The 57,671-nt window shown below is 44.0% G+C and carries 64 protein-coding genes (2 of these 64 only partly in view); 55 read left to right on the forward strand and 9 right to left on the reverse strand.

What is annotated here, in order from left to right:
* Both ACSLUR_RS12415 and ACSLUR_RS12420 read left to right on the forward strand, forming a co-directional pair.
* Positions 1-1,295: the 3' portion of a sigma-54-dependent transcriptional regulator gene (locus ACSLUR_RS12415; RefSeq protein ID WP_448554969.1), read on the forward strand. It extends 112 nt beyond the left edge of the window; the window shows 1,295 of its 1,407 coding nt (coding positions 113-1,407); its start codon lies beyond the left edge, outside the window; its stop codon occupies positions 1,293-1,295.
* Positions 1,285-2,682, forward strand: coding sequence for a sensor histidine kinase (locus ACSLUR_RS12420; protein WP_448554971.1), 1,398 nt, complete (start codon positions 1,285-1,287; stop codon positions 2,680-2,682). Before ACSLUR_RS12415 ends, ACSLUR_RS12420 begins: the two co-directional genes overlap by 11 nt.
* 23 nt (positions 2,683-2,705) lie before the next feature.
* Here the strand turns inward: ACSLUR_RS12420 and ACSLUR_RS12425 are convergent, their stop codons facing one another.
* A complete protein-coding gene (locus ACSLUR_RS12425; RefSeq protein ID WP_448554973.1) occupies positions 2,706-3,227 on the reverse strand; it encodes a hypothetical protein in 522 nt (173 codons plus the stop codon).
* Between the two features lie 170 nt (positions 3,228-3,397).
* Here ACSLUR_RS12425 and ACSLUR_RS12430 point away from each other — a divergent pair, with 170 nt between their 5' ends.
* The 13 genes from ACSLUR_RS12430 to ACSLUR_RS12490 all read left to right on the forward strand — a co-directional run bounded on the left by ACSLUR_RS12430 (position 3,398) and on the right by ACSLUR_RS12490 (position 18,852).
* Entirely contained in the window at positions 3,398-3,700 is a 303-nt protein-coding gene (locus ACSLUR_RS12430; protein WP_448554975.1) for a hypothetical protein, read from the forward strand.
* A gap of 98 nt (positions 3,701-3,798) precedes the next feature.
* Complete coding sequence (rsmE, locus tag ACSLUR_RS12435) at positions 3,799-4,554, forward strand: 16S rRNA (uracil(1498)-N(3))-methyltransferase (protein WP_448554977.1); 756 nt, start codon at positions 3,799-3,801, stop codon at positions 4,552-4,554.
* Positions 4,555-4,562: 8 nt separating this feature from the next.
* Entirely contained in the window at positions 4,563-5,516 is a 954-nt protein-coding gene (gene gshB / locus ACSLUR_RS12440; protein ID WP_448554979.1) for a glutathione synthase, read from the forward strand.
* Positions 5,517-5,564: 48 nt separating this feature from the next.
* The gene (locus ACSLUR_RS12445; RefSeq protein WP_116000986.1) at positions 5,565-6,119 is read left to right on the forward strand and encodes a YqgE/AlgH family protein; all 555 of its coding nucleotides are present in this window, start codon (positions 5,565-5,567) and stop codon (positions 6,117-6,119) included.
* Positions 6,120-6,308: 189 nt separating this feature from the next.
* Entirely contained in the window at positions 6,309-6,752 is a 444-nt protein-coding gene (gene ruvX / locus ACSLUR_RS12450) for a Holliday junction resolvase RuvX (protein WP_448554981.1), read from the forward strand.
* A 47-nt stretch (positions 6,753-6,799) separates the two neighbouring features.
* Complete coding sequence (locus tag ACSLUR_RS12455) at positions 6,800-7,759, forward strand: AEC family transporter (protein WP_448554983.1); 960 nt, start codon at positions 6,800-6,802, stop codon at positions 7,757-7,759.
* A gap of 58 nt (positions 7,760-7,817) precedes the next feature.
* Positions 7,818-8,528 (forward strand): pseudouridine synthase, encoded by a 711-nt coding sequence (locus ACSLUR_RS12460; protein ID WP_448554985.1) that lies wholly within the window; start codon positions 7,818-7,820, stop codon positions 8,526-8,528.
* Between the two features lie 514 nt (positions 8,529-9,042).
* The gene (locus ACSLUR_RS12465) at positions 9,043-10,443 is read left to right on the forward strand and encodes an imelysin family protein (protein ID WP_448554987.1); all 1,401 of its coding nucleotides are present in this window, start codon (positions 9,043-9,045) and stop codon (positions 10,441-10,443) included.
* A 550-nt stretch (positions 10,444-10,993) separates the two neighbouring features.
* Entirely contained in the window at positions 10,994-12,703 is a 1,710-nt protein-coding gene (locus ACSLUR_RS12470; RefSeq protein ID WP_448554989.1) for a di-heme oxidoreductase family protein, read from the forward strand.
* Between the two features lie 3 nt (positions 12,704-12,706).
* Complete coding sequence (locus tag ACSLUR_RS12475; RefSeq protein ID WP_448555122.1) at positions 12,707-14,170, forward strand: di-heme oxidoreductase family protein; 1,464 nt, start codon at positions 12,707-12,709, stop codon at positions 14,168-14,170.
* A gap of 8 nt (positions 14,171-14,178) precedes the next feature.
* Positions 14,179-15,357 (forward strand): imelysin family protein, encoded by a 1,179-nt coding sequence (locus ACSLUR_RS12480; RefSeq protein WP_448554991.1) that lies wholly within the window; start codon positions 14,179-14,181, stop codon positions 15,355-15,357.
* Between the two features lie 33 nt (positions 15,358-15,390).
* Positions 15,391-17,661: a TonB-dependent receptor family protein gene (locus ACSLUR_RS12485; RefSeq protein ID WP_448554993.1), complete on the forward strand. Its 2,271-nt coding sequence runs from the start codon at positions 15,391-15,393 to the stop codon at positions 17,659-17,661.
* 54 nt (positions 17,662-17,715) lie between these two features.
* The gene (locus tag ACSLUR_RS12490) at positions 17,716-18,852 is read left to right on the forward strand and encodes a DUF1513 domain-containing protein (RefSeq protein WP_448554995.1); all 1,137 of its coding nucleotides are present in this window, start codon (positions 17,716-17,718) and stop codon (positions 18,850-18,852) included.
* A gap of 113 nt (positions 18,853-18,965) precedes the next feature.
* Here ACSLUR_RS12490 and ACSLUR_RS12495 read toward each other — a convergent pair whose 3' ends face one another.
* A complete protein-coding gene (locus ACSLUR_RS12495; RefSeq protein ID WP_448555124.1) occupies positions 18,966-20,111 on the reverse strand; it encodes a PilT/PilU family type 4a pilus ATPase in 1,146 nt (381 codons plus the stop codon).
* A 55-nt stretch (positions 20,112-20,166) separates the two neighbouring features.
* On the reverse strand, positions 20,167-21,210 hold the full coding sequence (locus tag ACSLUR_RS12500; RefSeq protein WP_116000998.1) for a type IV pilus twitching motility protein PilT: 1,044 nt from the start codon (positions 21,208-21,210) through the stop codon (positions 20,167-20,169).
* A 38-nt stretch (positions 21,211-21,248) separates the two neighbouring features.
* On the opposite strand from ACSLUR_RS12500, the gene ACSLUR_RS12505 reads away from it, so the two are divergent.
* From ACSLUR_RS12505 to ACSLUR_RS12530, 6 genes are all read left to right on the forward strand, one after another.
* Positions 21,249-21,920 carry a YggS family pyridoxal phosphate-dependent enzyme gene (locus ACSLUR_RS12505; protein ID WP_448554997.1) on the forward strand — a complete coding sequence of 224 codons (672 nt, stop codon included), beginning with the start codon at positions 21,249-21,251 and terminating at the stop codon, positions 21,918-21,920.
* A 74-nt stretch (positions 21,921-21,994) separates the two neighbouring features.
* Positions 21,995-22,804 (forward strand): pyrroline-5-carboxylate reductase, encoded by an 810-nt coding sequence (gene proC / locus ACSLUR_RS12510; RefSeq protein WP_448554999.1) that lies wholly within the window; start codon positions 21,995-21,997, stop codon positions 22,802-22,804.
* Positions 22,805-22,888: 84 nt separating this feature from the next.
* Positions 22,889-23,437 (forward strand): YggT family protein, encoded by a 549-nt coding sequence (locus ACSLUR_RS12515; RefSeq protein WP_116001001.1) that lies wholly within the window; start codon positions 22,889-22,891, stop codon positions 23,435-23,437.
* 58 nt (positions 23,438-23,495) lie between these two features.
* Complete coding sequence (locus ACSLUR_RS12520) at positions 23,496-23,942, forward strand: DUF4426 domain-containing protein (protein ID WP_448555001.1); 447 nt, start codon at positions 23,496-23,498, stop codon at positions 23,940-23,942.
* 323 nt (positions 23,943-24,265) lie between these two features.
* Positions 24,266-24,652 carry a hypothetical protein gene (locus tag ACSLUR_RS12525; RefSeq protein ID WP_448555003.1) on the forward strand — a complete coding sequence of 129 codons (387 nt, stop codon included), beginning with the start codon at positions 24,266-24,268 and terminating at the stop codon, positions 24,650-24,652.
* Between the two features lie 68 nt (positions 24,653-24,720).
* Positions 24,721-25,089, forward strand: a complete 369-nt coding sequence (locus tag ACSLUR_RS12530) for a PH domain-containing protein (RefSeq protein WP_448555005.1) — start codon at positions 24,721-24,723, stop codon at positions 25,087-25,089.
* A 63-nt stretch (positions 25,090-25,152) separates the two neighbouring features.
* Here the strand turns inward: ACSLUR_RS12530 and ACSLUR_RS12535 are convergent, their stop codons facing one another.
* Positions 25,153-26,079 (reverse strand): EamA family transporter, encoded by a 927-nt coding sequence (locus tag ACSLUR_RS12535; protein ID WP_448555007.1) that lies wholly within the window; start codon positions 26,077-26,079, stop codon positions 25,153-25,155.
* A gap of 376 nt (positions 26,080-26,455) precedes the next feature.
* On the opposite strand from ACSLUR_RS12535, the gene rdgB reads away from it, so the two are divergent.
* The 5 genes from rdgB (at position 26,456) to ACSLUR_RS12560 (ending at position 31,419) form a co-directional block, all read left to right on the forward strand.
* The gene (rdgB, locus tag ACSLUR_RS12540; RefSeq protein WP_448555009.1) at positions 26,456-27,049 is read left to right on the forward strand and encodes an RdgB/HAM1 family non-canonical purine NTP pyrophosphatase; all 594 of its coding nucleotides are present in this window, start codon (positions 26,456-26,458) and stop codon (positions 27,047-27,049) included.
* Positions 27,050-27,097: 48 nt separating this feature from the next.
* On the forward strand, positions 27,098-28,249 hold the full coding sequence (gene hemW, locus ACSLUR_RS12545; protein ID WP_448555011.1) for a radical SAM family heme chaperone HemW: 1,152 nt from the start codon (positions 27,098-27,100) through the stop codon (positions 28,247-28,249).
* Positions 28,249-28,824 carry a tRNA adenosine(34) deaminase TadA gene (gene tadA, locus ACSLUR_RS12550; protein WP_448555013.1) on the forward strand — a complete coding sequence of 192 codons (576 nt, stop codon included), beginning with the start codon at positions 28,249-28,251 and terminating at the stop codon, positions 28,822-28,824. The genes hemW and tadA overlap by 1 nt, the downstream gene beginning before the upstream one ends.
* Positions 28,825-28,861: 37 nt before the next feature.
* Positions 28,862-29,377, forward strand: a complete 516-nt coding sequence (locus ACSLUR_RS12555; protein ID WP_448555015.1) for an arginine repressor — start codon at positions 28,862-28,864, stop codon at positions 29,375-29,377.
* Positions 29,378-29,667: 290 nt separating this feature from the next.
* Positions 29,668-31,419, forward strand: coding sequence for a YHYH protein (locus tag ACSLUR_RS12560; RefSeq protein ID WP_448555017.1), 1,752 nt, complete (start codon positions 29,668-29,670; stop codon positions 31,417-31,419).
* Positions 31,420-31,867: 448 nt separating this feature from the next.
* Here the strand turns inward: ACSLUR_RS12560 and mltF are convergent, their stop codons facing one another.
* Positions 31,868-33,346, reverse strand: coding sequence for a membrane-bound lytic murein transglycosylase MltF (mltF, locus tag ACSLUR_RS12565; protein WP_448555019.1), 1,479 nt, complete (start codon positions 33,344-33,346; stop codon positions 31,868-31,870).
* A gap of 257 nt (positions 33,347-33,603) precedes the next feature.
* Between mltF and purL the strand changes: the two genes are divergently transcribed.
* The 28 genes from purL (at position 33,604) to ACSLUR_RS12705 (ending at position 54,928) form a co-directional block, all read left to right on the forward strand.
* Complete coding sequence (purL, locus tag ACSLUR_RS12570; RefSeq protein WP_527252165.1) at positions 33,604-37,527, forward strand: phosphoribosylformylglycinamidine synthase; 3,924 nt, start codon at positions 33,604-33,606, stop codon at positions 37,525-37,527.
* A 260-nt stretch (positions 37,528-37,787) separates the two neighbouring features.
* Positions 37,788-38,381: a CC0125/CC1285 family lipoprotein gene (locus ACSLUR_RS12575; protein ID WP_448555021.1), complete on the forward strand. Its 594-nt coding sequence runs from the start codon at positions 37,788-37,790 to the stop codon at positions 38,379-38,381.
* A gap of 56 nt (positions 38,382-38,437) precedes the next feature.
* Positions 38,438-38,827 carry an MAPEG family protein gene (locus tag ACSLUR_RS12580; RefSeq protein ID WP_448555023.1) on the forward strand — a complete coding sequence of 130 codons (390 nt, stop codon included), beginning with the start codon at positions 38,438-38,440 and terminating at the stop codon, positions 38,825-38,827.
* Between the two features lie 99 nt (positions 38,828-38,926).
* Positions 38,927-39,301 carry a DUF7674 family protein gene (locus ACSLUR_RS12585; RefSeq protein ID WP_448555025.1) on the forward strand — a complete coding sequence of 125 codons (375 nt, stop codon included), beginning with the start codon at positions 38,927-38,929 and terminating at the stop codon, positions 39,299-39,301.
* Between the two features lie 28 nt (positions 39,302-39,329).
* Entirely contained in the window at positions 39,330-39,800 is a 471-nt protein-coding gene (locus tag ACSLUR_RS12590; RefSeq protein WP_448555027.1) for a hypothetical protein, read from the forward strand.
* A 78-nt stretch (positions 39,801-39,878) separates the two neighbouring features.
* A complete protein-coding gene (locus tag ACSLUR_RS12595; protein WP_448555029.1) occupies positions 39,879-40,931 on the forward strand; it encodes a DUF4344 domain-containing metallopeptidase in 1,053 nt (350 codons plus the stop codon).
* A 45-nt stretch (positions 40,932-40,976) separates the two neighbouring features.
* Positions 40,977-41,561: a peptidoglycan DD-metalloendopeptidase family protein gene (locus ACSLUR_RS12600; RefSeq protein ID WP_448555031.1), complete on the forward strand. Its 585-nt coding sequence runs from the start codon at positions 40,977-40,979 to the stop codon at positions 41,559-41,561.
* A 64-nt stretch (positions 41,562-41,625) separates the two neighbouring features.
* Positions 41,626-41,967: an antibiotic biosynthesis monooxygenase family protein gene (locus tag ACSLUR_RS12605; protein WP_448555033.1), complete on the forward strand. Its 342-nt coding sequence runs from the start codon at positions 41,626-41,628 to the stop codon at positions 41,965-41,967.
* A gap of 192 nt (positions 41,968-42,159) precedes the next feature.
* Positions 42,160-42,525 (forward strand): cupin domain-containing protein, encoded by a 366-nt coding sequence (locus ACSLUR_RS12610; protein WP_448555035.1) that lies wholly within the window; start codon positions 42,160-42,162, stop codon positions 42,523-42,525.
* Positions 42,526-42,735: 210 nt separating this feature from the next.
* On the forward strand, positions 42,736-43,263 hold the full coding sequence (locus ACSLUR_RS12615; protein ID WP_448555037.1) for a hypothetical protein: 528 nt from the start codon (positions 42,736-42,738) through the stop codon (positions 43,261-43,263).
* A gap of 194 nt (positions 43,264-43,457) precedes the next feature.
* Positions 43,458-43,880 carry an MAPEG family protein gene (locus tag ACSLUR_RS12620; protein WP_448555039.1) on the forward strand — a complete coding sequence of 141 codons (423 nt, stop codon included), beginning with the start codon at positions 43,458-43,460 and terminating at the stop codon, positions 43,878-43,880.
* 137 nt (positions 43,881-44,017) lie between these two features.
* Complete coding sequence (locus tag ACSLUR_RS12625) at positions 44,018-44,386, forward strand: hypothetical protein (protein WP_448555041.1); 369 nt, start codon at positions 44,018-44,020, stop codon at positions 44,384-44,386.
* 52 nt (positions 44,387-44,438) lie between these two features.
* Positions 44,439-44,894 carry a GNAT family N-acetyltransferase gene (locus tag ACSLUR_RS12630; protein ID WP_448555043.1) on the forward strand — a complete coding sequence of 152 codons (456 nt, stop codon included), beginning with the start codon at positions 44,439-44,441 and terminating at the stop codon, positions 44,892-44,894.
* Positions 44,894-45,223 (forward strand): hypothetical protein, encoded by a 330-nt coding sequence (locus ACSLUR_RS12635; protein ID WP_448555046.1) that lies wholly within the window; start codon positions 44,894-44,896, stop codon positions 45,221-45,223. The genes ACSLUR_RS12630 and ACSLUR_RS12635 overlap by 1 nt, the downstream gene beginning before the upstream one ends.
* Positions 45,224-45,478: 255 nt before the next feature.
* Entirely contained in the window at positions 45,479-46,420 is a 942-nt protein-coding gene (locus ACSLUR_RS12640; protein ID WP_448555048.1) for a DMT family transporter, read from the forward strand.
* Between the two features lie 190 nt (positions 46,421-46,610).
* Positions 46,611-47,036, forward strand: coding sequence for a GFA family protein (locus tag ACSLUR_RS12645; protein ID WP_448555050.1), 426 nt, complete (start codon positions 46,611-46,613; stop codon positions 47,034-47,036).
* Complete coding sequence (locus ACSLUR_RS12650; RefSeq protein ID WP_448555052.1) at positions 47,029-47,628, forward strand: DUF6817 domain-containing protein; 600 nt, start codon at positions 47,029-47,031, stop codon at positions 47,626-47,628. The genes ACSLUR_RS12645 and ACSLUR_RS12650 overlap by 8 nt, the downstream gene beginning before the upstream one ends.
* A 38-nt stretch (positions 47,629-47,666) precedes the next feature.
* Entirely contained in the window at positions 47,667-48,083 is a 417-nt protein-coding gene (locus ACSLUR_RS12655) for a GNAT family N-acetyltransferase (protein WP_448555054.1), read from the forward strand.
* A 140-nt stretch (positions 48,084-48,223) separates the two neighbouring features.
* Positions 48,224-49,279 (forward strand): DUF2157 domain-containing protein, encoded by a 1,056-nt coding sequence (locus tag ACSLUR_RS12660; RefSeq protein WP_448555128.1) that lies wholly within the window; start codon positions 48,224-48,226, stop codon positions 49,277-49,279.
* Positions 49,280-49,318: 39 nt separating this feature from the next.
* Positions 49,319-49,855, forward strand: a complete 537-nt coding sequence (locus tag ACSLUR_RS12665; RefSeq protein ID WP_448555056.1) for a P-loop NTPase family protein — start codon at positions 49,319-49,321, stop codon at positions 49,853-49,855.
* Positions 49,856-50,009: 154 nt separating this feature from the next.
* The gene (locus ACSLUR_RS12670) at positions 50,010-50,483 is read left to right on the forward strand and encodes a CreA family protein (protein WP_116002450.1); all 474 of its coding nucleotides are present in this window, start codon (positions 50,010-50,012) and stop codon (positions 50,481-50,483) included.
* A 58-nt stretch (positions 50,484-50,541) separates the two neighbouring features.
* A complete protein-coding gene (locus ACSLUR_RS12675; RefSeq protein ID WP_448555059.1) occupies positions 50,542-50,745 on the forward strand; it encodes a hypothetical protein in 204 nt (67 codons plus the stop codon).
* 169 nt (positions 50,746-50,914) lie between these two features.
* On the forward strand, positions 50,915-51,211 hold the full coding sequence (locus ACSLUR_RS12680; RefSeq protein WP_448555061.1) for a hypothetical protein: 297 nt from the start codon (positions 50,915-50,917) through the stop codon (positions 51,209-51,211).
* A 190-nt stretch (positions 51,212-51,401) separates the two neighbouring features.
* A complete protein-coding gene (locus ACSLUR_RS12685; protein ID WP_448555063.1) occupies positions 51,402-51,773 on the forward strand; it encodes a DUF3224 domain-containing protein in 372 nt (123 codons plus the stop codon).
* Positions 51,774-51,865: 92 nt separating this feature from the next.
* Positions 51,866-52,261, forward strand: coding sequence for a gamma-glutamylcyclotransferase family protein (locus ACSLUR_RS12690; RefSeq protein ID WP_448555065.1), 396 nt, complete (start codon positions 51,866-51,868; stop codon positions 52,259-52,261).
* Between the two features lie 114 nt (positions 52,262-52,375).
* A complete protein-coding gene (locus tag ACSLUR_RS12695) occupies positions 52,376-52,819 on the forward strand; it encodes a YaiI/YqxD family protein (protein ID WP_448555067.1) in 444 nt (147 codons plus the stop codon).
* A 599-nt stretch (positions 52,820-53,418) separates the two neighbouring features.
* Positions 53,419-54,111 (forward strand): substrate-binding periplasmic protein, encoded by a 693-nt coding sequence (locus tag ACSLUR_RS12700; RefSeq protein ID WP_116017518.1) that lies wholly within the window; start codon positions 53,419-53,421, stop codon positions 54,109-54,111.
* 142 nt (positions 54,112-54,253) lie between these two features.
* The gene (locus ACSLUR_RS12705; protein WP_448555069.1) at positions 54,254-54,928 is read left to right on the forward strand and encodes a nitroreductase family protein; all 675 of its coding nucleotides are present in this window, start codon (positions 54,254-54,256) and stop codon (positions 54,926-54,928) included.
* An 85-nt stretch (positions 54,929-55,013) separates the two neighbouring features.
* On the opposite strand, the gene ACSLUR_RS12710 is transcribed toward ACSLUR_RS12705, so the two are convergent.
* The 3 genes from ACSLUR_RS12710 to ACSLUR_RS12720 all read right to left on the reverse strand — a co-directional run bounded on the left by ACSLUR_RS12710 (position 55,014) and on the right by ACSLUR_RS12720 (position 56,321).
* Positions 55,014-55,607: an acyl carrier protein phosphodiesterase gene (locus tag ACSLUR_RS12710; protein ID WP_448555071.1), complete on the reverse strand. Its 594-nt coding sequence runs from the start codon at positions 55,605-55,607 to the stop codon at positions 55,014-55,016.
* A gap of 97 nt (positions 55,608-55,704) precedes the next feature.
* Positions 55,705-55,914 (reverse strand): hypothetical protein, encoded by a 210-nt coding sequence (locus ACSLUR_RS12715; RefSeq protein ID WP_448555073.1) that lies wholly within the window; start codon positions 55,912-55,914, stop codon positions 55,705-55,707.
* 62 nt (positions 55,915-55,976) lie between these two features.
* Positions 55,977-56,321 (reverse strand): ribonuclease E inhibitor RraB, encoded by a 345-nt coding sequence (locus tag ACSLUR_RS12720; protein WP_448555075.1) that lies wholly within the window; start codon positions 56,319-56,321, stop codon positions 55,977-55,979.
* A gap of 176 nt (positions 56,322-56,497) precedes the next feature.
* Between ACSLUR_RS12720 and ACSLUR_RS12725 the strand changes: the two genes are divergently transcribed.
* The gene (locus ACSLUR_RS12725; protein ID WP_448555077.1) at positions 56,498-57,355 is read left to right on the forward strand and encodes an RluA family pseudouridine synthase; all 858 of its coding nucleotides are present in this window, start codon (positions 56,498-56,500) and stop codon (positions 57,353-57,355) included.
* 101 nt (positions 57,356-57,456) lie between these two features.
* On the opposite strand, the gene dapA is transcribed toward ACSLUR_RS12725, so the two are convergent.
* On the reverse strand, positions 57,457-57,671 hold the 3' end of the coding sequence (gene dapA, locus ACSLUR_RS12730) for a 4-hydroxy-tetrahydrodipicolinate synthase (RefSeq protein WP_448555080.1). Its footprint extends 694 nt past the window's final position; only the last 215 of its 909 coding nucleotides appear in the window; its start codon lies off the right edge, out of view; it ends in the stop codon at positions 57,457-57,459.

Here is a 57,671-nt window from a genome sequence, read left to right on the forward strand (position 1 = left end):
AGCAATTACCAAGCCTACTGGCTGATAACAGCTTTGATGTGATTTTGCTGGATATGAACTTTGGCCCCGGCGAAAGCTCTGGTCAGCAAGGTTTTCACTGGCTAAGCCAAATTCAGCAACTAGCACCTGAAGTAGTAGTGATCATGATCACAGCCCACGGCGGCGTTGATATTGCCGTGGAGGCGATCAAACAAGGTGCGACCGACTTTATCGCCAAGCCTTGGCATAACGAAAAAGTAATTGCCACAGTGACTACTGCGTTAGAGCTTAAACACACCCGCGCCGAGTCACAGCAACTAAAAGTGACTAATCAAGCCTTGGTTCAAGCAACCACAACCCTTAGCGATGCCATTATTGGCAACTCCCCTGCGATGCAACAGGTGCATTCACTGGTCAGCCGCGCTGCACCAACCGACGCCAATGTATTGATTTTAGGAGAAAACGGTACAGGTAAAGAGCTGATCGCTCGTGATATTCATCGTCAAAGTAAACGAGCAGAGCAGGTATTTTTATCGGTCGATTTAGGGGCGATTTCAGAGTCACTGTTTGAAAGTGAGCTGTTTGGTCATAAAAAGGGCGCATTTACGGGTGCTCAGCAAGACCGAATAGGCAAAATTAAAGCCGCCGAAGGTGGCACATTGTTTCTCGACGAGATAGGTAATCTGCCACTTCACTTGCAAGCCAAGTTACTGACCGTTTTAGAGCAGCGCAAAGTCACGCCGCTAGGCAGCAACAAGGAAGAAGCGTTTAACGTTCGTATTGTTGCTGCCACTAATGTTAGCAAAGCTAAGTTATGTGATGAGCAGCACTTTCGCCAAGACTTACTATTTCGTTTAAACACGGTGGAAATCACCCTACCGCCACTGCGTGAGCGTCGCCAAGATATTATTGCTATCGCCGAGCATTTTATTAACTTGTACTGTAAAAAATACCAAAAAGCAGAATTACAACTTAGTGACGAAGCGAAAGCCGCTATGCTTGATTATCAATGGCCCGGCAATATTCGTGCACTGCGCCATGCGATAGAACGTGCCATTATTTTATGCGAGGGTGACACCTTGAGCCCGCAAGACTTCCAATTAATGCATGCCACACCTAGCGTCGCTTCATATAGCCAAGCCGATAAAGCACCAAACACTGTCAGCTTGCCAGACGTGTTAAATCTCGATGCCATTGAAAAAATGGCGATTGCTCAAGCATTAAAAAAGCACGCTTACAATATCAGTCACACCGCTAAGGAGCTGGGTTTAACACGCGCTGCACTCTATCGCCGGATGGAAAAACATGGGCTTTAAACAATTTTCCCTGCGCATTATTAGTCGCACCATATTAGCGATGATTTCATTGCTCTTGCTCAGCTGGTTGCTTAGTCAGCCTGGTTATCATGCTGCCAGCATATTGCTGACCGCGCTGCTTATCGCCCAGCTTTATGAATTAATTCGCTATGTTAATAAAACCAATGGCGAGCTAGTGCGATTTTTCGAGGCGGCGCGCCATGCAGATTATTCTCAGCGTTTTGATTTAAGTGAGCTAGGCACTGGCTTTGATGAACTTGGCCAAGCCTTTGGTGATATTCTTGAGCGTTTGCAACAGGCGAGAAACCAGAAAGAGGAAACTCTGCGCCATCTCAAAGCGGTAGTTGAACATGTCCCTGTGCCACTAATCAGCCTAGTTTCGACTGAAAAGAATACCCACAACAAGCTTACCTTATGGAACAATAGCGCACGACGCTTATTCGGCACCCACTCAGTCACTAAGCTTAGCGACCTTGATAAATTTCACCCCGACTTTAGCTCACGCCTTGTCAGCCTAACACCCGGTGAGCGCTCACTGATCACCATCAAAATTGACGATACCCCTCATCAACTCAGTATTGCAGCGACCGCCATCACCATTGGTCAACAGCTGGAATTATTGATCAGTTTACAGGATATTCAATCTGAGCTAGATGCTGCCCAGCTCAGTGCATGGCAGGACTTAGTTCGGGTGCTAACCCATGAAATAATGAACAGCATTACGCCAGTCGCGTCGCTGGCAAAAACCGCTGTTGATTTGGTTGATGACGTCGCCCAGCAGGTAACGAATCAACCAGAACTAGTCGAAGAGCTCAACGATGTCACTGATGCAGTCAATACGGTCGCCAGACGCAGCGACGGTTTAATGCAGTTTGTTACCAGCTACCGACGGCTAACTCGCTTACCACCGCCGAATAAGCAGACCATCAAACTGAGCGAGTTTTTTGACAATGTTGAGCGCCTTGCTTGCCAACATTGGTCGAGCAAAGGTATTCAATATCAGTTTAGAGTGACCCCTACTAGCCTGACGCTAACGGCAGATGCCGATATGTTAGAACAAGTACTGATTAACTTATTGCAAAATGCCGAACATGCCGTTGCAGAGACCAAGCAAGCTCAAGTTAACGTAAGTGCCAGCCTTAATGCCCGTGGCCGTGTGCTGATTGAAGTCAGTGACAATGGGTGTGGTATTAGCGAAGAAGTTGCAGAAAAGATCTTTGTCCCATTTTTTACCACAAAACGCGAAGGCTCAGGAGTTGGCTTAGCACTGACCCGACAAATTATGCTCGCCCATGGTGGTTTTATAAGTTTGGCGAACCACGATACTGCTTATGAAGCTCGTACCAAGCAAAAAGAAATGGCCTGCACATTTAATCTAACATTTTAAGGAACTCATATATATACATGGTGTTATGAATATTTGTTGGCCATTTTCTGGGTAACATCAAAACATAGCGCGGCTCCCCACTTGATTGACTCACAATAACTATCCCATTCTTCATTTGAAATTAATAAATCGTTTGCGTTCTTGGGGTGCGTTACTGAATGGCGAACTCTAACAAGGTGATTAAACTCACACCATTTGTCACCCGAAAAGTCAGGACGAGGCTTTAAATCCAATATTTTACAGAACGCTATAATTAGATATTTGATACGATCAGATGTACCCAAGCTTTTCTCATCAAGCAATGCTTTCCGTTCTTTATTACTCAAATCGAAATACAAATCTTCAACTTTTAGCAGAACCAGCGCGAGCTGCCTAAAGCAGTTTAGATAACCATCAACTAACGAAAAAAAAGATCTGATAATATTGCGCCTCTCAAATCCACTATCACTGTTTGCAACAACGATACTATTCATATCTGAAACTAAAATACCTGATACCATGAAGTAGTTATCTAGTTCAGCAGTAAATTCAGATTCTAAGCTCATCACAATTCCTTGTTTTTTAAATCCATACTCAATGCACATTATTTGATTGAGGTCACTTCTTCAAACAAACCTTTGTTAGTGTATGTGCCTAATAAACTATGCTGTAAACTTCACTTACAGTAAATCACTGTTAGACTTGATGTAATGATTTACCTGAAAGGTTTATCTCTATGCAGCCTACTGACCCTAATCTGCCCTTAATTGCGATTTATGCACTTACTATTGTGCTAATTACCGCCCTACTAATTTCAGCGATTGCAGCAATTGTCGCCATTAAAAATGCACCAGAAGCGGCTTCGAATTCACTTAAAGAGTTCTTCAATGGTGGTAACTCGCTAAAAATCCTGACCGTTTTTGCAATTTTAGTCACAACAGCTTACTTAGCCTTAGCGGGGCAGTTATCGGAGGCTGCCATCGCTTTACTTAGCTCCATTGCGGGCTATGTGCTGGGATCACTCAAACGTGAAGCCTAATTTCCAGTGTGAAAATTTTAGTAAGCAGTCTTGTTTTTTACCCTGCCAACCCCAATCTTGTAATCATTCTAACAAGCTGATTTTTAGACAATATCGCAATGCGTAACCCTCGAATTTACCTTAATCAGGCATTAGCCGTGAATACTCAAGTGCAATTATCTGATGATGCCTTCGGTCATGTGGTCAGGGTATTGCGATTAAGCGATGGTGACTCGATTACTTTGTTTAATGGGCAAATTAATGAAGGGAAAGCAGCTCCTTACTATGCTCAATATCAAGCACGCTTGGTCAATGTCACGAAAAAGCAGGCATTTGCGCAAATAGAAAGCGAGCAAATTGTTGAAAACGAGTCGCCGCTAAATATTCATTTGGGGCAAGGTATTTCGCGCGGTGATCGCATGGACTTCACCTTGCAAAAATCGGTTGAGCTCGGGGTGCAAACCATAACACCACTATTTACCGAACGTTGTGGCGTGAAGCTTACGGGTGATCGCCTCAAGAAAAAACAAGAGCAATGGCAAAAAATTGTCATTAGCGCTTGTGAGCAAAGTGGCCGTTGCTTAGTGCCAGAAGTGAAAGCGCCAATTAGCTTAAGCGAATGGCAAACACGGCAGAGTGATGCGTTAAAATTAAATTTACATCCGCGTGCCGAGCACTCGATTATGAGTTTGCCGGTAGAAACCAAGCAAGTGCGCTTACTGATTGGCCCCGAAGGTGGGCTCAGTGACGAAGAGATTAACAGCGCCCGTGATGCTGGCTTTACCGATGTATTGCTTGGGCCACGCGTATTAAGAACTGAAACTGCCGCGCTAACTGCGATTACGGCATTACAATGTCGCTTTGGCGATTTATAGGAAACAGTATGACGATTAAACTTGGGGTCGTAATGGACCCAATTTCTGAAGTAAAAGTACAAAAAGACTCGTCAATGGCGATGATGTTGGAAGCACAGCAACGTGGCTACCAATTATTTTACATCGAAATGAATGACTTATACCTTGAGCAAGGTGAGTGCCGAGCAACAGTTCGCCCAGTAAAAGTCTACGATGATGCCGAGCATTGGTACGATTTAGACGAAGCACAAGATATCTCGTTAACTGACCTAGACGCAGTATTAATGCGCAAAGATCCGCCGTTTGATACTGAATACATCTACGCTACTTACATGCTAGAGCGCGCCGAACAAGCCGGTACCTTAATCGTTAACAAGCCACAAAGCTTACGTGACTGTAATGAAAAATTATTTACCGCCTGGTTCCCTGAGCTTACGCCAAAAACACTTGTGACTCGCAGCAGTGAGCGAATTCGTGCATTCCACCAACAAGAAAAAGATGTGATCATCAAGCCACTTGATGGCATGGGTGGTTCATCGATTTTCCGCATTAAAGAAGGCGATGCCAACGTTGGTGTGATCATTGAAACTTTAACCGCACACGGCAGTCAATATGCTATGGTACAAGAGTATATGCCAGCAATTAAAGACGGCGATAAACGCATTTTAATTGTTAACGGTGAAGTGATGCCATACTGCTTAGCGCGTATTCCGGCGCAAGGTGAAACCCGTGGCAACCTAGCCGCCGGTGGTAGCGGTGAGCCAAGACCCCTGTCTGCTAGCGACAAGCTGATTGCAGAAACGATTGCACCAGAGCTGAAAAAACGTGGTTTATTCTTTGTTGGTCTTGATGTAATCGGCGATAAAGTTACTGAAATTAACGTCACTAGCCCAACCTGTATTCGTGAAATTGAAGCGGCATTTGCCATTAACATTTCAGGCAAGTTAATGGACGCTATTGAGCAAGAATTGGCTCAGCGCTAACTCAGTTGCAATATCAAAAAAGCTGTATCAGAAAAAAAGGAGCACTCGATGGAAAGTTTAGAAAATCAGTTGTTAATTGCTATGCCAACCATGGGTGATCCTTTTTTTAGCCGCACCGTCACCTATATTTGTGAACACAATGACGATGGCGCGATGGGGCTGATCATTAACTTGCCAGTCGAGCTCACTCTGAACGAGTTGTTAGAGCAAATTGACGCCGACAAACCTCAGCTTGACTCGCTTGAGCAACAAGTACTGACCGGTGGCCCAGTTGCTCAGCAACGCGGCTTTGTGCTGCATAGCCCGCAAGATTGCTGGTCAAGCTCACTCGCATTAAGTGATGAAGTGATGATCACCACCTCAAAAGATATTTTAATGGCACTAGGTACGGAGCAAGCACCACCACAATTTATGGTTACCCTTGGCTATGCTGGCTGGGGCCCAGGCCAATTAGAAAAAGAAATTGCCGAAAATTCGTGGTTAACCACGCCTGCTGATAACAAAATATTGTTTGAAACACCCATCGAGCAACGCTGGCAAAAAGCGACAGAAAAGTTAGGTATCGACCTTGCTCATCTATCATCTGATGTTGGCCATGCCTAGCATATCAAAGCGCTAATCCACTTAGCTTGAGCTATACATAACTGCGAATACTGCACTTTGTTAATTCTCTTTGGGGATAACAAAGTGTAGACTTACCTCCTATTATCATCACCTTAAAAGCAAGTAGCGTATATCTCTACTGCTCTGGCTTTTATCGCGAACATACAATCATCTTGAGAGTTACATTCAATGGCGAAATCCAAGCGCCCTGTCGGTGAACGCACCGCCCTAGGTTTTGATTTTGGTAAAAAATATATTGGCGTTGCTGTTGGCCAAGAAATTACCGGTACCGCCTCGCCACTTGGCTCAGTTAAAGCGAAAGACGGCATTCCTCAATGGGATGCACTGACTAAATTTATCGAGCAGTGGCAGCCTGATTACCTGATTGTTGGCTTACCGCTGAACATGGATGGCAGTGAGCAACAACTGACCCGAGATGCCAAGAAATTTGGTAATCGTTTATTTGGCCGATACGGAATCACGGTTGAATTTAATGACGAACGCTTAACCACAGCAGCGGCAAAAGAATCGTTATTTGCCCGTGGCGGTTATCGTAATCTCGCCAAAGATAATATTGACGCCGAATCGGCAAAACTGATTGTCGAAAGTTTTTTTGAGCAGCTTTACGGTTAAGTTTCAAACTAGCGCATTAATGGCTTATCAACTCAGGGATCATTTCTTTGATTAATATCTTATCGATTATTAGTCCACTGCTCATCTTGGCATTGCTTGGTTACTTAATCACAAAACGTCAATGGCTTAGTGACGGCCAGCTAAGCGGATTAAGCAAAATCACCTTTACGATTTTTATTCCGGCCTTCTTGTTTTACCGCATGGCAACCGCCGACTTGGCCAGTGTGTTAAACCCATTACCAATAGCCGCTTTTTATTTACCCGTACTGCTTTGTTTTGCACTGGGGTTTACGCTTAACTTTCTGCTCCATCCCGATTACAAAAAGCATCGCGGCGGCTCTGCGGTATTTGCGCTAGCTAGCAGTTATTCCAACAACATAATTGTTGGTTTACCACTGCTGCTCTTGGTCATCGGTGATAGCGCACTGCCCATTATATTTCTAATTGTGACCTTCCACAGCGCGATGCTATTTGCGCTAACTAGCGCGATTGCGGCGAGCCAACATATTGAAGTTAAAAATAACAGCGCAGTGCAAGGTATTAATTGGCTAAATTTTGCCAAACAAACAATCACTAACCCACTCGTTTTTGGCATTCTATCTGGCTTGCTGGTGAATGCGCTCGGCATAACCATTCCAGCATTAATCGCTCGACCACTTGAAATGTTAGGGCAACCAGCCATCACCTTAGCATTGATTGCGCTTGGTGCCTCGATTGCCAAATATGATATCCGCGGTGAACGCCGCTTTATCGCGCTTGCCAGCTCAATTAAATTGATTATCTTACCGCTGCTGGTTTACCTGATGGCAAAATATGCTTTTGCGCTGGATACACTTATCGTACAAGTGTTAGTGATCTTAAGTGCTTGCCCAACGGGCGTTAATGCCTACTTAATTGCTCAGCAACACCAAGTTCACCGTAAAGCCGTTGCCAGTAGTGTGGTAGTTAGCACAATTTCAGCTGTAGTCACCCTGCCACTTTGGCTGATTTGGCTTGGCCTTGCATAAGCAATATGTAGCATGATTTTTCACCTAGTTTTGAAACTAGAATGTTTGCAAAAGTAAAATGACACTAAGCACCAGCCGTATCGATAAATTTATCGCAAGCTACCTGAACATCAGTCGTAAGCAGGTACGTTTGCTTGTCGCGCAACAGCGTGTTGCAGTTGATGGCGATATTGCCGCTCGCGTTGACCAGCTTGTTAATAAGTTTTCGGTAATTGCACTGGATGGCCGAATCATCCAGCAACATAGCGCTCATTACTTGATGCTGCACAAGCCTGTTGGGGTCGTGTGTGCAACCAAAGATCAGCAGCACAACACCGTTATCGACTTAATTGACGAGCCTTATAAACACGAACTGCACATAGTCGGTCGCCTTGATTTAAATACCTCTGGGCTGGTGTTGCTGACCAATGATAGCCGCTGGTCAGAAGCCCTGACCGATCCCAAACACAAAGTTGAAAAGCACTATTTGGTCACACTTGCTAATAAGCTCACAACTGAATATATCGACGCCTTTAATGATGGTATGTACTTTGGTTTTGAAGACATCACCACTCAACCCGCCAAGCTCACTATTCTAGATGACTATCATGCTCATGTGGTGTTAACCGAAGGAAAGTACCATCAAATAAAGCGTATGTTTGGTCGATTTCGCAACCCTGTTATCGCACTGCATCGACAACAAGTTGGTAATATCGTACTGCCAAAATCGCTTGCTAGTGGCAACTATCGACCGCTATCTCAAGATGAAATCTTACGCTCGAAAAACTAATAGTTTGACGCCATTCCCCTTCAATAGGCTTCGTCTAAATAAGAGCGAATTTTGAAAGAGAGCCTTTTAATGCCCTTTAAATAAAATTCTTGTAGAGAACATACCACGCTCTAAAGTCTAAATAGTAAAAGCTAAACACCAAACCTCAGGCATACCAGCTTAGCTGCACAGGTACAAAGCTACACAGGTACACAGCTCCCCCAAACTTCTCTTAGCTCAGCTGTGCAATTTATAGTCATCGCAGCAAGAAAACTTGTGCCAAATCAAATTATTATTAAGTGCTTATAAAAAGCCCTAGATTTATTTGCCCTCTTGATTAAACTTAAATCCAAATAAGATCCAGATCACACATGATAATTATTATCATTTGCATTGATTTTATAAATTAGATTCTTTAACCTATTGCGCGATTTAGAACAATTACTTCACCAAACCCAGTCAGAAGGCAACGCATGGCTTTACCCATGTTGTTAGCACTTAGTTATTGGGTCATCACACGAAAGACGAGGATAGAATGAAAGTTAGCTCATTGACGAAAATTGCTGCAGCACTCTTGGTTGCAACCACATTAACTGCTTGTGTTGACGATGGCGACGACGGCGCGCAAGGCCCTGCTGGTGCAGCGGGTGCTGCTGGTCAAAACGGTACTGACGGTGTTAGCGCACTGGTAACCCGTGACGACGTTATCAAAACCAATGCAAATATCGCTTATGCAGCTTACTCAGACTCTCTAATCAGCGCACAAACGCTAAAGGAAGCGCTTGAAGATTTAGTTGCTTCTCCATCTGACGCAACGCTAGATGCAGCAAAAGATGCATGGTTAGCAGCGCGTGAACCATACGGTCAAACAGAAGTGTACCGTTTCCGCGAAGGTCCAATTGATGCATTAAAAGCAGATGGCACTATCGGCGAAGAAGGTGACGGCCCAGAAGGCAAAATCAATGCTTGGCCGCTAGGTGAAGCAATTATCGATTATGTTGCGCCACAAGTAGACGGTGATGCTGGTCCAGAAAGCGCGGCGAATGCGTTATCAAACAATATCATTGCTAACACAGCCGACTACCCTACTATCAACGCTGCGACATTACGCACTACCTTCGAATTTGGTGAAGACGAGCGCAACGTAACCACAGGCTACCACGCCATTGAATTCTTACTTTGGGGCCAAGATTTAAATGCCGATCAAAGTGGCACAGGCCCGCGTGATGCAACAGGCGGCCAACGCCCTGCTTCTGACTACTTCACTACACCAGGTACTTGTACTTCAGGCCCTGACGCTGCAGCGGAGCAAATTTGTGAGCGTCGTGGTGACTACTTAATCGCAGCAGCCGATCTACTAATTGAAGATTTACAAGCAGTTACTGAAGCTTGGGAACCGGGTGAAGGTGTTCACTACAAAGCATTTACCGCAGGTGGCGACGAGTCTCTAGCTCGCATCTTAGAAGGCATGGGTCGTTTAAGCTTCGGTGAATTAGCGGGTGAGCGTATCAATATCGCACTAGTAACTGACTCACAAGAAGATGAGCACTCTTGTTTTAGTGACAACACTCACCGCGATATTTTCTTAAACGCAAAAGGTGTTCAAAACAGCTACAACGCGACTTACACACGCATTAACGGCGAAGTCGTTGACGGTGCTTCTATCCACGACTTACTAGTGGTTGAAGGCGAGCCTGAGCTAGCTAACCAACTACGTGGTTCACTAGAAGCGACCATGGCTGCAGCAACGGTAATTGATACCAAAGCAAAAACAGGTATGCCATTCGACACGCTAATTCAAGAAGGGATTGAGCAACCAAACGTGATTGCCGTGATTGAAGCTTTAGTTGAACAAACTGACGATATCGAACAAGCAATCGACGCGTTAAACGTAACCACTAACGATATACGTCAAGACACAGATCAAGATATCTAAGCACCTACTCCAAAGGCGACAGCGTGATATTTGTCGCCACATTCAAGGATGAAACTGGATAGGGATACCAATTGAAATAAGTACTTAAACATTCAGCGAGAATAAAAAGGCTCAGAGGCAAGGCATTGATTGCAGAGAATGGTTACTCCCTTGTCAAAATCAATAACGCAGCATATGAGCCTTTTTAACTCGCCCTTTGGGAGCGTGTCAGCGTCGCGATAACTTCGCAAAATTTATGAGATGTAGAACAACTATATCAACACAAATTTGGCTGGTTCTCCCACCGCTGACATCGCTCTGAATTGCTCAATTAATTAATTCAATTGGTATAAGGGATAGGCTCAACCGAGCCTATCCTTGTTTTGTTTTCACACAATTAGCAGAGCACGAGCAAGTAGTAAACAAAACACACTTAACACGCTTGGAAGTTAGCAATGAATAGTAATCCAATCAGCAAGGCATATAGCTGTTTTAAGCAACGCTTGGATTATTTAAGTAAAAAGCTCAAACAGTTTTACAAGATTATTTCACAAATCAGAGGGGCAGATTTTTGAAAGCACATCATTTAGCAACATTAACATTATTACTTACCACCACTATTGGCTTAACCGCTTGTGGTGGTGGCGGTTCATCAGAGCCTGATCCTGTGACTCCACCAACAGAGCCACCCACTGCACCTCCGACAACTCCTGAGCCGCCAACTACGCCAGTGCCAACAGAAGATCACAGTGGCCTAACACCGCTAAGCGCAGAGACACCGATTAAAGACGAGTACCTAGCCGGTGGTGATACCACCTTATTTGTCACCAACGAAGATGCGTTTAGCACAAGGCCTGAGGCGATTGCTGACGATTTTCGCTTAGATGGTTTTTTTACCTCTGGCGATCATTTGTTTAGAACACCTCATGAAGATATTGGGCCACTACTGAATACCAGTAACTGCCAAGGTTGTCACTTAAACGACGGCCGTGGCGTAGTACCTGCGTCAGCAACCGCACCTATGTTGAGTATGCTGGTTAAAGTTGGCCGCAGCGATGGCAGCGCCGACCCGATCTACGGCGATCAAATTCAACCATTTGCTGAGCAAAGCTTTACTACCTCAGATTTCAATTCAGGCTTGCCAGTGCACAATGGCTCAGTTAATGGCACCGAACTATACGGTGAAGCTTTCCCATTTATCGAGTATGAAATGGTTGATGGCAGCTACCCTGACGGCACTAGCTACCAACTAAGAAAGCCAATTCTGAAAATTCGCGATTTAAGCTTTGGTGCCTTTAGCGACGATATTCGCTTTTCACCGCGTGTTGCGCCACAAGCGTTCGGCGTTGGCTTACTGGCGGAAATTCCAGCCGACAATATTTTAAAACTGGCGGATCCTAACGACGCTGATAACGATGGTATTTCCGGTCGTGCCTCTATGGTCACCAACGCTATTAGCGGTGAAACTGAGCTTGGCCGCTTTGCTTACAAGGCGCAAAACCCAACGGTTCTGCAACAAGTGGCAGGCGCCTATAACGGCGATATCGGCATTACCACCACTATATTCACCAATGAGCCATGTACCGATGCGCAAATAGCTTGTCAGCAAGTGGCAGCGCAAGAATCTAAAGTTGGCGATGACGTTGATTTTTCCAATCGCGAGCTGGCGCTGGTTGAGTTTTACAACCGCGTGTTAGGGGTGCCAGCGCGTCGCGGTTTTGATCGCGACAGCGAAACATGGAGTGATGAAGTTACGCAAGGACGTAAACACTTTTTTGACTCAGGTTGCACCTCGTGTCATACCCCGCGCCACATTACCCAAGAAGCGCCGGGTAGTGTCTTAGGTCAGCTAACTCTAACCAGCTTAGAGCCTAATCCAGCGCCTATTGAGATTTTATCGAACCAAGTTATTTTCCCGTATACCGATTTGCTATTACACGACATGGGCGGCTCTTGTCAGGTCACGCGCGAGTTAATCGACGGGCAAAGCTGTAATTCAAACGCGCAAGAATGCTTGTACGTGCAGCGCTGTGAAGGCTTGGCTGATGGTTTAATTCAAGGTGATGCCAGCGGCAGCGAATGGAAAACACCAGCACTTTGGGGCTTAGGCTTAGTGCAAACCGTTAATGCTGATTCTACTTTCTTACACGATGGCCGCGCCCGCAACATCGAAGAAGCAATTTTATGGCATGGCGGTGAAGCTGAAACGGCAAAAAACAACTTTATGCAGTTAAGCCAAGCAGAGCGTGCACAGCTGCTGAGCTTTTTGGAAAGTTTATAAGTGATGAAGTTTAGCCAAATTTCTCCTAACGCAATAGCAACCGCGGTCGTGGCTGCTATTGCCACCTTAAGCTCAGCACCAGCTCTAGCTAAGTCTGACGATGCAAGTATCGCCCTACCCGCTTCCTTACCAACAAAGCCCGGTGGTGAAATGACCATGAAGCGCATTTCGACCCGCAGCTATATTTTCCCCGGCGAAAGCGTTAAGGGTAAAGCAAAACTAGATTTTTGGACGGGTTTTTCGCTGTTTCGTGATCCTTGGGTAATTGCGCCAAGCTCGACCAAAGACAGAGATGGCCTTGGCCCATTGTTTAATGCGCGATCTTGTGTCGCCTGCCACCAAGGCGGCAGTCGAGGTAAAATGAGCAAACCCGGTGAGCATTTACCCACTTCCTTATTAATTCGCTTGGGACCAATTGCTGAGCGTTATGCATCAGAAAAGTACACTAACGGACACAACTATGGTGGCCAAATCCAACCGCGTGCCATTAAGTTTAACCATGGTCGATTAGAAAAAAGCCCAGTCGGTGAAGCTTGGTTAGATCTTAGCTACAAAACCATTGATGGCGAGTATGCCGATGGAACCCCATATCAGCTACAAAAGCCTAGCTACCAATTAACGCGACTTGCCTATGGCAAGATTAGCGAAGGAATTGCACCTTCACCGCGTTTTTCACCAAATGTCTTTGGCGCAGGCTTACTTGACGCCATTAGCGAACAAGACTTGCTTGCGCAAGAAGATGCTGACGATACCAATGGTGATGGCATTAGCCCACGCTACAATCGCGTCGCAGATCATGTCAATGGTGGTATTGGCGTTGGACGTTTTGGCCTAAAAGCCAAACACCCTAGCCTACAGCAACAAGTGGTAGCAGCGTTTCGCGATGATATAGGCATTACCAATAATGTCTTTCCACAAGAGTCTTGCGAAGCTGCGCAGCTAGAATGTTTCGCCGCATCAAAGCTCGGTGGCCACAAAAGCGTGGAAATTCCAGATAAATTAGTGAACTTGGTAATGGCCTTTAGCCAACATTTAGGCGTGCCACCAACGCGTAACCCGCAATCACCGCAAGCACTAAAAGGTCGTCAGCTATTTAACCAACTCGGCTGTGCTAGCTGCCATTCCCCAAGTTACACCACAGCCAGTAGCTACCCAGATAACAACCTCGCCAATCAAACCATTTGGCCTTACACCAATCTTGCTTTGCACGATATGGGTGAAAGTCTTGCTGATGGCGCAATGGAAGGACAAGCAAGTGGTCGCGAATGGCGAACACCGCCACTTTGGGGCATTGGCTTGCAACAAGCCGTGCTTGGCGAAGCCAGATACTTACACGATGGTCGTGCTCGCTCAATTGAAGAAGCTGTGCTTTGGCATGGCGGCGAAGCACTACCAGCCCAGCAGAAATTTAAACAACTTAGCGCACAAGAAAGAAACGCCCTGCTCACTTTCTTGCATTCAATTTAGGAGCTGCCATGACTAGCTACAACAAAATTTTAAGTTCGATGATTATCGCCTTTGCCTTAACTGGCTGTGGTGGCGGTGGTGGAGGCTCAAGTTCAGAGCCTTCGACTCCTTCTACACCAAGTACGCCATCAACACCAAGCACGCCGTCAACGCCAACCACCAATGTTGATGAAGAATTTGCTAAATGGTTAACCGATATCAGTAATAACGTAATTATTCCAAGCTATCAGCGACTGGAAACCAGCGCGATAGCACTGGAGTCGTCGGCACAAAACTTCTGTCAACTAAGCTCACCAAGCAATAGCGACCTGAGCGAAGTGCGCAGCGCATGGCGAGCAATGAATGCCAACTGGCAAGCAGCACAATGGGTGCGTGTAGGCCCAGTGCTAGAGGAAAGCCGCAACTTTAAAATGCAATTGTGGCCAGATACCAATGATGCAGTAAACCGTGGTCTTAGCAATTTATTAGCAACCAGCGAAACCATTACCGCAGACATCGTTGCCACGCAAAATGTTGGTGCACAGGGTATTCCGGCACTAGAGCAATTGCTGTATGCCCAGAGCAATAACTCACTGCTAAGTGCCAGCGATAAAGATAAACGCTGTGAAGCACTGGTCGCAATTTCAGCGAATGTCGCCAATATCTCTGGCGATATTTATGACGGCTGGCGCGCTGACAGCGGTAATTTTGTCGCCGAAGTGACCAGCGGTACAGGTGATTTTACTAGTCAAAAAGATGCGGTTGAAGAGTTGGTTACTAACTGGCTAGAGCACGTTGAACGAGTGAAAGACGAGAAAATGCTAGAGCCATTAGCGATCAGCGCACCAGGTATTCCAAGCATTGCCGAATTCACGCTAAGCGACGAATCGATTCCAAGTATTAAAGTGAATTTAGATACCTTCCTAAGCATTTACACGGCAGGTAATGGCCACGGCTTTGATGACATTTTGACGGGTCATTTTGACCAATCGGCGATTGCTAACTCGATGACTGAAAAGCTCAATGCTGCCATCACCAGCGCTGCAACATTAAATGGCAATTACGCCGACGCGTTAAACAATGAAGCAAGCCGCACCAATATTAGTGAAGTGGTGCAAGCAGTACGTGAAATCCGCGATGTAATTTCCACAGAATTTGTGCAAACCACAGATATTAACATCGGTTTTAACTCGAACGATGGCGATTAGACGCGCAGATAATGCAGTAAGGATTAAGTAGTAATGAACAACAAATTTTCTAAACTTGCTATCGCTCTGGGCGTAGCATATTCGGCATTAGCAGCAAGTCATATTAGCTATGCTGCTGAGAGTGCCGCAGAAAACACAGCTGACGCTAATGCGACTCAACAAGCCAGCACTAGTAATGCAGAAAAAAGCATTGAAGTGATCAGTATTTTTGGTCAGCGCAATCAATTGGCCACCGCAACAGGCTCTGCTTTTGTACTTAACGAAGAAGCGCTTAACCAATATGAGTTTGACGATATTCACCGCGTGCTACAAAGCGTGCCTGGCGTTTATATTCGAGAAGAAGACGGTTACGGCCTACGGCCTAATATTGGTCTGCGCGGCGCCACCACAGAGCGCAGTAGTAAAGTCGCGATAATGGAAGATGGCGTATTGATCGCCCCTGCCCCGTATGCTGCACCAGCTGCTTACTATTTCCCTAATGTTTCACGCATGGAGCAAGTGGAAGTATTTAAAGGCCCAGCGGCGATTAAATATGGCCCGAATACCATAGGTGGTGCGATCAATATGGTTTCGCGTCAGATCACCGACGATACTGATAAACCGCTAAGAGAAATTGATATTGCCGGTGGTCAAGACGGTTACCTAAAAGGTCACGGCGTTTATAGCCAGCGCTTTGAAAATAGTGAATACGGCGATTATGGCTTTTTAATTGAAGGTATTCATTTAGAGTCCGACGGCTTTAAAGAGCTACCAAATGGTGATGACACAGGTTTCGTCAAACGCGAGCTAATGTTCAAAGCTGACTTCTCACCAGCGAACAGTAAGTACTATCAACTGTGGCAATTTAAAGCGGGCTATTCCGATGAAGAGTCAGATGAAACTTATTTAGGCTTAACCGATGCCGACTTTGCGATTAATCCACACCAGCGCTACTTGGCCAGCCAAGACGATAAAATGGACTGGGAGCATTATCAATTCCAAGTGTCGCACTATATTGATATTACCGACAGCCTGAGTGTATTTACTCAAGCTTACCGCCGCGATTTTGACCGCGATTGGGATCGCTTTAACAGCTTTAATACCAATCGAAGTATGCAAACCATTTTAACTTCGCCTGACACCGGCTTAAACGCCTTGTTTATGCAGGTATTGACCGGTGAGCGCGATTCATTAACCACCGAAGAGCAACTGCTATTTACCTTGAACGATCGCAAGTTCTACTCGCAAGGTATTGAAAGTAAGTTATTTTGGGATACTCGTTGGTTAGCTGCTGATGTTGCCATTGATGCAGGTTTACGCATTCATCAAGACCAAGTAGAGCGCAATCACAGACAAAATAACTTGTTGATGCAAAATGGTCAGCTAGTCAATTCTGGCATCGCGCAATCAACCATTACCGATAATGAAGATACCGCCACAGCAGTTGCTAGCTATGTTAATGCTGACGTTGATTTTGGCCAGTTAAACCTGACCGCAGGTATACGCATTGAATATATTGATGGCGAAGCGAAGGATTTCTTAGCGGGTACCACAGAGTCGGATACCGATACCGTGGTATTGCCCGGGCTAGGTGCGTTTTATCAAGTTAATGATGAATTGGGTTTCTTATTTGGCGTCAACAAAGGCTTTGTACCAAACAGCCCTGGTCAAGACACAGATATTGACCCAGAAGAAAGTTGGAACTATGAACTTGGTATGCGCTTTAGCAACGAGCTGTTCAATGCTGAGCTCATTGGATTTTATAACGATTATGAAAACCTTAAAGGCACTTGTACCTTCTCTTCAGGTTGTCGAGACGACCTAGACGTTGAATTTAATGGGGGTGAAGTGGAAGTTGTGGGGCTTGAATCAAGCATTCAAGCGGAATTTGCCATTAGCCAATCGCTAACCATGCCAATTAACATCGCTTACACCTACACAGATGCAGAGTTTCAGAATGATTTTCAGTCGACGTTCTCACAATGGGGCAATGTTACGAAAGGCGATAAGTTACCTTACTTACCGGAAAATCAGCTCAGCGTTGAAGTAGCGATTGCTCATGAAAACTGGCGTGCGGCGTTGCTATTTAAGCACGCTGACGAAAGCCCTGAAGCCGCCGGTACTGGCACTGAACTTGAAGGTTTAATGACAGATGAGATTCAGCAATGGGATTTCTCTGCTTGGTATCAAGTCACCGATGCACTGCGCACTTATGTCAAAGTCGATAACTTGACTGACGAAGAAGTGATTGTCTCACGTCGCCCGTTTGGTGCGCGCCCAGGCAAGCCTCAGCAAGCCAGCATTGGCATTAAATATAGCTTCTAGTTTGTAGCAAGCCCTAACTAATGAAGAGTGCAGAGTAAAGAGTTCGGTACCAGTATGAGTATTTCTAGAAGACGTTTTTTATCTTTTACAGCAAAAGGCACAGCTGCCATCGGTATAGGCGTTGCTGCGGTTGGTGGTGGCCTGATTTATTCCCATTCAGCGAGCGCAGCGCAGCATTGGTTGATCAGCGCCAGCACAGATAAATCGGGGAATCACTACGCCGCCGCTTATCGCGTAAATGGCGAGTTAGTCAGCCGCGTTAAGCTGCCGGCACGCGGGCACGATATTATCAAGCACCCATTTAAATCGGGTCATGCGATTGTTTTTGCCCGTCGTCCCGGCCAGTACTTTATCGAAGTGGACTTTAACCATGGTGAAGTGGTCAAGCAAGTATCACCTCAGGTGGGTTCTCACTTTTATGGTCATGGTATTGGCAATCAGCAGGTATTGATCACCACGGAAAACAATTACCAGCAAGGTCGCGGCACAATTGTGGTACGTGATATCAACACTTATCAAGTGCTTGAGCAATTTGATTCCGGTGGTATCGGTCCGCATCAATTAGCTTATATGCCTGATAACAAGCATATTGTTATTGCTAACGGCGGCATACTCACGCACCCAGATCAGCCACGAAAAAAACTAAACTTAGAATCCATGAAGCCGAACTTGGCCTATATGGAACTAGAATCAGGCAAGGTAGTGGATAGCTTTGAGCTGGATAATCATCAACTCAGCATTCGTCATCTTGATGTCAGTGAAAAAGGCAAAGTGGTTGCAGGTTTGCAGTACCAAGGGGCGAAATCAGACCTTGTCCCGTTGGCCATCGCCCATCACGGTGAAGCAAGTTTACAGTATCTCAGCGCTAGCGAAGATATTTGGCGACGAATGAATCATTACACCGCTAGCGTATGTATTGATAATGCTGCCAACCTTGTTGCTATTAGCTGCCCACGCGCGGATATGCTGACTTACTGGTCGCTTAATAATAATAGGTTTATCGCCAAAGAGCGTTTTTCAGATGGCGCAGGGCTTGCCATGAGCACTGATGGTAAAGGCATTATCGCCACCAGCGGCAAAGGACAAATATTGCCAATCGGCCAAGCGAACAACCAAGATAGCAGCCAAACTAGCGTATTTGTTGATGGTATTAAGTTTGATAACCATTTGGGCTATCTGACTGTAAGCTAAGAGATAGCTAACATTAAGCCTCATCGCTTTGAGAAAATGTTTTGAGGAAATTGAATAAAAAATGGCGAATTAGCAGCTGCTAATTCGCCATTTTGTTTTTAAATAAGCTAGCACTAAAACCCTAACTCATTTTTATCTTTATCTTCTTCCATACCAGCAAGTGTAACCCCTTGCAGGCCACCAGTACCACTTTGATCATTCGAGCGCAGTTTAATCATTAAGCGCAGATCATTTGGTGAATCAGCATGGTGCAGTGCATCGGCATAGTTGATTAAACCCTGCTGATAGAGTTCAAACAGCGCTTGGTCGAAGGTTTGCATCCCTAACTCGTTCGACTTTTCCATCACTTCTTTAATGCTGCCTACTTCGCCTTTTTTGATCAGTTCAGAAATAAACGGAGAATTAAGCAGAATCTCTATCGCGGCAACTCGGCCGTGGCCGTCTTTCGTTGGGATCAACTGCTGCGCAACAATACCGCGTAAGTTTAACGCTAAATCAAATTGGAGCTTTTTATGCTGCTCTGCGGGTACCAAGTGCATAATACGGTCTATCGCTTGGTTGGCATTGTTAGCATGCAGCGTAGCGATACATAAATGACCCGTTTCAGCAAACGCCAGCGCATGCTCCATGATTTCTTGCGAGCGGATCTCACCAATTAAGATAACATCAGGTGCTTGACGCAATGAGCTTTTTAGCGCCGCATCAAAGCTTTCGGTGTCTAGCCCCACTTCACGCTGAGTGATCATGCTTTTGCCATGCTCGTGAACAAATTCCACCGGATCTTCAATGGTCAGAATATGCCCGCGTGCGTTCTTATTGCGGTAACCAATCAAGGCCGCCATTGAGGTCGATTTACCAGTACCCGTACCGCCGACAAATAACACTAAACCGCGCTTAGACATCACCACATCTTTTAAGATTGGTGGCAGGCCCAAATCGTCAGCATCGGGAATATCAGTAACGATACGACGAATCACCATGCCAGCCATATCTCGTTGCCAAAACGCTGAAACACGGAAGCGGCCAATGTCGTCAATGGAAATCGCAAAGTTACATTCTTTCTCTTGGTCGAACTGCCCTTTCTGCTTGTCATTCATGGCATCGTGCACTAGCCCTAGTGCTTGGTCAGGTGATAGCACTTCTTGGTCGATAGGCTGTAACTCACCATTAATTTTCGCACTGACTGGCAGCTTGGCGGTGACAAACATATCAGAGGCTTCGTTTTCCACCATGGTTCTTAGTAGTTGATGAAAGTCCATCATTTACTCCTTAATCTTTTACTACAAGCTTTTCGCTAGACGCTAGCCTGTCTACCTAAAAACCTTGGAACTGGTTTTTATCAGCCGCTTTTGATGCCGCATCTTGGCGAGTAATCAAGCCACGGTTAACCAAGTTCAATAAACACTGATCCATGGTTTGCATACCATGTGACATCCCCGTTTGAATAGCGGAGTACATCTGCGCCACTTTATCTTCACGAATCAGGTTACGAATTGCAGGTACGCCGATCATAATCTCATGGGCAGCAATACGGCCACCGCCGACTTTCTTAACCAGTGTTTGTGAGATAACCGCGCGCAGTGATTCAGATAACATTGAACGCACCATAGATTTTTCTTCGGCGGGGAATACATCGATAATACGGTCAATGGTTTTAGGGGCTGAGGTGGTATGCAGTGTACCGAAGACCAAGTGACCAGTTTCTGCTGCGGTCATGGCAAGGCGAATGGTTTCCAAGTCACGCATCTCACCCACTAGAATCACATCGGGATCTTCACGCAGCGCTGAGCGCAGCGCGTTGTCAAAACTTAAGGTATCACGATGCACTTCACGTTGGTTAATCAGACACATTTTGTTGTCGTGGACAAATTCAATTGGGTCTTCAATGGTTAAAATATGGTGGAATTTACTGGCATTGATGTAATCAATCATGGCTGCCAGCGTGGTTGATTTACCCGAACCGGTTGGGCCAGTCACTAACACTAAACCACGAGGGTTGTCAGCGATGTCACGGAAAATATCAGGACAACCTAAGTCTTCTAAGGTCAGTACTTTACTTGGGATGGTACGAAATACCGCTGCAGGTCCACGAGCCTGATTAAAAGCATTTACCCTGAAACGCGCTAAATTTGGCACTTCAAAGGAAAAATCCACTTCCAAATGCTCTTCATATTCTTTACGCTGTCGGTCGCTCATAATGTCGTAAACTAAGGCGTTTACATCTTTGGCATCAAAGGCAGGAATATTTAGCTTACGAACATCGCCATCAACGCGAATAGAAGGTGGCGTACCTGTCGATAAATGCAAGTCAGATGCATTATGCTCAACACTAAAGGCTAATAATTCGGTAATATCCATAAGAACCTCTTATATCGGGTAAATTTTCATTAATCACTATGAACATTAAAGACAATTTAACGCAAATCCAACAACAAATAACCAACGCCTGCCAACTTGCTAATCGCGCCCCTGATGAGGTGCAATTATTAGCGGTTAGTAAAACAAAGTCGGCAGAGGTGGTGATGCAAGCCTATCAAGCGGGTCAGCGCCACTTCGGTGAAAACTACGTTCAAGAAGCCGTTGATAAAGTGTCTCAATTGTCGCATCTGTCAGGTATATGCTGGCATTTTATTGGGCCTATTCAGTCCAACAAAACTCGACTTATTGCCGAAAATTTTGCTTGGGTACACAGTGTCGACCGAATTAAAATTGCCACGCGCCTTAATGATCAAAGGTCTGGTCAAGATACTCCCCTGAACATCTGTTTACAAGTGAATATTAGTGGTGAGCAGGCAAAATCTGGCACGACAATTAACGAGCTAAATGAACTTGCGGCCTATGTGAATAACTGCGAGCACTTAACCCTACGAGGTTTAATGGCTATTCCACAAAAACAAGCGCCAATGTCTGTTTTTAACGATATGCACCAATTGTTTACTGACTTGAAAAGCCAATATCCAACCATAGATACATTATCAATGGGAATGACCAATGATATGGACTCGGCAATAGCTGCTGGCTCAACCATGGTACGCATTGGTACGGCCATTTTTGGTCGCAGAGATTAGCACTGCATAATCAAAAAATGAGCAAATAAGATTAGATAGAACAAAAACAAAAGCGAAAAAGCACAGAGAACTTTATGAATAAAATTGCATTTATCGGCGCAGGCAATATGAACCGCGCGATTATAGCAGGCCTAGTAAATAATGGTGTTGAACCAAGCAATATCACCGTATCGAACCCTTCTGCGCCAAAGCGCGAAGCCCTTGCCAATGAATATGGCATCAACCAAACCTCAAGCAATAGCCAAGCTGCTGAGCTTGCCGATATCGTCGTACTGGGGGTTAAGCCACATTTAATTAGCACCGTTTGCCAAGAGATTGCCGAAGCCATTGAGATTGAGCACAAGTGTTTTATTTCTGTGGCAGCAGGTACCACTATGGCACAAATTCAAGCGGCGCTAGGTGAAAATAAATCGGTGATTCGCGCCATGCCTAATACGCCATCACAATTAGGATTGGGTGTTACTGGTGCATTTGCATCGGAACAAGTCACCGACGAGCAACGGGTAGCCGCCGATCGTTTGATGAAAGCAACAGGTATTGTTAAATGGTTAGCGCAAGAATCAGACATCGACCACATTATTGCGGTTTCGGGCTCAGGTCCTGCTTACTTCTTCTTATTTATGGAAGCAATGGCAAGTGAAGCTGAACGCTTAGGTTTTAGCAGTGCTGAAGCGCGAACCTTAGTACAACAAACTGCACTAGGCGCGGCACAAATGGTGGTAGAAAATGATGTTTCTATCGGTCAACTACGTGAAAATGTCACCTCAAAAGGCGGCACTACACAAGCGGCGCTAAATGCCTTTACCGAAGGCGGCCTACCAGAGCTAGTGAGCAGTGCAATGCAAGCTGCAATAGCCAGAGCTAAAGAAATGGCAGCAAAATAATTTAACAGTTTTTTATTGGTTTAAGCTCGATCATCAAGGCACTGTCACCTATGATTGAGCTGTTTTCTTAACTAGGAGTTTTTAATGGAAGCAGTCGTTTACTTGTTACGATTTTTCTTCGACGCCGTCGTTACCTTGCTTATTCTTCGCGTATGGCTACAGATGGTACAAGCCGACTTTTACAACCCGCTTAGCCAGTTCGTTGTTAAAGTCACCAACCCATTGGTGATACCATTTCGCCGAATTATCCCCGGCATAGGCGGACTAGACATTGCTACCATAGTCGTAGCGTTATTTTTCGCCATTCTAGAATGGGTAGTTTTCCAAGGACTTAGCACAGGTCAAATTGATTTCTTGTTTGCCATGTATTTAGGGACGTTGGCGCTAATTAAACAAGTTGGCTTCCTGTTGTTTATTATTATGCTGGTAATGGCAATCATGAGCTGGGTGGTACAAGGCTACAATCCAACCATGGTCATCTTCCAACAACTCACCGAACCATTCTTACGCCCTATTCGCCGTGTAGTGCCTGTTATTGGTGGGTTAGATTTGTCGATTTTAGTTGCCTTTTTAGCGTTAAACGTCGTCAATATTTTGCTAACTGGCGCCGTGCCTTACTGGGGTGGGGTTTAATCCCACTTCAGCGATATTAGCTATAATTGATAATAATTACTTTCGAATGGAGATTATCATGAAATCAATTCGAATCTGGCTGACAAGTGTGTTTGCACTTATCGCCTTCACGTTGACTAGTACAACTGTCAGCGCAGAGAACATGAAAACCTTAGGGTCAATGGATGTTCACTATATGGCGATTGGTGCGACCTTTTTAACGCCGCAAGTTGCAAAAGCTTACGGTATCGAGCGCAGCAAATATAACGCGCTAATCAATATTTCTGTCATGGACAATACTAAAGCCAACAAGCCTGCTAAAGCGGTAGCTATTTCTGGCACAGCGCAAAACTTAACGGGCCAATATAAACGCTTAGATTTTGAAGAAGTGCGTGAAGGTCAGGCGATTTACTACCTCGCCCAACTCAATTTTCGCGACAAAGAAAAAGTTAAATTTGAGCTCACCATTACTGATGGCAGCGAAACCCATGAGCTAATGTTTAATCAAACCTTTTACGTTGATTAACTCGCCAAGAATTGACTCAGAGACATTTGTACAAAAAGAGCTGCTTTAACAGCTCTTTTTTATTTAAATCAACAAATTTACTGCTATCGTAGTTATGCTAGGGCGTGTTGAACTTTCAGGGTTGTTTTTGCAGCAGTCTGTTTGGGTTTTATACAAGGCGGCACTTGTGCAGTGTAGTATTCTCCATAAATAAGTGCCAACACGGTAGAAAATTCAAACAGACGCTGCCCTGCGGGTTCATCTAAACAAAATTCAATCTCGAAAGATAAAAACGCCCTAATAAGGCAACCTTAGCAACACTATGGATTAACAAGGAAAAAGGAATGCAGTACACCTATTTTCGACTATTGGCAATTGCCAGTGCCGCGCTTACCGCTTGGATAACCTCTATTGCTGATAGCAATTACCGCAGCTGGAGCTACCAGCACGACATCAATGATTTTGGTTTTGCCAATTACTCACCAAGCATATTCGGCACAATAACGACAATTTTGCTTTTAATTGGAATCTTTTATAAATCCCCCAAAGACCTCGGCACTAATGCAGGTTACATCACCTTAGGCTGCATGGCCTATGAGCTATTGCAGCCAACATTAGGGACCGGCGTATTTGATTGGCAAGATATTGCTGCTGTTGCGATCACAGGGGGCCTGCTTAGCTACGGATTAAAACGCTTGCAACCTAAGCTATATCTAAATGCTGCCAATTGAGCTTTATTTATATAGATAGCAAGTCTTTACTTATACAAACCACTTAATGATTGTCACAAGGAAAGAGAATGATTGATTTTAATAATAAAGAAGTATTTAAGCTTAAACAAAATGCAGACTATGGCGAGATGGTTACCGAGCTGTTAATTGATGGCGAAGAAATCATTGATGCGTACAAGTCGATGCGTGATGGTGTGGTATTTACCAGCAAACGCATTATTGCGGTCAACGTACAAGGGATTACAGGCAGTAAGAAAGACTTTACCTCGCTGCCCTATAAAAACATTGTTGCCTACTCAGTGGAAACCTCGGGTACTTTTGACTTGGACTCAGAGCTGGAAATCTACTTTTCAGCACTGGGTAAAGTGAAGTTTGAATTTAATGGTCAAGCGTCAATTTTAGCTATTTCCAAAGTAATTTCTGAGCATACGCTTTAACGCCAATCATTAATTAACTGGCAACTGATTTTGTTACTCAAGTTGCCAGTTAAACAACCTAAATTACCCTTTCACCCTGCTGCCTATTTTGTGCTTAAGCGTTTGTGCTAGCCACTCGCCTTTCATATTAATGACTAACCCTAGCATAACGACAAAAATCCCTAACCATTGGCCACTTGTGACTTGTTCATTTAAAAACACCATGGCACAGAGTAAACCAACCACTGGCACAGCTAAGGTTAAGGGCGCTACTTGGCCTGCGGGATAATGCGCCAGCAAATAGCTCCACAAACTGTAACCCAGCATCGACGCGCAAACCGACAAATACAGCAATACACCAAGGCCAATTAGGTTAAACGACTGCAGGCTAGCTAAAATTGCTTCTTGCCCTTCGAAAACAAAACTGGCTATTGTAAAAGGAATAAACGCGAACCAAGACGACCACACCACTAAGCCTAGGCCTACACTACTGTTGCCCGCCAAATAACCCTTTTGATTAATTTTGCGATTTATCACGTTACCACTGCCCCAAAGTACGGCTGAAGCAATCGTTAGGGCAAAACCAATCGCCGTCATCTCTGTGGCCTGCTCGCTATTGCCAATAATCACTAAACCAAGACCTGCTACTACCATCGCCACTAACTGCGCCGGCTTAATCGCTTCGTGCAGAATTAACACCGATAAAATTATGGTAAACAGTGCTTGAGATTGCAGCACTAACGAAGCAAGACCCGCGGGCATGCCAAAAGCAATTGCACAAAACAGCAAAGCAAATTGGCCAAAGCACAAGGTTAGCGCGTAAAGCGCTAGCCAACGCCAAGGAATATTTGGGCGTTTTACCAGTAAACAGCCAATCACACCGACAAATAGAAAACGGCCTGCGCCCATCATTAGCGGCGGCATCTGCTCTACGCCCCAAGCAATCACAATAAAATTAAAGCCCCAAATAGCGACAATAATTAGCGCAAGTAAACTATCTTTGAGTGACATCCATACACCTCAGCAAAGTTGCTTCACCGCCAATTGAGCGGCGAAAGCTTATTTATGAAAAAACAATAAGAAAAAGCCGTTAGCTAATTAATCGGCAATAGACAGCAGCCAAATCAATCAGCAACGAGAAAACAAGTTGAGTAACTAACTTAGCAAGTAAACACAAAGAGCAACATACACAATTGCTTCACTCAATATCAGTTTTTTGTATAGCAATGACACTTGGCGACAAGTAACGGCGGCATATCCTTTTCATTGTTTTCCTGTCTTAGAGTACTCACTTATCGTTTGCCCTCTGCCGCTTCTACCCAGCACCTGTGATTAACGGTATAATGCGCGCAAATTCAATTCCCGATTACACCTGATCAGAGCCCACATGAGCAAAATCGTTTTAGCCACAGGCAACCAAGGCAAAGTAAAAGAACTTGCAAACTTACTTGCAGAGCACCAGATTGAAGTATTACCACAAAGCCAATTTGACGTGCCGGATGTTGCTGAAACTGGCACTACCTTTGTTGAAAACGCCATTATCAAAGCACGTCATGCGGCAAAGATCACAGGTTTACCAGCGATTGCCGACGATTCCGGGTTAGAAGTGGACGCGTTAAATGGTGCGCCGGGTGTTTACTCTGCTCGCTACTCTCATGATGTCACCGATTCAGTGAGCGACGCTACAAATAACGATAAACTCCTCAGTGCACTAGCAGATGTGCCAGCAAGCGAGCGTACCGCTAGATTCCACTGCGTATTGGTCTATATGCGTCACGCTGATGATCCAACGCCTGTGATTTGCCATGGTGTATGGGAAGGTTCAATTTTAACGGAAAAACGCGGTGAGCAAGGCTTTGGTTATGATCCTCTGTTTTGGGTGGAAGCGCATCAATGCAGCTCAGCAGAGTTAGCGCGTAGCGATAAAAACAAGCTTAGCCATCGCGGTAAAGCGTTAGCACAGCTCGTTAAACATTTTTAATGTTTTGCCTTGTACGTCTAAGTAAAAAAGACCAAAGAAAATAAAACCATGAGTTTATTGGTTCAACAACCGCTATCGCTATATATCCACATTCCGTGGTGCGTGCAAAAATGTCCTTACTGTGACTTTAATTCGCACGGTATGAAGTCTGAATTGCCAGAGCAAGCCTACAAGGCAGCACTGCTAAAAGACTTAGACGATGATATCACCCGCTTTAACCTGAGCGATCGTAAGTTACACAGCATCTTTATTGGTGGCGGTACACCAAGCTTGTTTTCAGCCAAAGCAATTGGCGATATTCTGGCGGGCGTTTTTGCTCGCTTTGATCACGACAATGATATTGAAGTCACGCTAGAAGCCAACCCTGGCACCGTTGAGGCAGATAAGTTTGTCGGCTTTGCCCAGGCCGGCGTTTCACGGCTATCGATTGGTGTACAAAGTTTTGAATCAGACAAGCTGATTAAATTAGGTCGTATTCACGACAACCAACAAGCAATTCGCGCTGCCGAGCTAGCCAAGAGCTGTGGGGTAAAAAGCTTTAATTTAGATTTAATGCATGGATTGCCGGGGCAGTCGCTAGATGCTGCCATGGACGATTTAGCCCAAGCCATTGCACTTAAACCAGATCACCTATCTTGGTATCAACTTACCATTGAGCCAAACACGGCCTTTGGCTCTAAACCGCCGAAACTGCCAGAAGATGAAACCTTGTGGGACATTCAAGAGCATGGCGTAAGTAAGCTAGCCGATGCTGGCTATCAACAATACGAAATTTCAGCCTACAGCCAATCAGGTAAACAAAGTAAACATAATTTGAACTACTGGCGTTTTGGCGATTACCTCGGTATTGGCTGTGGCGCACACGGTAAAATTACCGATAGTGCCAACGGCAAAATATATCGCACCGTCAAAGTAAAACATCCAAAAGGTTATCTTGAGCAAGGCCGTCCAGCGTTGGATCATCTTAATAACGTCACCCTCGACGAATTACCGTTTGAGTTTATGATGAATCAATTAAGGCTAAGAGAGTCATTTGATATCAATCGATTTACACAAACTACAGGCTTAGCGTTGGCAACCATTGCAGAGCCACTGGCGCAAGCCTCAGCCAAAGGTTTATTGCTCAACGACCAGCAAAACTGGCAAGTGTCAACGCTGGGGCATCGTTATTTAAACGACTTACTAGAGCTGTTTTTATAATGAAAGAAATCACCGCCTTAACCAAGAATTCTAATAGCCCAGAAGAAGCTGTGTTTACCGCCCAAGATCATAAGTTTATGAAAAGGGCTATCGAGCTTGCGCAAATAGCCGAGCAGCATAATGAAATTCCGGTCGGCGCTGTTGTTGTCTATCAGGGTGAAATTGTAGGCGAAGGTTATAACCGCTCAATCATGGACAATGATCCGTCAGCTCACGCTGAAATGATTGCAGTGCGAGAAGCGGGAAAAAAGCTAGACAATTACCGCCTTATCGATTGCACTTTATATGTTACCTTAGAGCCCTGCCCCATGTGTGCAGGTCTGTTGGTGCATAGCCGAGTAAAGCGTGTGATCTTTGCTGCGCCCGATGAAAAAACTGGTTCGGCTGGAACTGTGTTTAATCTAACCCATGAGCCAAAATTAAATCACTTAATTGATGTAAATTCGGGCTTGATGCAAGCCGAATGTAGCGCTATGCTGTCGCACTTTTTTAAGCGTCGTCGCGCTGAAATTAAAGCAGCAAAAAAACTACGCAAACAAATAGCAAAGCAGGCAGAGCAAAACGCTCAACAGTAGCCAATTTATCAATAAGCCATCAGATAGTTATTGCGATATGACCCAGAGTAAATCAACACCCGCCAAACAATTGCAAGGCAAGCAAAAAGAAGAGCAACAATTACTGCAAGTATTTAAGTCGCTGATCAAGCAAGGTACTTATCGCTCGCAAGAAGAACTCGCTTTTGCTTTAGCCCAGCAAGGATACGAGCATGTCTCTCAATCCAAAGTATCGCGTATGTTGGCAAAGCTCGGCGCAGTTAAAACCCGTAATAGCCAAAATGAAATTTGCTACAACCTGCCAGACGCACTCATTATCCCAAAAACCAAGCACCCAATTGAAACCATTGCGCTGGATTTAAAACACAACAACTACCAAATTGTGTTGAAAACAGGTACCGGTGGTGCACCACTGATGGCGCGAGTATTAGATTCACTGGAAGAATCAATTGGTATTCTGGCGACCATTGCGGGCGATGATACTGTGCTGATTATCCCTGAAGATATTTCACAAATCGAAGCGATTTCTCAAGCGATCATCGATATGCTAGATATTCCAACAAGGCGCGACTAACTCTTGCGCCTAACAACCAACTCTTTAGTGTTGTATCACTTCTACTAACACACTCTCGTCAGCGCACTTCTTTCAACACACTTATTTCCAATACAGTTAACGAGCTGATTAACTAACAAGCCCCATAAACAGCTTACTCCCAATAAATTCTATAACACCAACTTAGCTCCATACGCTCAAACCTCAAAAGCCCAGCTTTACACAACATTTACATAGAGTCAGTTGTGTTAAATTTAGCCGCTTTATATATTGTTACCCATCAAGGATATTTGTGTTGCAAGAGGTTCGCTATGAAGTTATCCCCCTTCATTAACCCGATACTAGTTCCTGCGCTGACTAGTTTGTGTATGTTAACCGCTTGCGGCGGCTCATCAGGCGGAGGCAGTGATGACAGCGCACAAAATACGACAACACCGCCTGCTGATACCACACCACCAACAACGACTCCCCCCGCGCAAAACAATGCCCCTGTTGCAAATGCGGGCGAAAATCAATCCATCATGTTGGGTGATAGCATTTCATTGAGCGGTGCACAGAGCGCAGATAGTGACGGCGATATCCTCAGTTATTTATGGGCGATTACCAGTGCGCCAAACGGCAGTGCCGTTTCACTCACCAATGCAGTGAACGTGAATACCAACTTTACTCCAGACGTTGCTGGTGACTATGTGATTAGCCTTACGGTGAGTGACAGCGAACTTGAACACACAGCCAGCGTCACGATTACCGTCACCCAAGCGAGCCAAGAAAACCAAGCTCCTATCGCTGACGCGGGCACCAACCAAAGTGCCAATGTTAGTGAAGCAGTGTTAGTTTCGGGAGAAAATAGTCGCGATCCCGATGGCGACAATATTACTTACCAATGGGCATTTACTGCGATGCCCAAAGGTAGCCAAGTAACACTGACACAAGCACAATCGGTTGCATCCTCTTTTGAATTTACCCCTGATGCCAGTGGCGACTATCAAATACAGCTCACGGTAAATGATGGTGAAATCACCTCTTTACCCGTTAGTATCACCATTGCCGCCCAAAGCAATAACCTTGATATCACAGATAAAATTTTTGTTGAACAATCTGGCAGTTGTGCCGAATACCTAGGCACGTATCAGTCAAATGTTGACGATATCAAACGAGGCTTAGCGTTTAACGGCAGTGTCAGCATTAGCGCTGATAGTAGCGAGTGTTTAATTCAAGTAAACCAGATTCCAAACCACGACTTTAACGACCAAAGCGCCCGCTTTGCCAATGATGTGCAAGAGGTGCTGTCTAGCTATCGTATTCCTATCAAACCTGAGCCAAGCGCTACGCCTGCTAATTTGATCATCGGCACAACCGAAGCCATTATGCTTAACGGTGTGACGCTCGATATATTAGCGGCAGCTTGTTACGGCGTGGGCGACGAACCGCTAGGTCGCGAAAAAATTGGCTGTGGCGCAAATCAAAACGACAATCCATGGCGCTACGATCCGATGTCGCCACTTAATACCTTCGGCACCGATATTCACAACGCCCATACCCAACCAAACGGCAAATATCACTATCACGCTAACCCGGTTGCTATGTTTAGCCAAAGCTGCGAAGCAAATATCGCCTCGCCAGTGATTGGCTTTGCCGCTGATGGCTACCCGATTTTTGGTAGCTGCTTTATTGACTCAACAACCGGCGAAACACGCAAGGCACTTTCCAGTTATCAGCTCAAAGACAATGGCGGCCCAAGACAAGCCGTTGATGGTTTTCAAACCCCACAAGCTGGCGTTGGCGATATTGCCAGTAATAACTACGACGGCCAATTTCGTGGCGATTGGGAATATGTTGAAGGCACCGGTGATTTAGACCAATGCAATGGCATGGTAGTTGACGGACAATACGGTTACTTTGTTACCGACACCTTCCCTTGGGTGATCAATTGCTATAACGGTGAGGTAAATTCATCATTTAGCCGCTCGACTGAATTAGAACGTCGCAGCCATAGCCATAGTGCTAGTCACAATGCTAGCCACGACGAGATGCATGAAAACGATATTGGGCATGAACATTAAAGCTGAGCACAATCACTAAAATTAGTACTTCAATGCAAGATAAAAAGAAGCTAAGAGTATTTGAGGAAAATCATTTCACTGCTAAATAACAAAAGCAGCGCAAACAAAAAAGCCTGAGGGCTATTCCATCAGGCTTTGTTTGTAGTAGGCACTGCGGCGGCTACTGATTTTTCGTTGTGTATCGCGAAGCATGCGCTTGCGTTGGATACTAAGTTGTATTCGACGTTTATTTAACGGCATAACAACCTCCTTTTTTGTCAAATATTGAAGTCAAATCGCGAGAATTTACTACATCCTGTAGCAACATCACGATTACATATAGGCATAATAACTAACCTATATGACTCTTTTATGACAAATCTTGACTGATCAGTCAACAACCCAGCATATTTTTATTGTTACCATAAGTAACTATCAGGCCTAATAATGGCGCGTCTTGAAATAAAATCTATTCAGCGCTTTTATCAATTGGCTTGTTTGTACTCGCATCAACTATTCGCTCTGAAGCTCCATTAGGCACTCCATTAGACAATCCATTAACAAGGCCATTACGCACCTTTTCATCAAAGTATGACAGCGTGTGATAGTAGCGACGAATATTCTCTACATATTTCACAGGTTCATCACCACGGGCATAGCCGTACTTCACGGTTTTGTAGTACTTCTTTTGCTTGAGCAGTGGTAATCGCGGTTTAACATCCACCCAGCGATCGGCATCGCCACCTTGGCGCTGCGTGATAATGCGCGCGTCGTTAACATGACCAAAGCCTACATTATAAGACGCCAATGCAAACCACATGCGATCGGGAAACGGAATGCGATCAGGAATACGGTCAATTAAACGCTTAAAGTACTTTGCCCCACCCGCAATACTTTGCTCTGGATCTAATCGGCTAGTCACGCCCATTTGCTTTGCTGTTGGCAGGGTTAGCATCATCATGCCTCTTACCCCTGTCGGCGAACGTGCTTTCGGGTTCCAGTGGGATTCTTGATAGCTAATTGCCGCCAATAACTTCCAATCAATATCTTGCCCGTATTTTTCAAATAGTGGCTGATAGGTTGGCAGGGTTGTTTCAATCGCCGCTAAAAACGCTTGCGTATCAACATAGTTAAATTGTTCGATATGGCCGTAGTATTTGTCATCAAGCGCCAGCAAAGTACCATCGTGATGCACTTGCCCAAAAAATTCTATCAGGCTAGCAATAATCGAATCATCACTGTGTTTACTGACCAGCCAAGCCAACGGCTCCGCTTTTTTAACGGTAAAACCAATGCTGATATCTGGGTAGTAACGACGGTTAATTGCTAGCACATGGCTATCCACTATCGTGTAATCAATTTCCCCGTTAAGCACTTTGAGCAATAACTCTTCACTGTCAAACTCACTACTTTCTTGCCAAGTTAGTGCCTCATGCGTTTGCTGCAATTCAACAAGGTTTTCTGCGTGACTAGAGTTGGCAGTAACAATTAACGAGCCGGTTAAGTCTTTCAGCGCCCGCGGCCGTTTGTTGCCTTGGCGAAACACTAACTTTTGGCTAACAGAGTCATAACTAGGGGCAAATTCATATTGGCTAAGGCGATTTGGCGTGACCGCTAATCCGGCAGCCAGAAAGTCAACTTCCCCAGAATCTAGTCGAGGGAACAGTTCGTCTAAGCTGTAACTAGGCATAATGCGTAATTCTACGCCTAAAGATTCAGCATATTTTTTTGCTAATTCATATTCAAAGCCAGCTGGCCCTTCCGCGCCAAGGTAATATGAATTGGGTCCATAAAGGGTGCCAACGGCGACATAACCGCGTTCAAGCACACGAGAAATATTCGGTCGGTCAGCTTCTTCTTTACAGCCAGAAATAGCCAGTACAACCACCGCGAGCGACAGTTTAAGAAAGTTGAACAATTGGTTGGTTTTTTTATAGTAAATGTTCATACCTAATCATTGTGTCGTGAATTGAAAAACAGTTAAAGCACTTTTTCACTTTTTGCCGCTACGCCAAGGTTTTAGAGCCATTGCTCGTTAAAATCTTACAAAGATTTTGCTGTTTAATACGCCTCTTTTCTCCTATAATACGCGCGATTTTTACCCCATGTTTTCACCACGGAATTTGGTGCATGGTTGGTCTGTGTTTTACCGTTAAAGATCCGTGGTGACAAGCAACTAATTTACTAGTGAGTAAACTAATGGCGATGTTGATCCAAACCCTTCGTGGCGCTCCGGCACTTTCTGACTTTAGAATTCAAAAACTATTAACCCAATGTGCTGAAGCTGGCCTTCCTGTTAACGACATATACGCAGAGTTTAGCCACTTTGCTCATTTATCAGCAGAGCTTAGCACTGACGAATCAAACGTACTCGCCAAACTGTTAACCTACGGCCCAACCATTGAAGAACACCAGCCAAACGGCACTTTGCTATTAGTGACGCCACGTCCTGGCACTATCTCGCCATGGTCATCAAAAGCAACCGACATTGCCCACAACTGTGGTTTAGACAAAGTTATCCGCCTAGAGCGCGGTATCGCCTACTACATTAATGGTGAAACGCTAACGGTTGAGCAAGAAAAAGTACTTAACAACTTGTTGCATGACCGCATGATGGAATCAATTTTTGCTGAGTTTAATGATGCACAAGCATTGTTTGCGCAAGCAGAGCCAGGCGAATTTAGTTCAGTAGACGTACTTAGTGGTGGTCGCGATGCACTCGTAAAAGCGAATACTAGCCTAGGCTTAGCATTAGCTGATGATGAAATCACTTACCTAGCAGATAACTTCGCCAAACTTGGCCGCAACCCTCACGACATTGAACTTTATATGTTTGCTCAAGCAAACTCAGAGCACTGCCGCCATAAAATTTTTAACGCTGACTGGACCATTGACGGCGTTAAACAAGAAAAATCACTGTTTAAAATGATCAAAAACACGTTCGAGGAAAACCCTGCTTACGTGTTATCTGCCTACAAAGACAATGCTGCGGTTATGGCTGGCTCTGAAGCAGGTCGCTTCTACCCAGATCCAGAAACGAAAGAATATGGCTACAGCCACGAAAACATTCATATTCTGATGAAGGTGGAAACCCATAACCACCCTACCGCTATTTCCCCGTACCCAGGCGCAGCAACTGGCTCTGGCGGTGAAATTCGCGATGAAGGTGCAACGGGTGTCGGTTCAAAACCCAAAGCGGGCTTAGTTGGTTTCTCTGTTTCTAACTTACGTATTCCAGGCTTTGAACAGCCATGGGAAATTGATTACGGCAAGCCAGACAGAATCGTTACTGCACTCGATATTATGCTCGAAGGCCCATTAGGCGGCGCAGCGTTTAATAACGAATTTGGCCGCCCTGCCATTACCGGTTACTTCCGAACCTACGAGCAACAAGTTAACTCATTTAACGGCGAAGAAGTGCGCGGCTATCACAAGCCAATTATGATTGCAGGTGGCTTTGGTAACATTCGCGAGCAACACGTGCAAAAAGGTGAAATCAACGTTGGCGCTAACCTCATTGTACTAGGTGGGCCAGCGATGAATATCGGCCTTGGCGGCGGCGCAGCATCGTCAATGGCATCTGGCCAGTCATGTGAAGATTTAGACTTTGCTTCAGTACAACGTGATAACCCAGAAATGGAGCGTCGTTGTCAGGAAGTGATCGACCGCTGTTGGCAGCTAGGCGACGAAAACCCCATTCTATTTATTCACGATGTTGGTGCCGGTGGTTTATCAAATGCCTTCCCTGAATTAGTGTCAGACGGTGGCCGTGGCGGTAACTTTGAACTACGTAACGTACCAAACGATGAACCTAGTATGGCACCACATGAAATTTGGTGTAATGAATCACAAGAGCGTTACGTTCTAGCGGTTTCTGACGAGCAACTACCGATTTTTGAAGCGATTTGTCAGCGCGAGCGTGCGCCATTTGCTGTGGTTGGTAAAGCCACCGAAGAAGAGCACTTAACGGTAACAGACGAACACTTTGCCGATGACGAGCACAAAAACAAACCAATTGATCTGCCGCTTGACGTGTTATTAGGTAAAACACCGAAAATCATTAAAGACGTTAAAACGACAACAGCGGCGGGTGATGAAATTAACCTAGCGAACATTGATGTTGCAGAAGCGGCAGACCGCTTACTGCGCTTACCAACCATCGCCGAGAAAACCTTCCTTATCACCATTGGTGACCGCTCAGTTACCGGTATGGTCGCGCGCGATCAAATGGTTGGCCCATGGCAGGTGCCGGTTGCAGATTGTGGTGTAACCGCAGCTTCGTTAGATTCATACCACGGTGAAGCGATGGCGATGGGCGAACGCACACCAGTTGCTCTTCTAAACTATGGCGCTTCAGCACGTTTAGCAGTAGCAGAATCACTAACAAACATTGCTGGTGCCGATATTGGCGACTTAAACCGCATTAAACTTTCGGCTAACTGGATGTCGCCAGCAGGCCACCCAGGCGAAGATGCCGGTTTATACGAAGCGGTAAAAGCGGTTGGTGAAGAGCTTTGTCCTGAGCTTGGCTTAACCATTCCTGTGGGTAAAGACTCAATGAGTATGAAGACCCAGTGGGAGAAAGATGGCGAACAAAAAGCGGTTACAGCTCCTATGTCGCTTGTGATCACGGCCTTTGGTCGCGTTGAAGATATTCGTAAAACAGTAACGCCTCAGCTACGCACCGATCAGGGCGACACTCGCATCGTTGCGATTGACCTATCTGGCGGTAAAAACCGTTTAGGTGGTTCATGTTTAGCACAGGTTTACCAGCACTTAGGCACAGAAACACCGGATGTTGATGAAGCTTACCTGCTACGTGGCTTCTTTAATGCGATGCAAACCTTAGTTGCCGAGGGCAAGCTATTGGCATATCACGATCGCAGTGACGGCGGCTTGTTTACCACCATCGCCGAAATGGCGTTTGCTGGTCACACAGGTGTTACCGTTGACCTAAGTGTGTTTGAAGGCACAGATGCCGAAGTTCTGTTCCACGAAGAGCTAGGTGCGGTAATTCAAATTCGCGAAGATGATATGGAAGCGATTCACACCATCTTCTCTGAGTACGGTATTTTAGATTACTGCGCAGACGTTGCTCGTATTAACGACACAGACATGATCACCTTTACCCGTAACGAGCAAGTGGTACTGGAAAACTCGCGCACCTACTTCCGCACCGTGTGGGCAGAAACCACTCTTAAAATGCAAGCAATGCGCGACAACCCAGAATGTGCGCAAGAAGAATTCGATGTTAAATTCGATACCGAAGATCCGGGCTTAAATGCTGAATTAAGCTTTGATATCAATGAAGATATCGTTGCCGACTTAATTGCAAAAGACGCACAAACGGGCACTAACCCTAAAGTGGCAATTTTACGTGAGCAAGGAGTGAACTCGCATGTAGAAATGGCAGCCGCTTTTGTTCGCGCTGGCTTTAACGCAATTGACGTACATATGTCAGACATTCTGGCAGGTCGTGTTGATTTGGCTGACTTCCAAGGCTTAGTCGCTTGTGGTGGTTTCTCATACGGTGACGTATTGGGCGCTGGTGAAGGTTGGGCGAAATCCATTTTGTTTAACGCCAATGCTCGCGAAATGTTTAAAGCTTTCTTCCACCGTGAGGTAACTTTCTCACTAGGTGTGTGTAATGGCTGTCAAATGCTATCAAACCTAAAAGAAATTATTCCGGGCTCTGAGCACTGGCCGCGCTTTGTGCAGAACGAATCTGAACGTTTTGAGGCACGTTTCTCGCTGGTTGAAGTGCAAGAAAGCCCATCTATCTTCTTTAAAGGTATGGCTGGCTCACGTATGCCAATTGCAGTATCGCATGGTGAAGGTCGCACCGAGTTTGTTTCAGATGAAGCCATTGATGCAGCCAACGACTCTGGCACCGTTTCAATGCGTTATGTAAACAACTACGGCGATGTTACAGAAACTTACCCAGCGAACCCGAACGGCTCGCCTGATGGTATTACGGCGCTAACTACGACTGATGGTCGCGTGACCATTATGATGCCGCATCCAGAGCGTGTCTTCCGCACAGTCGCCAACTCATGGCATCCAGATTCGTGGGGCGAAGATTCACCTTGGGTACGTATGTTCCGCAATGCACGTAAGTTTATTGGCTAAGAATTACTAGCTAGTAAATCTCACGTATTCCAAGCCCGCTTAATGCGGGCTTTTTAATATCTAAAACACCTCAAATTAAATTGATACCTATACGCCATAGGTATCAATTTAGCTTTGGGTTTAACCTATTGACTAGTATAGGGAAACTCTTTACGTTAGAGTGACTGTCGAAGAATTAAGCGAAAAATTGATGTTTTAGCATAGTTTGTTACTGCAGTTACTTAAACGCTTAACAACCAACGCAAAGGATTGCCCTAAAAATGAAAAATTTAATATTGATAATAGTATTCATTATTTCAGGTTGTGCTACTACCTATGGTCCAAATGGTATGACAGGTGGATACAAAGAAGAAATGGTTGATGATAGTAGCTATATCGTTTCTTTTTTTGGAAATGGTTACACAAGTGAACAGGAAGTCTGGAACTTTTGGATATATAGATGCGCAGAACTTACAGTAGAGAAGGGTTATAAACTATTTTCGCTAAAACCTTCTGATAAACATGCATTGCGCTATAACCAGGATCAGTATCAATTGGTTGAGTTCTCAATGCCAAATGATAAGAGCAATATGGGGCTTATTCCCGCTCAGTTCTATTACTACTCAGTGACTACATATTCTTCTAAAGCTTTAGTAAACATGTACAACCCTCCTATCGCAAGCAATATAAATAGTATGCAACTATTAGATGCTGAGTATATTCTAGAGCAACTTAAACCATACATTGATTCCAATGCAAAAGCCGCTTCGCCAAACAGAAAATTGCTCTTGATTAGATCGGCTGTTGAAGCAGCAATAAAGGCTAAAATGCTTAATGAGAAAGAAGCAGAAAGACTGAGAAGAATAAGTATTTAAGCTAAAAGTAATTATTAAATTACTTTGATAGGACTAATAAAAATAGGAATAACAAATTGATCACACTAATCTGGTGCCTAATTTTGGCAGCGCTACTTCCTTATATTACTAAAGCGCCGTTGGCCGCGGCGATGAATAAATTAGGGGGGTATGACAATAACCACCCTAGAGAGCAACAAACGAAATTAACTGGTTTTGGTGCTCGTGCCCTAGCAGCCCATCAAAATGCATTTGAATCGCTGATTGTCTTTACCGCTGCGATTTTACTGGCAATTGCGACAAATACCACAGGCGAAACAATTCAAACTCTTGCCATTGCTCATATTGTTTTAAGAGTTGCCTATCACCTACTTTACCTACTCAATATTGGCCTTTTACGCTCAATTGTCTGGGGATTCGGCATAGCCTGTTCATTTGCCATTATGTGGCTCTGTATTCCGAGTTAATCGGTGCCTACCGAGTCAAAAAAGTAGCCATCTGGACAGAAGTATTTTGCTCGTTTAAGTAAGTATCATTTATTATTTGGTCGGGGCTTAGAACTATCAATGCTATTGCAAGAAATGTACGAAGAGTTTCGAGCCACTTTTCCAGAAATTACACTCAAAGCTGACATCGTTCACATCAAACTCTGGGATGAACTTGATCCAAGTTTCGCATATTCGTGGTTTGAAAGTTTAGCGAATGCCATCAATCATGAGATGTCCAAAAGTAGCGAACCTGTCCAATATAAACCAATTTTCGAGTACTTTAGACAAAATTACCTCTTTGAAAATGATGATATTAAAAACTGTATAGACGTAGCGTTTGTCGAGAATTTATTCTGGCGGGTAAAAGCAGAGCATGCATCACCCTATTGGGCATTAATGCCTGATGTTCTTAAACAACTGTATATTCAGTTTCATGGTCGAAGCCCCTTCTAGTTCTGTTGTAAAAAAACAAGGAATATTAGTGAAACATTTAACTATTGTTGTTTTAACAATCACGTTATTTGGTTGTGCCAGCGGCCAATTAGATCTTTATAACGCTAACGGTAAGAAAGTTGGCGAATGCACAGCAGGTTATGACTGGCACCCATACGGCGTAGAAGACTCAGTCGACTGGCTACTTAATTGGTGTGCGCAACAAGCGATCGCCCAAGGTATGGAGGTCGCAAGAGTTTCCCAACCGGCTATTCTGCAAAAAGACTATTCTTACCCTAAGCCCACTGCTGCTGATTATTGGACGAAAAAATCTTCGAAGGCTGCATTTCACGCCAATATTATTACGGAAACGGAATACGGCTATATTCTGGCAAATATTGAAAACCAATTTTATTTAAGAAATGTTGATGCGCAAAAGCAATTTGAGCAAGGTGAGATCAGCGAGGAAGATTATCGCCAGTTATTGGAAAAGTCAGCGCTTATTTTCTATGGTGACTAAACCTCACAGATCAGCAAAGTTTGTTAAGCTCACTATTGATTATCTCACTATTGTTTATCTCACTAGGGAGGCAGAGTTATGAACATGAAGCCGTTAGCCATTTGTTGCTTGTTCAGCTTTTTTCAGTTGTCAGCACACGCCACTGAACTGGCTGAAAGTGCTGGAAGCGCAGATAACTCTGCGTTTTCCAACCTAACTATAGACTCCGTATTTAACACCCCCCACTTTTATGTTGAGAGCAATCTTGAATTTGCGTTATTGCACGAACTAGCCCATGCGATTATTGAGTTAAATAATATTCCAGTATTAGGTGGTCGAGAAAAAGCGGCGGATCAAATCGCTACTATGTTTATGATGCTAAACAGTCGCGACGTAGAAGATGATTTGTTAGATCAGATGATTTCCATTTCCGCGGAATGGATGATTGAATGGCAACAAGAAGTAGAACACTCATCTATTGCTTTTTGGGATGTGCACCCATTGTCGATTCAACGTTTTTATGACGTTACTTGCCTGATGTATGGCGCTGCGGTGGATAAGCTAGAGCGAATCCGAAAAGAGGCGTGGCTTCCTTATCAACGCGCTTGGGATTGCGACCTTGAGTTCAAACAAAACCGAGAAACATTGAGCTGGCTTGCCGACAACTACAGTTATGTAACCTTCGATGAAAACTGGCACCCTGTTCCCAAAGTAAACGCCAGCGCTGTTCACCCAAAAGTTAATGTGCAATACATAACGCCCTCTCGTCCCGCGCACAAAGCCATACTAGAGTGGTTACAATCGTCCGAGCGTGTTGCCTATATTCTTGGCCGAGTAAATGAAGCGATCAAGCTACCCAAGCCAGTAACCATTTATTTTGAAAGCCAATGCTCTGGCCCAGATGCTTGGTGGAACCCCAAAATTGATGGCATTATTGTTTGCTACGAGTTGATTGAGCAGTTTGAGCAAAATGAAAAACGCTTAAAGCCTTTAATTAATAAGCTTAAAGGTGAAGCGAATCAAAGCCACTTGTTCTTGTTTCCTAGCAAATACGAAACGCTGATATCAAAGCAAAAAGGCGTTCTTAGAGAGCGTTTTATTCAAATGATGGATCAGATGCTAGAGCAAAATAAAGATGCCCAATCAAAATAGCTGTTACTTGCTCACCAGACATTTCCAAATATTAAAGGATTAATAATGAAATACCTTCTTTTAGCTATAGCTCTTCTAATTCCAAATACCGCTTTTACTGAAAGCTCAGTCAAAATACATGCACTGCACAAGGAATCATTTTCTTGTATTGAACATTGGGATGGACAGTTCGAACATCTTGGTGACGCATTAGGCACTGACTGTGTCATTCAAGAACTTGTCGGGGAAAACAACAGATATTTCCTGAAATCATATGTTGCTGATGGTTTTAACAATGAGGATTGGTTTGGATACAAAAAAGAAGTCCTTGCACCTTGTGATTGCACAATAGAAAAAATTCACTCTAATCCAATTACCAACAAACCGGGCATAATGGAGCCAGGAAGAGCGAGTTCAATTTTGTTTTCTATGGAAGATAGAACAAAAATTGTATTAGCTCATTTGGACGACATAGTTGTTAAAGAGGGGCAAAAAGTTAAAGCTGGTGAATTAGTCGCTAAAGTTGGCAATAATGGTTACTCGCGAAATCCACATATTCATGTTGCGGCATGGAAAGATAAGACTCCTTTGCAGATTCAATTTGATCAAAAGACATTGGAGTTGAAAGAACGAAACTTAATAGCAAAGTAACCAAGCCTTTTGCCTTAGGGTATCTATACTATGGCCATTTCTGTAAGTAATTAAAAAGTAAACCGTGATTATGATTGCTAAGACTCCGAAACCGCCCTACTACGCCGTGATATTTACTTCCTTGAGGAGTGAAAATGACACCGTTAATGGCACTACTAATGACGATGGCTATGCAAAAACCGCCGAGCATATGGTTAATTTAGCCAGTCAGCAATCTGGATTTCTTGGCATTGAATCAGCGCGTGAAGGTCTTGGTATCACCGTCTCTTATTGGCAAGATCTTGAATCTATTCGAGCGTGGAAGGTGAATGCTGAGCATCAACTAGCGCAGCGCAAAGGTCACGAGCTTTGGTATGAAAGCTTTAAAGTACGTATTACGAAAGTTGAGCGCGATTACGGTATTTAATCGCTACTATTTTTGCGTGGTTTGATAGGAGCATAGGCCGTTAGCTGCATTAAAGTTACATACACAAAAGTTACTTGCACGAGAGTTACTTGCAAGAAAGCTACTTGTACAAAAAAAACTGAAAAGCCTTTCCTATAAGGGCACTCAAGGTAACATCATATAGAGCTGAGCAATAAACACAAAGGAGCAGCAATGTCTTTCACCGCCATTAACTTCAAAGAAAAGTTCGATAAGTTTGCCGAACAATGGTCGCCACGCGTTATAGCTGAGATGAATAATTATCAATTTAAACTGGCAAAGGTGGAAGGTGAATTTGTTTGGCACCAACACAACGACACTGATGAAGTGTTCATTGTAATAAGTGGCACATTAACGATCGAATTTAGAGATGGTAAGGTAACGCTACAAGCAGGTGAAATGTATGTTGTGCCCAAAGGTGTTGAGCATAAACCTGTAGCGCAAAGTGAATGCCAAATTATGCTGGTTGAACCTAAAGGCGTGGTCAATACCGGAGAGGAAACCTCTGACTTAACCGCTGAAAACGATGTATGGATTTAGGGTTTAAGGTTTAGGGTTTAGGGTTAAGTATTCAAATTTACATCTCGTTACGATTTAAACGTTTGTATTTGTCATATTTTGCGAAGACTATAGAACTTGTTGTTCGTTTAACAACCAGTAACAAATAACCAAGCACTGAGCTATACCAAACACTAAGCAGTAATGTATCGCTGTTAACCGTCATTTGTCATAGATAAAAGGATTTACCGCATGAACAAACATGGACTCATTTGGCTTATCGCCCTGTTAGCCACACATATCTCGATAAATAGCCACGCTAAAGATATCAATTTTTCATTAGGTACTGGTTATCCCTACCTTGTTATCCCAGAAGTTTCATACTCCGCTAGTGGTGGCCAGCAACGCTTATATGCAAATTACAAATTAGGTTTAGATGACGGCTTTGCTATCGGCTTTGAACATGGCCTTGATTCTGCTAATCAACACGCCATTGGCATATTAGTCGGGGCGATTGGCGCACAAGACGACGAGCGACCATGCCCCAATAACGATGAAGAAAACGGTATTGCTGAGGGTTTAGCCAGTGTCATAGCGTGCAGCATAGTTGAAGTATTCGACCATGAAACCACAAACGGTATCGGCTTATCGTACAGCTACAATCATCGCGGTTTGAATAACTCTGGCTTTCGTATTCGCTTTGAGGCTGGTTACGGCGAAGGGGTTGATAGTAAAGAAAAGCGCTTTGATGGCGCTGTTGTGCTGAGTTATCAGTTTTAAGTTGTCGGTTATAAGTGAATAGCATTTGAGATATTTCTTATCAGTTCAGGGAATACTAAGGCCACGCGGCTATTCAGGTGTATACATCGAGTAACTGGTTAATAAACAGCACCTTTCTCCAAACAAACACTCGTGTTATGGTTAATTTATATCCCTCAACATAACAAAAACAACAAAAATAACTAGGACAAGAGATGACAGACGCAGCAATTTTCTATCCCGTACTCGCACAAATTTTATTAGTGATCTTATTGTTTTTTACACTGGCGGCACGAAAAGCTAAAGCGGTAAAAGCAAAAAGCGTTGATTTAACCAAAACAGCCACCGATTCAAGTGCTTGGACAACAGAGGTTGTCAAAGTATCAAATAATATTGCTAACCAATTCGAAACTCCGATTTTATTTTTAATTCTGTGTGTTATCGCTTTTGTTTTGGGGCTGGCTGATAACATTACTGTTGGCTTAGCTTGGGCATACGTCGTGTTTCGCTATATACATGCCTATATCCATATCGGTTCAAACTATGTGCCCTATCGAATGCGCACCTTCGCCGTATCGTTATTGATTATTTTAGCCATGGCTATTCGTATTGGGCTTGAGATAAATACCATTACCTAAATAAAAAAGTGCTTAAGTAATCTTGCGAGTATCAGTGAGGTTACTTAACTCGTTCTATTTACCTAGCTCTCTGTACTTAGGGCAAATTGTATAGAACGACTTACAGCACACGAACAAGACAACTATGGTTGCAGTTTATGCCATACAAAATTACCAGTGTAGTGCTTGGTTTATATGCCTTAATTGGTTTAGCGGTTTGTTATTTTTATAATTTTATAGATTGGTTAAGCCTATTCGTTGCTGTTTTGAATTACGCGCTACTACCTGCTTTGGGCGCCTACTGGACTTGGCAGAAAGTAAGAGTCGGTATGTTAATTGCGGCCTTGTATTTTGCTTTTCAGAGTATTCGTCGCGTGAGCCCTGAGAGCTTTTTACCACATATCGCGCCAATATCGCTGTCTTTTCCGTTGGGAGACTTTACTTCAGGAAATGGACTATTAATTGATGTGTTTGCGATTACCATGGTTATTATTTTGCTTACTTTACAAGCCAAAGCTAAGCATTAATTTAAGAGCCAACTGCTGTAACAAGATAGTTAACGTTTAGGAGAGGAGCGCCATGAATATTCAATTGGATGATTTATCAAGTGAGCAAGTTATCGCGTTATTACAAGAACACCTTGATGATATGCAGGCGACCTCACCACCAGAGAGTAAACACGCGCTTGACTTGGATGGGTTAAAACATCCATCGGTAAAATTTTGGTGTCTTTGGGATAACAAAACACTGGCAGGCTTCGCCGCCTATAAGCAACTAGATAGCGAGCACGCAGAATTAAAATCAATGCGAACCTCGGCGAGCTACAAAAATCAGGGTATCGCTACCCGCCTGTTAACGCATATTATCAGCGATGCTAAAACCAATGGCTATACACGAATCAGCCTAGAAACTGGTTCGATGGCATACTTTAAGCCCGCTCGTGCCCTTTACCAAAAGCATGGTTTTGAATATTGTTCACCCTTTAGTGACTATGCTGAAGATCCCAATAGCAAGTTTATGACCTTGAGTTTGTGATGAGTAAGCGTTTTACTTCAAGTTGGTTACGGCGCTGCATCGCGACTTGCCTCGCCACATCGCTTACAGCTTGTGTTGTCGTGCCGGTCACCGATCATAGCTATCAAGCAAAATGTGAAATTTCTTCGGACAGAAAAATATTAAAAATAGTAGATGGTTATAAGGATAATAATACTTATTACTCTATTTCTGGCGTAATATTGCTGCCCATTACAGGTATTGTCTCTGGCGCATACGTTGCAGTAAACAATATTTATCACCTTGGTGAAGAAACCATTGTTTGCGGCAAGGAAACGGCTAATGGCGGCTCAGAAACATCAGCTAAGTAGCTAAGCGTGTTCGCGCGCTAGTCTAGCCAAGCTATAGCCTATTCGTATCACTCTGCTTTGCTCACTTATACCAATTGAATTAATTAGTTGATCAATTATGGCGTAGGAAAAAGGCTCAGAAACAAGGCGTTATTTATTGTTAACTAGTTGTTCTAATTTCAAAAATAACAACGCAGTTAATGAGCCTTTTAACCAGCCAGAATAATCAAGTATTTATTGAAATTGGTATTAATATTAAAATTTAGAAACTAGTCGATGAAAACCGTTTTTTATACCCTACTTGCACTTTGCGCCTTTGCTGGCAACTCTATTTTGTGTCGTTTAGCATTAGGCGAAAATACGATTGATGCCGGCAGCTTCACCAACATTCGTCTAATCTCTGGCATTGCTACTTTAATGATGATTTACGCCTTTGTTAACTTAACAAACAAGTCAGCAAACAAGGTCAGCGAAAGCGTTGCGAAAGACTCAAACACGCACCCGCAAAAATTAGCGTCACTAAAAAGTGCGACTGGCACTTGGTGGGCTGCTGCTATGTTGTTTACCTATGCCGTAACCTTTTCTTATGCTTATGTAACCCTAGATACAGGTACTGGCGCATTGATCTTATTTGCCACTGTGCAACTCACGCTAATCATGGTTGGTTTAATAACGGGGAATCGCCTCAATACCTTGGAATGGCTGGGCTTACTATTAGCCTTTTCAGGTTTTGTTTATTTGGTTTTGCCAACGCTAAGCACGCCGTCGTTAATCGGCTTTGTCTTGATGTCTATTTCAGGGATTGCCTGGGGGTTTTATACCTTGGCCGGCAGGCAATCGATGAATCCACTTGCCGATACCAGTTTTAATTTTTTAAGAACCCTGCCATTTGTCATTGTGCTGTTGGCATTGACCATTGCAAACGCAGATATTAGCGCGCAAGGCGTGGGCTATGCTGTGATGTCTGGTGCTGTAGCTTCTGGCTTAGGTTACACCATTTGGTATAAAGCCCTACCTAGCCTATCGGCCATACAAGCCGGAGTTGTACAGTTATTAGTGCCGATATTAGCGGCGGTTGGCGGCGTTATTTTCGCTGGTGAAAGTTTATCGATGCGTTTAATCATTGCATCGTTAACGATACTAGGCGGCATACTGCTTGTGATGTCTTCAAAGCACTTGATCGCGCTAAGTGTCAGCAAGCCGAGCAAACAGGGTTAGTCGCATCGACTGTTGCTAGCAGTAAGTTTAAGCCCGTTCTTCCTAGCCCCCCCACCCTAGTCTATTGAGTGTTATTTACGCTAGCTCTTGTCAAGTTGCATTGACCTGTTTATGTTGTAGATTGGTGTTTTCGCTATACCTTTTAGCCAAAACCTTTTAGCCAAGCATACTCTTAAACAAGGAAGTGCAATTGTCTGATACAAATCACCCAATGCTCACAGGTAGCTGTTGCTGCGGTAAAGTGAGCTTTTCGCTAGCAGATGATTTTAGTCAATTCTATTTTTGTCACTGTCAGCAATGTCAAAAGCTAACAGGCTCTGCCCATGCAGCGAACTTATTAACCGCACCTGAAAATATTCAATGGCTGCAAGGAGAAGAACTACTTAAACGCTACGATCATCCAAGGCGTTCATTTACGAAAGTATTTTGCACTGCATGTGGCTCAGGTTTACCATTTTTAACGCAAAGTAAATTGTTTCTCATTGTGCCAGCTGGGTGTTTAGATACGCCACCGGCAAAGCAGCCCGATGCACAAATATTTTGTGCCGAACAAACTGATTGGCACCAATTAGGTATTGATGCACCAAAGCACGATGGTTTTCCGTGTAATGACTAATTCTACGCTAGTGTCCCAAACAGACGCTCAAGCAAGTGCACAATCAGATACTAGCGCCAATACTCAGGCAACTAATAAATTTAAGGCGCTGCAGGCGATGGGCGCTGGTGAATTCGCTCACCTTAATGGCTCATTGATTGAACACTTATCATCAACAGCACAGCTATTAAGGAAATGGCAAGCTCGCACTGTGCTATGCGATGCTGGCCTTTATCATGCGGCCTATGGCACCGCAGGCTTTGACGAAAAAATGCTTTCCCTTGCACAAAGAAGCGACGTGGCAATCTTGATTGGCAAGGAAGCTGAGGCACTTGTTTACTTGTATTGCTCTTGTGATCGCGATTTCACCTTCTCACGGCTTGGCACCAGCAATGAAATTCAATTTAAGGGTCGTTTCACTGCCAACACCTTTAACTTAACCCAACAACAAGCCGAAAACTTTTGTGAATTAACCGTTGCCAATGAGCTTGAGCTGGTTATCGCTAGCGATCAATTTCGGCAACAACATGGGCAAGGGTTAAAGCAGCTTTTTAATAAGATGAAACGCTGGCTGAGCCCATATGCGATTGATGCCTATGAACGTGAACTATAAGCGAACAAGAAGCTAGCTAATAGCCAAGAGCGGCAAACATGCATCAACAATTTACGATTAGCTCATCGCCCCCCAAGCCAAGTGAATTTATAGCCTTGCGCGCTAAAGTAGGTTGGGGAGAGACTGACCCAAAACTTGCGCAGACTAGTCTAACCAATTCACTATATTGCTTAACTGCATATCACCGGGAGCAATTGGTTGGCATGGTAAGAGTCGTTGGCGATGGCGCCCTATTTTTCTATGTTCAAGATTTAGTGGTGGATCCTGACTTTCAACATAATGGCTTAGGTACGGCCTTGATGGAAAAGCTAGAATGCTACCTTTCTGAAGTTGCAAAGCCTGGCGCCACAGTTGGCTTATTTAGTGCTCATGGAAAAGAAGCATTTTACCAAGGATTTGGCTATACCAAGCGCACAGGTGAGCCTTTGGGCTTGGGCATGTGTCGCTTTATTTAATCTTTAATTTTCAATACTAAACTTTTAATAGTTAACTATTCATACTCGACTTTTCATACTCAACTTTTCATGTTTAACGTTAGGTATTTTACAGTAGTGAATAGCGATAACGATATCGTACAACAAGGGCAAGTAATTTGATAAAAATAAGCCAACAGCAACTTAAGGATGCCGCCGCGAGGCAAATTATTAGCCCGCAGCAAGCAACTGAACTTTATGCCTTTTTCGAAGAGCAGCAAGCCAACGTCGCTCAATTTACCTTTACCCATGTGCTCTACTACCTAGGAGGATTGATCGCCATTGGTGCCATGAGCCTATTTATGACGCTAGGTTGGTCGTCTTTTGGCGGCGCAGGTATTCTAGCAATTTCCACTGTATATGCCGTACTTGGCTTGTCGTTAACTCATCACTTTGCGAACAAACAATTAGCGATTCCAGCGGGTATTTGCGCAACATTTGTGACTTGTTTAACGCCACTCGCCGTATTTGGTTTGCAACAATGGCTAGGGCTGTGGCCTGATGATAGTGTCTACCGAGATTATCACCGTTATATTGCATGGCATTGGCTGTATATGGAATTAGCAACATTGGCGATAGGTACGATTATCGCGTGGCGTTATAAATATCCTTTTTTAGTCATGCCCATTGCCGTCACACTTTGGTATTTGACTATGGATTTAAGCGTCATGCTGGCTAAAAGTACTGACTTTGAAACCAGCTGGGAGCTGCGTAAGCTCGTTTCCATGTATACCGGATTATTAATGGTCGCTTTGGCGTTTTGGGTAGATATTCGTGCCAGAGCAACGAGTGTAATCAATCACAAAGACTACGCTTTTTGGATTTACTTATTCGGCGCCATTGCATTTTGGGGTGGTCTTTCACTACAACACTCTGATAGTGAATTAGCCAAGCTCGGCTACTTCGCCATTAACCTGACAATGATCGCCTTTGGCGTATTGCTGGTGAGAAGAGTATTTGTTGTGCTTGGGGCGTTTGGCTGTAGCTTTTATTTAGGTCATTTGGCTTACAACGTATTTGAAGACAGTTGGTTTTTCCCAATTGCATTATCATTAATTGGCCTGCTGATCATTTATTTAGGCGTATTGTGGCAAAGGCACGAACAAGTAATTAGCCAACGACTGCAATCAATTTTGCCGCTATCGCTGCAACAATTACTTGCCAGTAAACATGGCTAGTTGTTGGCAATAAAAGAGCAAACATCAATGGTGAAAAACATGCAGAGAGTTGTTGTTATCGGCTCAAGTTGCAGTGGTAAATCAACATTCGCGATGAGGCTCGCCAATTTGATAAATTCGCCATACATTGAACTAGATTCCCTGCATTGGTTACCCGATTGGCAGGAGCGACCAGACAGCGAATTTCGCCAATTAGTGCAACGAGAGGTCGATAAAAACTGCTGGGTGATTGATGGCAATTATGCTGTCGCTCGTGATCTTTTATGGCCAAAAGCGACAACCATCATTTGGCTTAACCATAGCTTTGCACGCGTATTCTATCGCGCGATTCGTCGCTCAATTATACGTGCGACGACCAAACAAGTACTTTTCGCTGGTAACATTGAAACATTTAAACAAAGTTTTTGTTCGAAAGATTCAATTATTTGGTGGGTACTAACGACCTATCACGCCAAGCGCCGTAACTATCGAGCTTTATTACACCAGCAAGCGTCAACAGGTACAAAGGTCATTGAATTTACTTCCCAAAGACAAATAAACACCTTTCTTACCTCGCTCGCCAAAGCTGATGTTTAACTCAAATTAAAACTTTCGCTAAAGCTGTTACTCAATATTAACTAGCGGTATTAATTTTAAATTTATTATAAGGTTAACTCAGCGCGTATTGCTGTGAGCACATACACGATCAATACGCCCTACTTATAGCAATTGAATATTCATGGAGAATGAGATGAAAAAACTACTGTGTGTACTGGGACTAGCAACAGCATTAACGGCATGCTCAGACAATGAAGTAGGCGATGTATCACTCGGTTTGTTTACACTCAAAGATATTAAAATTTCATCGCTACAAGATGAAGTTGTAACTGGCGTTACTTGTCATATTGCATCAATTGAAGCGGATTTAAGCCTATCGGATCCCAGTGACAGCTCGATTTCTTGCCGACAAACGGGTGACATTACGCCAGCAATGATTGCGCAAATTGACAAATCGGCATCTGGTGAAGTGGTCTTTAGGCAATCGAAAAGTATCTTTTTCAAGAGCATGAAAGTCAGAAGGATCTACGATCCGAAAAATCAAACCCTGCTGTATTTGTCTTACACCACCAAAGAGACCGAGGGAAGCTTTAAACATAGCTTGTCAACAGTGCCACTTTGGGGAACACAAGCTTATATTGAGCCTCAAACTTTGAGCAGTAACTAGTTGGTATGCCTGATTAAAGTAAAGCTATGGATAACCAGCAAACAATGGAGAGTGATTAATGAATATCAACACCACACTTATTGGTGAAATGATACTTTGTTCGATTATTATTGGCGGAGCACTTAGCTATTATTTTGCGAGGCGTAAAACCACTAGCCCGAAAATAACTGCGGCTGTTGGTGCTCTGCTATCGATTGTTCCAATTCTAGGGCTTATATATGTCGCACTATTAGCCCTAAAAGACGATATTGCAAAAACCTAGTGTGTAAAGCTTGAGTTGGGAAGCTTGAATTGGAAAGCTTAAGTTGGAAAACATAGTTTGAAATGGCTAGTTTGAACAGCATGGCTCCGAAAATATCATCGTATGCGCTAACACCACAAAACAAGCTAGTTTATCCAAACCTGATTATTGACAGAGAATAACGATTAACGTGGATGCTGAATTGCTAATACTCTTGCTAAATCTCGCCATTGTGCTCGTTGCTTATGGCTCAATTTATCCTAAGCTTGCTGGCAACAATGCGAATAAAATAGCACTATTTGACCTACTTGCTAGCGGATTTGCCTTGCTGGTTGTCGGCACTAAATATTGGGGCACAGGCTTTGAGTTTTCTTTACTGTTTGTGGAGGTCAATTGGTTTTGGTTTACCTTGGTGACTTATGCTTTAGTCGAGTTTCCTATTGCCTATTGGTACATTAAAAAATACAAAGTCAATTTATCCGAATAGTCTGTTGAAAGCTTAAAGATGAGAGGATGCTATCAGCTAAGGATTACCCATGATAAGCCATAAACGGCGGTTATTTAATTCAAAATTGCTAGTTTGTTTTATCTACCTGGGTAGTACGCCAATTCACTTAGTGCATGCTAACGACTTTGATAACGTAAATAACAACAATAACATACAAAAGGAGAACAGAATGACAGCAACAGGCAGCTTTACGGTAAGACTAGATCCTCAGCAAGATAAGAAAACGCCCGCCGGAAGAATGTTGATCAACAAGGTTTACAGTGGAGATATACAAGGCACAGGTGTTGGTCAAATGATTAGCAAGCGTACCGAGAACGGTAATGCGGTTTATTATGCGATTGAAGAAGTGCACGCGTCCCTCGCCGGCAAAAAAGGAAGCTTCACCTTACTTCATTCTGGTGTGATGTCAGCCCAAGGTCAGCAACTTTCCATCACGGTAATGCCAGGCTCTGGCGAGGGTGAATTCGCAGGAATTTCTGGTGAATGCATTATCGAACAAAAAGACGGTGAGCACTTTTATCAATTTAATTATCAGTTCTAACGCTTTATGCTAGGGCTTTATTCCAGAGCTTTGCGCTAAACAATACACCTCTAGTCGATTAGTTACGACAAAATGAATACCGAACACACGTTATGAACAACAATCAAGAGCCCACTAGCCCAGCTACTTGCGAACATCGCCTATTTGTTTATGGCACATTGGCGCCAGGAAAACCTAATGAGCATATTCTAGAAGACCTACAAGGTGACTGGCAAGCAGCCACCGTATCGGGAACTCTTTATGCCGAAGGCTGGGGCGCAGCCATGGGCTACCCAGGAATAGTGCTGACTCAAGAGCAGCTAAGTAGCGTAAATCAGGCCGAACAAGTGCAAGGCCAGCTCTTTACCTCTGAAGCTCTGCCAGCTCATTGGCAACGATTAGATGAATTTGAAGGTGACGGCTATCAACGCGTTGTAGCCCAAGTACGGCTTTCCAGTGGTGAACAAGTTCCAGCCTACATATACACGCTAACCAAGTCACCAGCGTAGCATTGACGGTTTATATAAACAGTTGCTCAATGCACTCTTTTTAAGGTCGACTTACATTCAATTAAAACAAGTAGCACCAAAATTGAATAGAATAAGGAAAAATAAGGAAAAATCATGAATATTTGGGTTGATGCTGACGCCTGCCCTGTCGCCATCAAAGAAATTATTTTTCGCGCTGCAGAGCGCAAACAATTAATGACCACACTAGTCGCAAACCATAGCATGCGTACACCTAATTCGAAGTTTGTGCGAATGCTGCAGGTTTCGTCTGGGTTCGATGTAGCCGACGATGAAATCGTGCAACGCCTTCAACAAGGCGACTTAGTGATAACTAGCGATATTCCGCTTGCCGCCGAAGTGATTGAAAAAGGTGGGCAAGCGCTTAGCCCGCGCGGTGAACTGTTTACCAGCGCAAATATTAAAGCTCGCCTAAATGTTCGCGACTTTATGGACACCATGCGCGCCGGTGGCGTAAATACCGGTGGGCCATCAGCGCTTAGCCAACAAGATAAAAAAGCATTTGCCGACCACCTTGATCGTATTCTAAGCAAGCACTAACCAAGGAAGCCTCAAAGCTAAAAGAAAAAGGCTAAAGGAAAAAGAAAATAGAAGTGAAATTAGTGTCAGCAGATACAATTTACACTCAGGTGTTCAGCGTTTTCCTGCGTACTGCTTTTTTTATACCAAGGTTTTAATATAGCCAGCCATTTTTTTCCTATTCACCTCGGTTCACTAAGTTCGCTTGACTAGCTTCTGTTTGCTGGCCGTTATGCTAGACATTAAATCACGAATGGTTTCGTGTGTAGAGAAGTGATAGCTCACTTAGACTTGGTTTACTTTTATGTTGTGTAGAGCCCATTCATTACTAACAAATTAGTAGACCAGTCTTTGTTTTAAACGCATCGTCTATATATTAAGTCATTGCCAAATATAGCTTTTCAGCGACCTCCTGAAACCGCTTTCATCACTTGCAACGGGTTTAGTTGCGCAAAACTTCGTGCTAGATTAATCAATAACGCCAGCTTAATAACGGGTATTCTCAGTCTGTGTCAATCAAGGCAGCGATAAAAAATAGTTCTCTTTCTGTGCTACTACAATGCGTACTTTGCGTTAGTTTTCTGCTCGCCTTGCCAGCCAACGCATTAAAGCTAGAACCAGTGACCATTAATATCGCTAATCCAATGCAAGCCTACCCTCCTTACCATTGGCTAGAAAATGGCGAAATAAAAGGGCTAGTGCCGGATATTATTGAAGCAGCCGCCAAACTGGTGGGTGAAGATGTTGAGATAAACTATGTACCTGTACCTTGGTTGCGGATGTTTTCACTAGCAGAAAATGGCGATATCGATGCTATTTTCCCCGTCAGTTTTAATCAAGAGCGTGCTAGGTATTTAAGTTTCGTGCCAGAAAGTATTGTGATGGAGCGCATGAATTTAGTTTCATCTAGCGCATTTGATATCAATTTCAGTGGCGACCTAACCGCACTTGCCAACTACAAAGTCGCTGGAATCGTTGGTTACTATTATGGCGAAGCCTATACCAATGCGAATTTAGAAACATTAGCGCTTGCCAATGAGGAGCAACAAGTCGAAATGCTACTTGCCGGACAAGCCCCACTGGCGCTAATGGATGCCAACATCTTGCCTTACTATGTCAATAAACTTGGTGGTGAGCGTGAGCATCGCATTAAAGTGCTTGAACCCCATTTATATGAAGCTCCTCTGCATTTGGCTTTTGCTAAAAATGGCCGCTACCCGGCGCTTGTCGAACGGTTTAATTCTGCACTGGCGAAATTAAAATCGACGCCCGACTATCAGAATATTTTGCAAACGTATCTTAGCCAAGAATAACGCAAATTAGCCAATAAACTGGCAACTTAATCATTCTTTAAACAAACAAAAACATAATTGAAAGCCAATCAAGCTATGCTAGGTCTTGTAAAATCAAGCTATTCGCTTAATACTTTTTACAAATTTAGTTATTGAAATACACATGAAAGAACACGATTGCTCTCCCCTAACTGACTTTATCGAATACCCCGCAGAAGAAATGTTAAGCCGCTCTGCGGACTTTTATGAGAACATTAAACGTCGCCATAGTATTCGTAAATTTAGCGACCGTCCGGTAGCACGAGAAGTTATTGAAAACTGTATCAAAGCCGCAGGCACAGCACCTAGCGGTGCTAACCACCAACCTTGGCAATTTGTGGCAATTTCTGATCCAGAAATTAAGCGCCAAGTACGTGAACAAGCGGAAAACCATGAGCGCGGTTTTTACAGTGGCCGCGCGGGGGACGAATGGTTAGAAGCATTAAAGCCATTAGGAACCGACGATCAAAAACCTTACTTAGAGATCGCTCCTTGGTTAATCGCTATTTTTAGTGAGAAAAAAGGTGGAATCACCAAAGGTGAAGAGAATACTAACTACTATGTGCATGAGTCTGTTGGTATTGCTACTGGCTTTTTGATCAACGCGCTTCATAACGCAGGTTTAGCGACGTTAACGCATACGCCAAAGCCGATGTCGTTCTTGAATAAGATTTGCCAACGTACCGATAATGACCGTGCGTACATGCTGTTAATTGCTGGCTACCCAGCGGACGATGCAACCATCCCACATCATGCTACAGTGAAAAAGTCGTTAGACGATATCGCGACCTTTTTATAGCGAAAAATCGCAGCGCATAAGGCAAAGAGCTTAAAGCAAAAACGCCCGAGTTAAGGTCGGTAAACCAAAGCCCTTGGTTTACCGCCTATTTTAAACGATTCCCATCAATGTATTCCTGAACAAATACCTGTAGTTCTGGAAAAAAGCTAAAAAATGCCTGCTCATATTCACCTAAAATGGGCATAACCTCACCCGCAGCTCCGACTAGTTTATTTTCAAATCGTATACGACGACTTACCCCGTTAATGGCGCCTGCTATAGACTGTGGCGATTGGTACTCTACAAGCCAGTTTCCATCAATCATCCGAATCACCATCGCCGCCATTCTTTCAGGCATATGGGCTTTATAGCTACTCAGCTCTTGATACCTTAGATCGGCAAACTCACTAAGTGGCACTTTACAGTACTGGTGCCAAGACTTTGCGAGCAAATGATCAAAAACAATGTCATTAACAATGCCAGCAAAACGTTTGCGCTGAGGGGATAACAAGGTTTTTAACGCGGCGACTGTCGGGTGGCTATCAGTAAACTTGTCTATCGCCCTGTGCAGATAAACCCCTTGGCGAATTTGAGCAGGCAAATACTCCAAATTATTACCTTTAACAAAGTCTCCCATCAAATTGCCAACCCGCACGGCAGGTATATCTGGCGAGAGAAATAAATGGGCTAAATAATTCACAAAACACTCGACTTTATAAGCTCTGTTAAGCCGTTTATTGTTAAGCTGCTCAAACTTGTTGATATTAACTGGGTAACGTTTAACTGCACTGTTGCGACTAGCTAATGTCTAATTCAATATCAGTACAGCCTTTGGTACAGCACACTTTCGCTGGCTGATTTTGGCTAGCCATATTGAACATTATCGGCTGGTGACAAACTTTGCAGCTCACAGCTCGACCCGCCAACACTTTTTTAATGATCGCTTTTTGATCGTTATACGATCGTTTACTATTTTTTTGCAGCGCTTCAAGCGCGGATAAATCCATAACTACATCACTTTACTCAATGATCAATTGTAAAAGCCGCTACCAATTCAAAGCACCGTCACTTACTCTGCTACCTGACAATACCAGCCGTCGAATTGCCCACCAAATGCAGGGCAATGTTCTTGCAACAAGGCTTGATAAGCCACAACATTTTCATAACTCAATGGCATAAATGGGTAAGCCGTTATCTCCCATGGTAACTCTGCATTGGCTTGATATGGGCTAAACGATAGTTTTTGTCCATTTTCTAACAGCATATGACCAAATTTTAGCGCCTGTTCTTGGTTTGGGAAAATAACTGAAAATTCAACTTCATGTTCAACAGCTAAATCGGCACCTTGCGCCTTTAACTCCCAAAGAGCATTACCGATATCATCTTCAGGGAAAAGCGTTAAATCTCTGTTCATTTATTTATTCCTGTACTGCTGTTAAAAACACACCGCTGCTTGTTCATACTGAGTCGGATTACGACAAAAGGCAAAGCGAGCATTAGCGGCGTCGACTTGCTGCTGTTATGCGCTAAGGCTTACATGTTATTATTGGGCATTAATTCTATATTTAAATGCTAGAGCATTAATTTTCTGTGTCTCAACTCGAATTTCATCTGCAACATCAAGGCGATGCAGCCACAGCTCTCGCTATTCTCAGCAAGGCAACTCAGCTTTCGAGCTCGGAATTAAAATCAGCCATCAGCAAAGGCGCGCTGTGGTTAGAAAAAGGTAAAAGCGTTCAGCGATTACGACGGGTTAAAAAGCTGATAAATCACGGTGAAACACTGCACTTTTACTACAATCACACAGTACTTGCACAAGACCCACCTAACGCAACATTGGTAGATGACCAAGAAAGTTACAGTGTTTGGTACAAGCCTAGCGGTATGCTTTCGCAAGGTTCAAAATGGAGCGATCACTGTACGGTTACCCGCTGGGCTCAACTGCATTTATCAGGTGATCGTCAGTGCTATTTAGTGCACCGACTCGATAGAGCTACTAGTGGTTTAATTGTCGTTGCGCACAGTAAAAAAGCTGCGCAAGCATTGACTCAATTATTTGAAAAACGCCAACTAACCAAGCAATATCAAGCGATTGCCGCACTTCCCCTGTTAACAAACGCAGATAAATTTACGGTTGAAGCGCCCATCGATGGGAAACATGCTATTAGTCACTTTAGTCAGCTGGCAATAGACATGGAACGTAAAATTGGACTTTACTTGATTAATATAGAAACCGGTAGAAAACACCAAATTCGCAAACATGCCGCCTATGCCGGCTGTCCGATAGTTGGTGATCGCCTGCACGGTAATCAAGAAGTAAACGAGCACTTCGGTGCTGACCTACAACTTTGTGCGGTAAGGCTTAAGTTTAACTGCCCATTTACTGGGGAACCCAGAGATTACCACTTACCAAAAGATATGCAGCTAAGCCTAAATAACCTCAATTAGCTGATTGAAAAGCGAAAGTGACAAGTAAAGCGGAAAAAAAGCAAGGTAAACGTTCAGATTTGTAATCTGCAAATCTGAACGCAGGGCTTAGGAAATAACGACTAATAACAGTAGTTAAAGTCTTGCTCAGCTAACAAGTTTAGTGAATCACCCACTCGCTTATCAGCGTCTATCGCTTCTAGTAACGCCAGCCCTTGTGCACGTTGCTCAGAGGTTAATGCTTGATAAGGTAAGCGGAAGTTTGGCTGCACTGCGCCAGTCATCATTAATGCGGTATTGATGGCAATTGGGTTGGGTTCACAGAACAACCAACTCA

The sequence above is a fragment of the Thalassotalea montiporae genome (assembly GCF_053485855.1).

Excerpts from the sequence above, each read along its gene's own strand:
- ACSLUR_RS12420 (WP_448554971.1), top strand. The coding sequence starts at position 1,285 with ATGGGCTTTAAACAATTTTCCCTGCGCATTATTAGTCGCACCATATTA.
- ACSLUR_RS12425 (WP_448554973.1), bottom strand. The coding sequence starts at position 3,227 with ATGAGCTTAGAATCTGAATTTACTGCTGAACTAGATAACTACTTCATG.
- ACSLUR_RS12430 (WP_448554975.1), top strand. The coding sequence starts at position 3,398 with ATGCAGCCTACTGACCCTAATCTGCCCTTAATTGCGATTTATGCACTT.
- rsmE (WP_448554977.1), top strand. The coding sequence starts at position 3,799 with ATGCGTAACCCTCGAATTTACCTTAATCAGGCATTAGCCGTGAATACT.
- gshB (WP_448554979.1), top strand. The coding sequence starts at position 4,563 with ATGACGATTAAACTTGGGGTCGTAATGGACCCAATTTCTGAAGTAAAA.
- ACSLUR_RS12445 (WP_116000986.1), top strand. The coding sequence starts at position 5,565 with ATGGAAAGTTTAGAAAATCAGTTGTTAATTGCTATGCCAACCATGGGT.
- ruvX (WP_448554981.1), top strand. The coding sequence starts at position 6,309 with ATGGCGAAATCCAAGCGCCCTGTCGGTGAACGCACCGCCCTAGGTTTT.
- ACSLUR_RS12460 (WP_448554985.1), top strand. The coding sequence starts at position 7,818 with ATGACACTAAGCACCAGCCGTATCGATAAATTTATCGCAAGCTACCTG.
- ACSLUR_RS12465 (WP_448554987.1), top strand. The coding sequence starts at position 9,043 with ATGAAAGTTAGCTCATTGACGAAAATTGCTGCAGCACTCTTGGTTGCA.
- ACSLUR_RS12475 (WP_448555122.1), top strand. The coding sequence starts at position 12,707 with ATGAAGTTTAGCCAAATTTCTCCTAACGCAATAGCAACCGCGGTCGTG.
- ACSLUR_RS12480 (WP_448554991.1), top strand. The coding sequence starts at position 14,179 with ATGACTAGCTACAACAAAATTTTAAGTTCGATGATTATCGCCTTTGCC.
- ACSLUR_RS12485 (WP_448554993.1), top strand. The coding sequence starts at position 15,391 with ATGAACAACAAATTTTCTAAACTTGCTATCGCTCTGGGCGTAGCATAT.
- ACSLUR_RS12490 (WP_448554995.1), top strand. The coding sequence starts at position 17,716 with ATGAGTATTTCTAGAAGACGTTTTTTATCTTTTACAGCAAAAGGCACA.
- ACSLUR_RS12495 (WP_448555124.1), bottom strand. The coding sequence starts at position 20,111 with ATGGACTTTCATCAACTACTAAGAACCATGGTGGAAAACGAAGCCTCT.
- ACSLUR_RS12500 (WP_116000998.1), bottom strand. The coding sequence starts at position 21,210 with ATGGATATTACCGAATTATTAGCCTTTAGTGTTGAGCATAATGCATCT.
- ACSLUR_RS12505 (WP_448554997.1), top strand. The coding sequence starts at position 21,249 with ATGAACATTAAAGACAATTTAACGCAAATCCAACAACAAATAACCAAC.
- proC (WP_448554999.1), top strand. The coding sequence starts at position 21,995 with ATGAATAAAATTGCATTTATCGGCGCAGGCAATATGAACCGCGCGATT.
- ACSLUR_RS12515 (WP_116001001.1), top strand. The coding sequence starts at position 22,889 with ATGGAAGCAGTCGTTTACTTGTTACGATTTTTCTTCGACGCCGTCGTT.
- ACSLUR_RS12520 (WP_448555001.1), top strand. The coding sequence starts at position 23,496 with ATGAAATCAATTCGAATCTGGCTGACAAGTGTGTTTGCACTTATCGCC.
- ACSLUR_RS12525 (WP_448555003.1), top strand. The coding sequence starts at position 24,266 with ATGCAGTACACCTATTTTCGACTATTGGCAATTGCCAGTGCCGCGCTT.
- ACSLUR_RS12530 (WP_448555005.1), top strand. The coding sequence starts at position 24,721 with ATGATTGATTTTAATAATAAAGAAGTATTTAAGCTTAAACAAAATGCA.
- ACSLUR_RS12535 (WP_448555007.1), bottom strand. The coding sequence starts at position 26,079 with ATGTCACTCAAAGATAGTTTACTTGCGCTAATTATTGTCGCTATTTGG.
- rdgB (WP_448555009.1), top strand. The coding sequence starts at position 26,456 with ATGAGCAAAATCGTTTTAGCCACAGGCAACCAAGGCAAAGTAAAAGAA.
- hemW (WP_448555011.1), top strand. The coding sequence starts at position 27,098 with ATGAGTTTATTGGTTCAACAACCGCTATCGCTATATATCCACATTCCG.
- tadA (WP_448555013.1), top strand. The coding sequence starts at position 28,249 with ATGAAAGAAATCACCGCCTTAACCAAGAATTCTAATAGCCCAGAAGAA.
- ACSLUR_RS12555 (WP_448555015.1), top strand. The coding sequence starts at position 28,862 with ATGACCCAGAGTAAATCAACACCCGCCAAACAATTGCAAGGCAAGCAA.
- ACSLUR_RS12560 (WP_448555017.1), top strand. The coding sequence starts at position 29,668 with ATGAAGTTATCCCCCTTCATTAACCCGATACTAGTTCCTGCGCTGACT.
- mltF (WP_448555019.1), bottom strand. The coding sequence starts at position 33,346 with ATGAACATTTACTATAAAAAAACCAACCAATTGTTCAACTTTCTTAAA.
- purL (WP_527252165.1), top strand. The coding sequence starts at position 33,604 with ATGTTGATCCAAACCCTTCGTGGCGCTCCGGCACTTTCTGACTTTAGA.
- ACSLUR_RS12575 (WP_448555021.1), top strand. The coding sequence starts at position 37,788 with ATGAAAAATTTAATATTGATAATAGTATTCATTATTTCAGGTTGTGCT.
- ACSLUR_RS12585 (WP_448555025.1), top strand. The coding sequence starts at position 38,927 with ATGCTATTGCAAGAAATGTACGAAGAGTTTCGAGCCACTTTTCCAGAA.
- ACSLUR_RS12595 (WP_448555029.1), top strand. The coding sequence starts at position 39,879 with ATGAACATGAAGCCGTTAGCCATTTGTTGCTTGTTCAGCTTTTTTCAG.
- ACSLUR_RS12600 (WP_448555031.1), top strand. The coding sequence starts at position 40,977 with ATGAAATACCTTCTTTTAGCTATAGCTCTTCTAATTCCAAATACCGCT.
- ACSLUR_RS12610 (WP_448555035.1), top strand. The coding sequence starts at position 42,160 with ATGTCTTTCACCGCCATTAACTTCAAAGAAAAGTTCGATAAGTTTGCC.
- ACSLUR_RS12615 (WP_448555037.1), top strand. The coding sequence starts at position 42,736 with ATGAACAAACATGGACTCATTTGGCTTATCGCCCTGTTAGCCACACAT.
- ACSLUR_RS12620 (WP_448555039.1), top strand. The coding sequence starts at position 43,458 with ATGACAGACGCAGCAATTTTCTATCCCGTACTCGCACAAATTTTATTA.
- ACSLUR_RS12625 (WP_448555041.1), top strand. The coding sequence starts at position 44,018 with ATGCCATACAAAATTACCAGTGTAGTGCTTGGTTTATATGCCTTAATT.
- ACSLUR_RS12630 (WP_448555043.1), top strand. The coding sequence starts at position 44,439 with ATGAATATTCAATTGGATGATTTATCAAGTGAGCAAGTTATCGCGTTA.
- ACSLUR_RS12635 (WP_448555046.1), top strand. The coding sequence starts at position 44,894 with ATGAGTAAGCGTTTTACTTCAAGTTGGTTACGGCGCTGCATCGCGACT.
- ACSLUR_RS12640 (WP_448555048.1), top strand. The coding sequence starts at position 45,479 with ATGAAAACCGTTTTTTATACCCTACTTGCACTTTGCGCCTTTGCTGGC.
- ACSLUR_RS12650 (WP_448555052.1), top strand. The coding sequence starts at position 47,029 with ATGACTAATTCTACGCTAGTGTCCCAAACAGACGCTCAAGCAAGTGCA.
- ACSLUR_RS12655 (WP_448555054.1), top strand. The coding sequence starts at position 47,667 with ATGCATCAACAATTTACGATTAGCTCATCGCCCCCCAAGCCAAGTGAA.
- ACSLUR_RS12665 (WP_448555056.1), top strand. The coding sequence starts at position 49,319 with ATGCAGAGAGTTGTTGTTATCGGCTCAAGTTGCAGTGGTAAATCAACA.
- ACSLUR_RS12670 (WP_116002450.1), top strand. The coding sequence starts at position 50,010 with ATGAAAAAACTACTGTGTGTACTGGGACTAGCAACAGCATTAACGGCA.
- ACSLUR_RS12675 (WP_448555059.1), top strand. The coding sequence starts at position 50,542 with ATGAATATCAACACCACACTTATTGGTGAAATGATACTTTGTTCGATT.
- ACSLUR_RS12685 (WP_448555063.1), top strand. The coding sequence starts at position 51,402 with ATGACAGCAACAGGCAGCTTTACGGTAAGACTAGATCCTCAGCAAGAT.
- ACSLUR_RS12690 (WP_448555065.1), top strand. The coding sequence starts at position 51,866 with ATGAACAACAATCAAGAGCCCACTAGCCCAGCTACTTGCGAACATCGC.
- ACSLUR_RS12695 (WP_448555067.1), top strand. The coding sequence starts at position 52,376 with ATGAATATTTGGGTTGATGCTGACGCCTGCCCTGTCGCCATCAAAGAA.
- ACSLUR_RS12705 (WP_448555069.1), top strand. The coding sequence starts at position 54,254 with ATGAAAGAACACGATTGCTCTCCCCTAACTGACTTTATCGAATACCCC.
- ACSLUR_RS12715 (WP_448555073.1), bottom strand. The coding sequence starts at position 55,914 with ATGGATTTATCCGCGCTTGAAGCGCTGCAAAAAAATAGTAAACGATCG.
- ACSLUR_RS12720 (WP_448555075.1), bottom strand. The coding sequence starts at position 56,321 with ATGAACAGAGATTTAACGCTTTTCCCTGAAGATGATATCGGTAATGCT.